Genomic DNA, 57,671 nt, shown 5'->3' on the forward strand with positions numbered 1-57,671 from the left:
CCGCCGCCGTGCTGCCCGCAGCCTGGCAGGCGGAGCGGCCCTCCCTGGAGGAGCTGGTCCTCGCCCACCTCGGCACGCCGACCGCCCCCGCGCTCGCCCTTCCCGCAGATCCCCGACACCAGGACACCGCCGCATGAGCACCATCGCCCTCGACACCCCCGAAGCCCGGACCACCGGCGAGCACTGGCCCCTCGCGCGCACCGTCGCGCGGATCTACCGGCGGCCCGCCCTGGTGCTGCTGCTGGCGATCACGGGCATATCCGCCCTGCTGGTCTACCGCTACCACGGCTGGGCCGGTGACGTCGCGCTGCGCGAACGCGTCGGCGCCTACTCCTTCGGCTTCCTCAGGATCAACTCCTTCTCCACGTACGGCGGACGCATCGCCTTCCTGCCGGCCCTGTTCGCCGCCCTCCTCGCCGGCCGGGCGACCGGAGAGGAATGGCAGGCCCGGCTGACGGTACTGACGCTCGGCCAGTCGATCTCCCCGCGACGCTGGTTCGGCGTCCGCTGGTCGATGCTGGCGGCGCTCCTCACCGTCCTGGTGCTGCCCCTGGTGGTGCTGTACCGACTCAATGTCGCCCGCGCCGACCACCTGGGCCTGCTCAGTCCCGGCGACCAGGCCCAGACGATCATCCTCACCGTCGGCCCGGTCACCCTCGCCTACGTGGTCCTGGGCGTCGCCGCCGGCGCGCTGGCCGGAACCGTCCTGCGCAACACCTGGTCCGGCGCCCTCGCCGGGGCCGCACTGACGTGGGTGCTGACGGCTCTGCTGGTGCGCTCCCGGGCGGCACTGCTGCTGGACTTCCCGGCCCTCTCCAAGGTGCACGGCACGGCCCCCGGCGGCTTTCTGGGCATGCAGTTCTACGGACTGCTGCCGTGCGACAGCCTGCTGCAGAACTCGCTCTCACGGGCGGACTACTGGCCCTACCAGTTGGCGCAGTCCGCAGTCACCCTCGCGGTCGCCGCCCTGCTCGCCCTGCTCGCGTTCCGGGTGCTGCGCCGCCACACCGGCAACCTCTGATCCCGGCGATCCCTGTTCGGCCGCCGTCCCTGGTCCGATCCTCATGCGATCAGGTTCCCATGGTCGACAGCCCTGGGAGTGGGAGCGTTCACGGATCGGGTCGGGTGGTGGCCCGGGTCGGGGCGGTACCGGCTGTAGCTGATTTTTTGGCGCTGACCGACGGCCACCGGCGAGGCCTCCGACCGCAGCGGCCCGCGCCGCTGCGGCCGGGCGGGCGCCGGCGGATTTCACAGTCTGGTCCAGACCAGTAACCGCCGGCCCGGCGTGGGAGATTGAGCCGACTCGGACAACTGGGAATCATGGCCGCCATGACGGAGACGGCACCGGCGGAGCGCGGGTCCAGCAGGCGATCGGGCGGGAGGACGGCGGCCGCGGTGCTGCTGGCGGTCGCGCTGGCGCTGGCGGCGGCGGGGTGCTCGTCAGCGCGGCACCCCTCCGGATCGGCGGACTCGGCGGTGTCCCGCGCTGCCGTGCCGTCCCGCGCGGTCGTGCCGGCCGCGGCGCTGCCGGTCTCGCTGGTGCCGCTGCCCTCGCAGCTCGCCGTGACCGGCGGGCCCGGCTATCCGATCACCTCGGCGACGGCGCTGGAGGCCACCGGCGGGGCGGCGGCGGTGCAGGTCGCGGGGCAGTTGGCGACCCTGCTGCGGGGGACGACCGGGCTCGTCCTGCCCGTACGGAACGACGCCACCGCCGCCGACGGGATCGTGCTGCGGCTGGTCCCGGGCGGGCCCGGCGGCGGTTACGGGGCCGAGGGCTACGACCTGGTCTCCGGGCCTGCCGGGGTGACCGTCACGGCCTCGGCCGGCGCCGGGCTCTTCCACGGGGTGCAGACGCTGCGCCAGCTGCTGCCCGCCCGGGGCGACGGGACGGTGCCGGCGGTACGGATCGCCGACCGTCCGCGCTACCCGGTGCGCAGCGCCCAGTTGGACGTGGCCCGGCACTTCTTCCCGGTGCCGGTGGTCGAGAAGTTCGTCGACCTGCTGGCGGAGTACAAGTTCGACTACCTGCACCTGCACCTGACGGACGACCAGGGCTGGCGGATCGCCGTCCCCGGACTGCCCGGACTGACCGGGATCGGGGCGTCCACCGAGGCCGGCGGCGGCCCCGGCGGCCACTACACCGACGCCGACTACCGGGCGATCGTGGCCTACGCGGCGGCCCGCTACATCACCGTCGTCCCCGAGGTGGACCTGCCGGCGCACATCAACGCGGCGCTGACCGCCTATCCCGGGCTGGCCTGCGCCGGGAGGTCGGCGCCGACTCCGTACAGCGGGATCGGCGGCGGATTCGACAACGTCTGCGCGGCGAAGCAGCAGACCTACACCTTCATCGACCGGGTGGTGGGCGCGCTCGCGGCGATGACCCCGGGGCCCTGGATCGGGATCGGCGGGGACGAGGCGACCACGCTCGACGCCGCCGACTACGCCGAGGTCATGACCAGGGCGTCGGCGATCGTCCGCGCCCATGGGAAGCAGCCGCTGGCCTGGGAGGACGCGGCGGCGGCCGGCCCCGGCGGGCCCGCGGTGCTGGCGGTGTGGCACCCGGCCGCCCAGGAGGCGGCACGGCTGCGCGGCCAGGTCGTGGCGGCGGCGCGGCGCGGCGTCCCGCTGGTGATGGAGCCCGCCGACCACGCCTACCTGGACCAGAAGTACAACCCGGCGACCGCGCTCGGCCTCCGGTGGGCCGGCTACGTCGACACCGAGCGCTCCTACGACTGGAATCCGGACACCGGGTTGCCGGGCCTGCCCTCCGGCTCGGTCACCGGGGTCGAGGCGGCCCTGTGGACCGAGACCCTGCCCACCCCGCAGGACCTGTGGACGATGCTGCTGCCCCGGCTCCCGGCGCTGGCGGAGGTCGGCTGGAGCCCGCAGGCGGTGCGGAGTTGGCCGTCCTTCGCCCGGCGGCTGGCGTCCCAGGCGCCGCGCTGGGACGCCCAGGGCTACTCCGGCTGGACCCACGACGCCGGGGTGCCCTGGCCGGCCGGCGCCTGAGGCCGGCCGCCGGGGCGGTCAGCTGCGCCGGAGCGAGCGCAGCGCGCGGTGGACCAGGTCGACCGAGCCCAGCGTGGTGGAGCCGTGGGCGCAGAGCCGGATCTGGTCGGCCCGGACGGTGGCGGTGACGCCGTGCGCCTCCAGCGCCTTGCCCACCAGCGCCGGGTCGGTGGCCGGCATGGCGAAGGCGACGATCCCGGCGCGTTCGGCCTCCGAGGTCGGCGACAGCACCAGGCCGCCGACGCTGCGGACGGTGTCGATCAGCTGGTCGGTGCGGACGGAGATGTGGGCGGCGATCCGGCGGATCCCGGCCCGTTCGACCAGTTCCAGGGCGCGGGCCAGGCCGCCGGCCGCGATCGGGCTGAGGTTGGTGATCGAGAACCGCTGGGCGCCGTCGGCGGCCCGGTGCCCGGCGCCGTCGAAGAGCCCCGCGTCCTCCACCCCGGTCCACCCGGTGAGCACCGGCTCCAGCCGCTCCAGGGCCAGGTCGGAGGCGTAGAGGAAGCCGGTGGACCAGCCCGCGCGGAGCCATTTCTGGCCCCCGGTGACCAGCAGGTCGGCGGCGGTCCAGGGCAGCACCGTCGCGCCCAGGCCCTGGATGGCGTCCACGATCAGCAGCCGGTCCGGGCCGATGACCTGCTTGATGCCGGCCAGGTCGGCGCGGAAGCCGGTGCGGAAGTCCACCGCCGAGAGTGAGACCGCGACGGTGTGCGGGGTGAGCGCCGCGCGGACCAGGTCCGGGGTGATCCGGCCGAGCCGGTCGGGGGAGAGCGGTACCGGCCGCACCCGGTCGAGGGCGGCGGCGCGCTGCCAGGGGTACAGGTTGGCGGGGAACTCGTGCGCGGGGACCAGCACGGTGCCGCGCGGCAGGCCGAGCGCCGCGTGGAAGAGGCCGGTGCTGGCGTTGGGCAGCAGTGCCACCCGGTCCAGGTCGGGGCCCTCGCCGGGCAGTCCCAGCAGCCGCGCCGCCGCCTGACGGGCACGAACTTCCTGTCCCATCAGTTCGTCCACCGTATGGGAGGTGCAGTGGGCCGCCTGGGTGGTCAGGGCCGCCGTGGCCTCGGCGACGTCCGCCGAGGGCGGTCCGAAGCGCCCGAAGTCGAGGTAGCCGTCCGGCTCGATGAAGTGTTCGGCGTAACCGGACAGGCCACCGGGGCCCGGGAGGGGAGACATCGGGGCGGGGACTCCCGTTCTGCGATCTCGAAAGGGTATGACTGGGGACGTGGATACGCTCGAAGACAGTAAAGCCGACGCGCCGGTGGGCGTGCGCTACACCGCGTCGGACGAGGTGAAGCGGCGTGGCGTCCGCCGGATGAAGGCCATCGCCACCGGTTTCCTGGCGGTGGCGACGGTGGTCTACGCCCTGGCGAGCTGGGGCGTGCACGCCCACGTCGGAGCCTGGGCGGGCTATGTCCAGGCGGCGGCCGAGGCCGGGATGGTCGGCGCGCTGGCCGACTGGTTCGCGGTCACCGCGCTGTTCCGGCGTCCGCTGGGGCTGCCGATCCCGCACACCGCGATCATCCCGACCAAGAAGGACGTGTTCGGCCGCAGCCTCGGCCAGTTCGTCGGCGAGAACTTCCTCTCGGTCGAGGTGGTCCGGGGCCGGCTCGAGGCACTCGGGGTGGGGCGGCGGCTGGGGGAGTGGCTGGCCGCACCCGGCAGCGCGGAGAAGGTCACCAGGGAGGCCTCGGCGGCGCTGCGCGGCGCGCTGGCGGTGCTCAGGGACGAGGACGTACAGGCGGTCGTCGGCGAGGCGGTGACCCGGCGGGCGGCGGCGCAGCCGGTGGCCCAGCCGATAGGGGCGATGCTGGCCCGGATCGTCGCCGACGGCGGCCACCGGGGCGTGGTGGACCTGTGCGTGCTCCGGCTGAACAGCTGGATGGTCGAGCACCGGGACGCGGTCGTCCAGACGATCTCCGAGGGCACGCCGGGTTGGACCCCGAAGTTCATCGACCGTCAGGTCGGCGTCCGGGTCTACCGCGAGCTGCTGCGCTTCGCGGAGGAGGTCAGGGACGACCCGCAGCACGCGGCCCGGGGTGCGGTCGACAGCTTCCTGGAGGACTTCGCCAAGGAGCTGCAGACCGATCCGGAGACCATTGCCAAGATCGAGCGGGCCAAGGTGGAGCTGCTCGGCCGCAGCGAGGTGCAGGACCTGATCGCCTCGGCCTGGAGCGCGATCCGGTCGATGGTGCTCCAGGCCGCCGAGGACGAGGACAGCCAGCTGCGGGTGCGGCTGCGGGACGGCATCCGCTCCTTCGGCGCCCGGCTGGCGACGGACGAGCGGCTCCAGGCGAAGCTCGACGGCTGGCTGGAGGACGCCGCCGAGTACCTGGTCGACACCTACCGGTCCGAGATCACCTCGCTGATCTCGGAGACGGTGGCGAGCTGGGACGCGAACGAGGCCTCCCGCAAGATCGAGGCCAATGTCGGCCGCGACCTCCAGTTCATCCGGATCAACGGGACGGTGGTGGGCGCGCTGGCCGGGCTGCTGATCCACACCGTCTCGACGCTGGTCTGAACGACCGCCGTCTGAACGACCGCCGTCGGAACGACCGCGGCGGCAACGGCTGTGAGACGCTGAGGTCTTTGGCCGGACGGGGACGAGAGGGGCAGCGGGATGGCAGCGGCAGTGGCGGGGACGGGTCCGGGGACCGGCCTGGAGGAGTTCGTGGCCGGGCTCCCCAAGGCGGAGCTGCACGTCCACCATGTCGGCTCGGCCTCGCCGGCCGTGGTCGCCGGGCTGGCCGCCCGCTACCAGGGGCTGACCTCGGTCCCGGCCGACCCGGCGGAGCTGGCGGCGTACTTCGAGTTCACCGACTTCGCGCACTTCATCAAGGTCTACCTGTCCGTGGTCGACCTGGTCCGCGACGCGGCCGACGTCCGGGCGCTGACCTACGGCATCGCGGTGGACATGGCCCGGCAGAACATCCGCTACGCCGAGCTCACGGTCACCCCCTACAGCTCGGTCCGGCGCGGGATCCCCGGCGAGGCGTTCATGGAGGCGATCGAGGACGCCCGGAAGGCCGCCGAGGCCGAGCTCGGCGTGGTGCTGCGCTGGTGCTTCGACATTCCCGGCGAGGCCGGCCTGGAGTCCGCCGAGATCACCGAGCGGCTGGCACTGGACCTGCGGCCGGAGGGACTGGTCAGCTTCGGCCTGGGCGGCCCCGAGGTGGGCGTCCCGCGTCGGCAGTTCCAGCCCTACTTCGACCGGGCCCGCGCCGCCGGGCTGCACAGCGTCCCGCACGCGGGTGAGGCGACCGGCCCGGAGACGGTCTGGGACGCGCTGCGCTTCCTCGGCGCGGAGCGGATCGGCCACGGCACCACCTCGGTCCAGGACCCCCGGCTGGTCGACCACCTGGGCGAGCACCTGATCCCGCTGGAGGTCTGCCCGACCTCCAACATCGCGACCCGGGTGGTCGAGCGGATCGAGGACCACCCGCTGCGGCGGATGGTCGACGCCGGGCTGTTCGTCACCATCAACAGCGACGACCCGCCGATGTTCGGCACCGACCTGAACCACGAGTACACGGTCGCGGCCGAACTGCTGGGCCTGGACGAGGCGGGGATCGCCGAGCTCGCCCGGCAGGGTGTGCGCGCATCCTTCCTGGACCAGGGCGGCCAGGCCCGGATCATCGCCGAGATCGACGCCCATCTCGCCGGTTGGCAGCGCCCGGCCTGACCCGGGATTCCTCCGCCCCGCGGGGAGCCGAGTGCTCCCCGCGGGGTTTCCGTGCGTCCGGGCGTCGGCTAACTTGTATGAACAAGTTCCTGAATCTGTTCATGTCTGATTCATCGAACAGCGGCCGGTATGTCATTCGGAGGCTTCATGGTCGATTCCGTGAGAGTCATCGTCGTAGGAGCAGGCGCGCTCGGGACCATGCATGCATGGCATCTGGTCGAGCGCGGACATGAGGTAGTCCATCTGGAGCGCGAGGCACAGGCGCGGGGCGCGTCTGTGCGCAACTTCGGCCTGGTGTGGGTCGGCGGCCGGTCCAACGGGGCCGAGCTGGAGACCGCGCTGAGAGCCCGTCGGCTGTGGGAGGAGATCGCCGAGCAGGTGCCCGGCGTCGGCTTCCGCGCCAGCGGTTCGCTCACGGTGCTGCGCACCGAGGCCGAGCACGCGGTCGCCGCCGAGGTCGTCGCCCGGCCGGACGCCGCGGTGCGCGGCTGGGAACTACTGGACGAGGAGGCCGTGCGCAAGGCCAACCCGGCGCTGCGCGGCGAGCAGTTGGGCGCGCTGTGGAGCCCGCTCGACGCCCAGGTCGAGCCGCGGGTGACCCAGCGGGCGCTGCAGGCGCACCTGGCCGCCTCCGGCCGCTACACCTTCCTCGGCGGGCGCGAGGTCCGCGAGGTGCTGGACGCCGGCGGGCAGCGCGCGGTGCGGGACGACCGGGGCGAGGTCCACGGCGGCGACGCGGTGGTGCTGTGCACCGGCGCCTGGCTCGGCGGCCTGGTCCGCGAGCTGGCACCGGAACTGCCGGTGCGTCGGGTCCGGCTGCAGATGATGCAGACCGAGCCGCTCGGCGAGCAGCTGACCACCTCGGTCGCCGACGGCGACAGCTTCCGCTACTACCCGGCCTACGCCGGTCCGGCGCTGGAGGCGCTCAACGCCGGCCAGCCGCAGCACCCGACCGCCGCCGGCCACCGGATGCAGCTGCTGATGGTGCAGCGCGCCGACGGCTCGCTGACCATCGGCGACACCCACGAGTACGACCAGCCCTTCGGCTTCGACGTGGTCGAGGACCCGTACGCCTACCTGACCGGTGTCGCGGAGGGCCTCCTCGGCCGTCCGCTGCCGGCGGTCCGCCGCCGTTGGGCCGGGGTGTACGCGCAGTGCCTGGACACCACCGAGGTGGTGCACCGCGAGCAGGTGCGCGAGGGCGTGTGGCTGGTGACCGGCCCCGGCGGCCGGGGGATGACCTGTTCGCCCGCGATCGGCGAGGCGACCGTTGCGGAGATGGGACTCTGATGACTGATCCGACGAACGGCAGCACGCCGGCCCCGCTGCGCACCCGGCTGGTGGTGCTGGACATGGCCGGCACCACCGTCGCCGACGACGGCCTGGTGGAGCAGGCCTTCGACGCCGCCGCGTCCGCGCTGGGCGTGGTCCGGGGCACCGAGCAGCACGAGCGGATGGTGCAGTACGTCCGCGACACCATGGGCGAGAGCAAGATCAGCGTCTTCCGTGAGCTGTTCGGCGAGGAGGACGCCGCCCAGCGCGCCAACGTCGCCTTCGAGGCCGCCTACCACGACCTGGTCGACCAGGGTCACTGCGCGGCGCTGCCCGGCGCCGAGGACACCATTCGCGAGCTGCGGAAGTCCGGCCTGACGGTGGTGCTGACCACCGGCTTCTCCGGTCCGACCCAGCAGCGGATCCTGGACGCGCTGGGCTGGCAGGGCCTGGCCGACCTGGTGCTCTGCCCGGCCGACGCGGGCGGCCGCGGCCGTCCGTACCCGGACCTGGCGCTGGCCGCGCTGCTGCGCACCCGCGCGGCGGACGACGTCCGCGAGCTGGCCGTGGTCGGCGACACCGCGTACGACATGCGCTGCGGCGCGAGCGCCGGGGCGGGCGTGGTCGCGGGCGTGCTCACCGGCGCGCACGACGCCGAGCGGCTGCGCGGCGGCGGGGCCACCCACGTCCTGGGCTCGGTGGCGGAGCTCCCGGCGCTGCTGAACGGCTGACGCGAAACGGAAGGCCCCTCCCGCTCGCGGGAGGGGCCTTCGGCGTCGGCTCAGATCAGGTCGACCAGGTCGGCGATCGAGTCCGCCACATTGGTCGGCCGGTAGGGGAAGCGCTCGACGTCGGCGGCCTGGGTCAGACCGGTGAGGACGAGGAAGGTCGTCATGCCGGCCTCCATGCCCGAGACGATGTCGGTGTCCATCCGGTCGCCGATCATGGCGCTGGTCTCGGAGTGGGCGCCGATGGCGTTGAGTCCGGCGCGCATCATCAGCGGGTTGGGCTTTCCGACGAAGTAGGGCTCCACACCGGTGGCCTTGGTGATGAGCGCCGCGACCGCCCCGGTGGCCGGCAGTGCGCCCTCGGCGGAGGGTCCGGTCTCGTCCGGGTTGGTGGCGATGAAGCGGGCCCCGGCGTTGATCAGCCGGACGGCCTTGGTCATGGCCTCGAAGGAGTAGGTCCGGGTCTCCCCGAGGATGACGAAGTCGGGGTCGGTGTCGGTGAGGATGTAGCCGACGTCGTGCAGGGCCGTGGTCAGGCCCGCCTCGCCGATGACATAGGCGGTGCCGCCGGGCCGCTGGTCGTCGAGGAACTTGGCGGTGGCCAGCGCGGAGGTCCAGATGTGCTCGACCGGGACGTCGAGTCCCATCCTGGCCAGCCGGGCGTGGAGGTCGCGCTGGGTGTACATCGAATTGTTGGTGAGCACCAGGAAGGGCTTCCCGGAGTCACGGAGTCGCTTCAGGAAGGCGTCGGCCCCGGGGATCGGCACGCCCTCGTGGATGAGGACTCCGTCCATGTCGGTGAGCCAGGACTCGATCGCCTTGCGCTCTGCCACGTTGGTGTCTCCTAGGTCTTGCGATGGTTCTGAACGATTTCCCTGCATCGCTCCGGACCGGACACCGGCGGCCGGCCGGGCACCACTGTCTGCCCCAGCACCGTCAGCCTAGTCGTCCGTGGCCACAAGCAGCAGTGTGCTGCTCCGGGCGCGGCGCCGCCCCGCCCCTCTGTTCGAGGGCGGGGCCGTTCGCATGAGCGGTTCACCCGGTTGGCCACGGCGGATTGCCGACTGGCGGATGTCGCGCCATCAAAAAGTGGCATCTCGTCATATTTTGGGCTGGTAAGGGTGAATGGCCGAGACCCACCTCGGCGGCCCCGGACCGAGAGGAGCCCTGCGTGTTCGGCAGGACTGACGGGCAGTTGTTTCCACCGATGGTTCCTCCGGAGCCGGGCCCCGGCGGCCCGGCCGCCGACCGCGTCGCCGACCGCGCTGTCGCCGGCCGCCGCGTCGCCGACCGCGCTGTCCGGCGCGGGACCGCCGTCCGGCTGGTCTGCGCCACGGCGGCCCTCTCCGCGCTGGCCCTCGGCTGCGGCGGCCAGGCCGCGGCGGCGGTCCCCGGCGCCGCGCTCTCCTCGGCGCGGGCCCCGCTCGCGGACGTCCGCCCGCAGACCGACGGCCCGCCGGACGTTCCGCCGCCGGTCGCACGGCACCGCCGGCACCTCCCGCGCCCCGCGGTCCGGCCGCAGACGGTCCCGCCGCAGGCCGCCCGCCAGCAGGCAGTCCGTCAGCAGGCCGTCCAGCAGCAGGCGGAGACCACCACCCTGGTCACCGCCGGTGTCAGCAACGGCCCGGAGCAGCCGACCGCCGTCCCCGTGGTCGACGTCATCACCGCCGCCCCCGGCGTCACCCACCCCGGCGGCAGCGTCGACCTGCGGACCTTCGCCGACTGCGTGACCGGCAGCATCGTCACCTCGCCCGCCTTCGGCAAGGGCGCGGTGCTCGGCCCGGCGGCGGACGGCGGACTGTTCGCCCAGGCCACCGTCGCCCAGGGGACGGCGCCCGGCACGTACACCCTCACCGAGAGCTGCCGGGGGCGGACCGTCGCCAGCGGCAGCCTCACCGTGGTCCGGCGCGGACCGCTGGCCGCCGGCGGCGGTTGGGGGGCGACCCGCGACGTCGTCGCCGACCTGGGCGGGGTCCGGACGCTGGTGCCGGCCCGCTCCGCGGCGGCCGAGTACGCCTCGCTGGCGCTCACCGGCGCGGCGGCCCTCGCCGGACTCGTCCTCACGGTCCGCCGGCGGCGTCCGGCGCGTCGTGGCTGAGCAGGCCGGGCAGGCGCTGCGCGGGCTGCTCCACCGGCTGCCCCGGCAGCTGCGCCGACGGCTCCGCGCCCGACTGCGCGGTCCGCTGCGGGGCCGGCTGCGCGGTCGGCCGCGCGGGCGGGCCCGGCCGCGCTCGCTGCGGCGGACCCTGGGGACCGCCTCCGGCACGCTGTCCGCGCTGCTGTGCGCGGTGGCCCTCGGCGGCGCGGCCCTGGGGGTGGCGCCCGCCCAGCGCCCCGGGGTGCAGTTCGGCGTCCTGGCCGGGACCAGCCTCGGCAGCGGCTCCGGCAGCGCCCCAGGGGCCCGGTCGGCGGCCGACGGCGCCCCGGTCTCCTCGGACTCGCTCGGCCGGGGCGCGGACCCGGCCGTCCCGGCGACCCGGGCGCCGCTGCCGCGCTCCACGCCGCTGCAGCTGATGATCCCGTCGATCGGCCTGTCCGCGCCGCTGCTCGGCCTCGGCACCGACAGCCGGGGCAACCCCGAGGTGCCGCCGTTCTCGCAGCCGAGGACGGCCGGCTGGATCCGCGACTCGGTCACCCCCGGCGAGGCCGGCACCGCCCTCCTGGTCGGGCACGTGGACACCCGCACCGGGCCCGCGGTGCTGTGGAACCTCTCGGCGGTGAAGCCCGGGGCGCTGGTCGAGGTCGCCCGGCTGGACGGCTCGACCGCCCGGTTCACGGTGGACCGGCTGCGGACCTATCCCAAGGACGGCTTCCCCGACGCCCTGGTCTACGGCGCCTCGGCCGACGCCCAGCTGCGGATCATCACCTGCGGCGGCGGCTACGACCGGGCGCGGCAGGAGTACAGCGGCAATGTGGTGCTGTTCGCGCATCTCACCGGCGCGGGTTGAGTGCGTCTGCGCGGGAGAGCTGCGTACCATGTACGCAGCTCTCCCGCGGGGAGCGCGGGAAGCGTACTGGGCAGCAGCGCGGTGGGCGCGGGCCGAGCAAAGGGGCAGTGGTGGCGGCAGAGCAGTCCACGGGGCGGTCGTCGACACGGCTCCCGGTGTGGGCCAGGCCCCGGGTGGCCGGGCGGGGGCCGCAGCCCTCGCTCAGCGTCGGCGCGATCGTCGCGGCGGCCGTCGTCGTCGCCGACGCGGAGGGCGTGGAGGCGGTCTCCATGCGCCGGGTGGCCGGGGAGCTGGGCGTCGGCACCATGTCGCTCTACCGCTACGTCGAGACCAAGGACGACCTGCTCGACCTGATGACCGACGAGGTCTACGGCGAGGAGTCGCCGCTGCCCGAGGACGCCGGGGACACCGTCGGCCGGGGCGGCTGGCGGGCGGAGCTGTTCGGCTTCGCGGTCCGGTACCGGGCGCTGATGCTCCGCCACCCCTGGGTGCTGTCGGTGGGCGTGAGCCGGCCGCCGCTCGGTCCGCAGGTGCTGCGCCGCACCGAGCGGATGCTCGGCATCATGGGCGGCCTGGGCCTCCCCGTCCAGGCGGTCTCGGAGCTGACCGGGACGGTCGTGGCCTATGTCCGCGGCGTGGTGCTGGTCGAGATCGGCGAGGCGGAGCTGGTCCGCCGCACCGGGCAGACCGAGGACGACTACCGGGGCCTGGTCGGCCCCTACTTCGAGCAGGTGCTGGCCTCCGGCGAGTTCCCGCTGCTGGCCCGCTTCGTGGTGGAGGCCGACGAGCACCCCGACCCGGACCGGGTGTTCCGCGACGGGCTCGAACGGGTGCTGGACGGCGTCGCGGCGGGGGTGGCCCGGGAGCTCCGGCGCGACTGAGGGCGGAGACCGGGAGCGGGGAGCGGGGCGGCGGACTGTCGGTGGCACCGGATACCGTGCTGTGCAGTTCGGTCCGGTCCCTGCTGGAGGTCGCTCGCATGTCTACCACCCCCTCTTCGCTCGACGAGTTCGTCCTGCCCGAGTCCTGGCGCGAGGTGCTCGCGGGGGAGACGGCCAAGCCGTACTTCGCGGAGCTGGCCGGGTTCGTCGCCGCCGAGCGTGCCGAGGGTCAGGTCTTCCCGCCGAGCGGCGAGGTCTTCTCCGCCCTCAGCTCCACCCCCTACGGCCAGGTCAAGGTGCTGCTGCTGGGCCAGGACCCGTACCACGGCGAGGGCCAGGCCCACGGGATGTGCTTCTCGGTGAAGCGCGGCGTGAAGGTCCCGCCCTCGCTCCGGAACATCTACAAGGAGCTCGGCACCGACGTCGGCGTCACCGCGCCCGACCACGGCAACCTCCAGGCCTGGGCCGACCAGGGCGTGCTGCTGCTCAACGCGGTGCTGACGGTCCGGGCGCACGAGGCCAACTCCCACAAGGACAAGGGCTGGGAGACCTTCACCGACGCGGTGATCCGGGCGGTCGGCGAGCAGCCCGACCCGGTGGTGTTCGTGCTGTGGGGCGCCTACGCCAAGAAGAAGCTGCGGCTGATCGACACCTCGCGGCACATCGTGGTCCAGGGCGGGCACCCCTCGCCGCTCTCGGTCAAGCACTTCATCGGCACCCGCCCGTTCTCGCAGATCGACAAGGCCCTCGCCGACCTCGGCCGCACCCCGATCGACTGGAGCCTCCCGGAGTAGCCGCCCCGCCGGGCGGCCCGCCGGGGCGCCCGGCCTCAGCCGGCGAGCGTGGCGCCTTCCAGGTCGGAGCCGGCGTCCGGGCCGGTGACGGCCTCCAGGGCCGGTGCGCCGGCCGGGGACGGGACCGAGGCGGTCACCACCACGCTCGCCCCGTGCTCCAGCGAGGCGACCACCACGCCGTTCGGGCCCGAGGCCTCGGTGGCCTCCGCCACCGCCGCCGCCTCCCGGGCCAGCTGCGCCTCACGGGTGGCCCGGCGCTGCCGCTGCACCATCCGCGCGATCACCACGCTGACGACCGTGGCCGCCAGGCAGGACACCCCGAAGCTCAGCAGCCCGGTCTTGAAGGTGTGGGCGTTCAGGTAGCCGAGGCCGACGATGTAGGTCGCCCACACCGTCGAGGACACCGCCGACCAGCGCAGGTAGTGGCGCGGCGGCCGGGTGCTGGTGCCCACCGTCAGGTCCAGCAGCGAACGGCCGCCGGAGACGAAGCGGAACAGCAGTATCGTCCGCACCCGCTTGCTCTCCAGCGCCTCCAGCACATGCGCTGCGGCGGTGGCCGCGGTGGGGCTCCTGCGGAGTCGGCGCTGGGCCCAGCCGGCCGCGCGCCGGGAGACCTTGAGCAGCGCCACGTCCGCGCTGAAGGAGGCCAGGGCCACGCACAGGCCGAGGATCAGCGGCGAGGTGTGGGTGCCCATGGTGGCGGCGATCACAGCCGTGCCGTCCGGGATCAGCGGCATGAAGGCGTCCCCGAACACGGAGAGGACGGCGACTATGGAGAGCCATGAGGAGCCGAACAGGGACGCAGCCGCGCTCATGGGGCTCCTTGCATGGTGTTGTCTCAACAGGTCAGGGTGTTCGTCGAGAAACAACGTGAACCCGAGCCATGGTCACACCCGCGCCCACTCTACCGGCAGTGGGGGCGGGGGGTTCTTACCGTGGCCATGAGCGGTGGCGCGGCAATCGTGCGACGGTCGAGCGGGCGGTCGGCGGAAGCGCCGGAACCGTTCGTTCCGTTGCTTTCTGTGACGTACTGTTCGCATTCCGTATGCCGAGGGGACGGGGGAATGCCCTAAGGAGTTTCTAGCGTCCTTCATGTGACTGCGACGACTGCACCTACGGCATCGACCCCACCGCAGCTTCCTCCACCCGGGCCGGCGCGGCGCCGGCGGCGTGCCCGGGCCACGCCGGTGCTGCGGCTCCGGATCCAGGCCGCCGCCGCGCTGGTCCTGGTGGCCGCGCTGCTGGTGGGCGCGCTCACCGCGTTCTCCCTCGCCCGCTCGGACCTGGACCGGCTGGCCTCGGTCTCCGAGCCCCGCGCCGTCGCCGCCGCCGACCTCTCCCAGGCGCTGGCGGACCAGGACGCCCAGCACGCCGACACCCTGGTCGTCGGTTACGCCTCGACGCCGCCGGCTCCGGGGCAGCAGCCGACGCTGGTGGCCGACGGCGTGCTCGCGGAGCTGACGGCCCAGGCCGACCGGCGCCGGATCAGCGCCGACCTCGCGGTCCTGGCCGCCTCCTACCCGGCCGGTTCGGCCGGCGACCGGACCGTGCAGGGGCTGCTGAACAGCCTCTCGCTCTACGACACCCTGAGCGGCACCTCGGAGTTCTCGGCCACCAGCCAGCAGGACCCGGTCGTCGGCCGCCCGCCGGAACTCGCGCTGGACTACTACGACCTGGCCGAGGGGCAGCTCCAGCAGACCACCCTGCCGCAGGCGGCGCAGCTGCTCGCGCAGGCGCAGCAGCAGGTCGCCGCCGACGGCGGCACCGCCCGGCGGGACGACCGGCTGGGGGCGCTGCTGCTGGGTCTGCTCGGGCTGGCGACGCTGGCCCTGCTGCTCCGCTGGCAGCGGGACCTGGCCCGACGGCACCGCCGGGTGCTCAACCCGGCCCTGCTGCTGGCGACCGCCTGCGTGCTGGCGGTGCTGCTGTCCGCCACGACGTCGCTGCTGGGCGCGGCCGACCAGGTCGCCACGGCGGTGGACCGGGGGTACGCGCCCTACACGGTCGCCGCCCTGGGCCAGGTCGAGGCGGCGAACGCGGAGGCCTCGGAGAGCCGCTGGCTGGTGGACGACGCCTACCGGGTGCCGCTGCAGCAGACCTACACCGGGCTGATGGACGACCTGGAGCGGCAGCTGGCGGGCCAGACCGGCGACCCGGCGGTGGCGCGGACCAGGACGGCCTATCTGGCGGCCGACGCCCGGCTGCGCCAGTACGCCGACGCCGGGCAGCTGGACCAGGCGTCCGTGCAGCTCACCGGGGTGACCCGGGGTGAGGTCGCGTTCGCCTCCTACGACTTCAGCACCCAGCTCGGCCGGCTGGCGCAGCAGGGGCTGCAGGTGGTGGACGTCCATCTGGCAGCCGCGGGCGGGGATCTCTCCGGCTGGGTGGTGCTGCCCTCGGCGCTGCTGGGGGCGGCACTGGTGCTGGTGCTGGTGGGGGTGAGGCCGCGACTGGCGGAGTTCGCCTGAGGCCGGGGCCGGACGGACCGCCCGCCGCTGCGGGGGGGGTTGCCCCCTCCGCCCTTATGCGTATAGCTTACGCAGTAGTGCGTAAGGCATACGCAGAAGCTTGCCGCGCGTCGGCAGACGAAGGGGGCACCGCCATGGACCAGGTCACCACCGGCAACCGCGCCGGACGGAGGGAGTGGCTCGGGCTCGCCGTGCTCGCCCTGCCGCTGCTGCTCGTCTCGATGGATGTGTCGGTGCTCTACTTCGCCGTCCCCTTCATCGGCCGGGCGCTCCACCCCAGCAGCACCCAGCAGCTGTGGATCCTCGACATGTACGGCTTCGTCCTGGCCGGACTGCTGATCACCATGGGGGCGCTCGGCGACCGGATCGGCCGCCGCCGGCTGCTGCTCATCGGCGCGGTCGCCTTCGGCGGGGCCTCGGTGCTCGCCGCCTACGCCACCGGCGCGGCGATGCTGATCGGCGCCCGCGCCCTGCTCGGACTGGGCGGGGCGACCCTGATGCCGAGCACCCTCGGCCTGCTCCGCGCCATGTTCCGGGACGACCGGCAGCGGGCCAGGGTGCTCACCGCCTGGACCGGCGCGATGACGGCCGGCATCGGCCTCGGACCGGTCGTCAGCGGCATCCTGCTGGAGCACTTCTGGTGGGGCTCGATCTTCCTGGTCAACCTTCCGGCGATGGCGCTGCTGCTGGTGCTCGGCCCGGTGCTGCTGCCCGAGTCGCGCACCCCGGCCGAGCGGCGCACCCACGGCTTCGACCTGCTCGGCTCGCTGCTCTCGCTCGGGGCCGTGCTGCCGGTGGTCTACGGCGTCAAGGAACTCGCCGGCAACGGCTTCGAGCCGCTGCCCGCCGTCGGCATTGTGCTGGGCCTGGCCGTCGGCGCGGTCTTCGTCCGCCGTCAGCTCGTCCACCCGGGCGCGCTGCTGGACATGTCGCTCTTCCGCCGCCGCGCCTTCAGTGCGCCGCTGATGGTCAACCTGCTGGCGATGGTGGCCATGGTCGGCATCTCGGTGTTCACCACCCAGTACCTGGAGTCCGTGCTCGGGCTGAGCCCGCTGGCCGGCGCGCTCTGGAGCCTGGCGCCGACCGTCGTCGTCGGCGGCTGCGCGCCGCTGGCGGCCGTGCTGGCCGCGCGGTTCCACGCCGCCTCGGTGATCGCCCTCGGCTTCCTGGTCGCCGCCGCCGGCTTCGCCGCGATGACCCTGGCCCAGGTGCACTCCGGGGTCTGGGTGATCCTGATCGGCGCCGGCCTGGAGGCCGGTGGGCTGGTGATGGTGATGTCGCTGATCACCGGCATGGTGCTGGGTGCGGCCCCGGAGGAGCGGGCCGGATCGGCGGCGGCCGTGCTGGAGTCGGCCACCGAGTTCGGCGGCGCGCTCGGCATGGCCCTCCTCGGCGCCCTCGGCACCGCGGTCTACCGGAGCGGGGTGCTCGGGGCGCTGCCGGCCGGACTGGCCCCGGCCGCCCGCACGGCGGCGGAGCAGACCATGGGCGGCGCCCAGGCGGTGGCCGCCGCCCTGCCGGGAGGGGTCGGGGACGAGGTGCTGGCCGCCGCCCGGCAGGCGTTCGTCCAGGGGCTGCACGCGGCGGCGATCGGCGGCGCGGTGCTGATGGTGGCCGCGGCGGCGCTGGCCGTGCTGCTGCTGCGCCGGGGCGCCGCGCCGACCCGCCTGTCCGTCCCGGCCGCCGCGCCGCGGGCCCCGGAGAGCGCTCACCGGGCGACGGTCGGCGGCTGATCCGGGCGGGGCGGACAACGCCCGGACCGCAGAAGGAACTTCGGACCGCCCGGGCACCCGCCCGGGCGGTCCGAGCACGTTCGCGGGACGTCATCGAATGTTCGCTCCGTAGTCACGGTGCAGCTGTCTGTGCGCGTTTCACTCTCAGGCGACAGGGTCGGGCCGTGACGCGCCGCCGAGGCCCGACCGCACCGCCGCAGGAACGCCCCGGCACCAACCTCCGTCCGTGCAGCACTCCCCTCCACGCAAGGGATGACCCCCCGCCATGGCCCGCATGCGCAGAAGCACCGCCCTGCTCGCCGCCGCGGTCGCACTCGCTGCCGTGGCCGGCTGTTCCACGTCGGCCGACCAGGCGAGCAGTGAGGCGCAGGCGCAGGCGGCGGCGGAGGCGGCCAGCGCCAACGGCAGCGTCAAGGCCACCATCAGCTTCATGGAGGACATGGCCGCTGGCGCCGGGAAGAGCACCCTCGCCAGGCTGACGGTCGAGTTCGAGCAGCAGAACCCCGGCATCACCGTCGACCTGGTGGAGGAGCCGGACGCGGCCTCCCTCCTCGCCAAGGAGACCGCCGCCGTCCGGGCCGGTCACGCTCCCACCCTGGGGCAGGTCACCGAGGGCTCGGCGGCCGGCTTCGCCGACCGGCAGCAGATCCTGCCGGTCAGTCAGTACGCGGACAGTGACCTCCCGTTGGGGCTCTCCAGCTTCTACATCGGAGTGCAGCAGGACCTGCGGCTGGCCGACGGGCAGCTCTGGATGTGGCCGCTGGGCGAGAGCGTCCAGCTGCTCTACTACAACCAGGCCCTGCTGTCGGCCAAGGGGCTGAACCCGCCGGTCTCCTGGGCCGAGTTCGCCGCCGAGGCCAAGACCCTGTCCGGCGGCGGCACCACCGCTATCAGCGTCGACCCGGGCAGCAGCGCCTCGCCGCAGGGGGGACAGGTCCTGTTCGCGCTGCTCGCCGCGGCCTTCGGCAAGCCCGACTTCGCGGCCAACGGCAGTCCGCAGCTGAACAGCCCGGCCGCGGTCGAGGCGCTGACCTACCTGTCCGACCTGAAGCGGGACGGCACGCTCGCGGTCGGTTCCGACGATCCGGGCGAGCGGGCGCTCGGGTCCCGGAAGGGCGTGTTCGATCTGGGCCCGGCCACCGGGTACGCGGGCGAGGCGCGGGCGGCGGGCGGGGCCGCCGCCCTGGGCACGGAGCTGCTGCCGACCGGTCCGGACAACGAGCCGGGCAATGTCGTCTCCGGCACCAATCTGGCGATGTTCGCCGGGTCCTCCGCCGTGCAGCAGGCGGCCGGCTGGAAGTACATGCAGTTCCTCGCCTCCACCCCGGTCCAGGCGGAGTGGTCCGAGGCCACCGGCTTCCTCCCGGCGTCGCCCGGAGCGCTGCTGCAGATGGGCGGCTACACGGCGAAGAACCCCTGGCTGACCACCGCCGTCGCCGCCCTCCAGTACGCCTCGGCGGCGCCCGCCTTCCCCTGGGTGGCGAAGGCACAGGGGGCGGAGGCCGTCGCCGTCGCGGCCGTGCTGGAGCAGGGCGCGGACCCGACCGTCGCGCTGGACGCCGCCCAGGCCGCCGCCCTGGCCGACCAGCAGGCCGGGCAGTGACCCGCCGGTTACCGGCCGGTGACCGCCGAGGGCGGGCCGGGACGGGCATCGAAAAGCGAACAACAGTACGGCAGGCTGTAAAGATCGCGTCATAATCGCGTCCGGCTATCAGGCCGGGGTCCATGCCGAGTCGAACATGGGCCCATTCCGATGTGGAGGGACGCGGTTCCATGGCAAGGCAGACGGGGACGCAGGAGGGGACACCCGAAGGGGTGCCCCTGGAGCCCGCAGCAGGAGTGCCGACCACCGCGACCACCGTGGCGCCGACCGGGTTGGAGCCCGCGCCGATCTCCCGCGCCGAGGGCCGCGACAAGCTGACCGCCCTCGGCGGCCTGGCCGCCCTGTCGCTCGACGCCATGGCCTCGGTCGCGTACGGCCCCGAGGCGATCGTCGTGGTGCTCGCCGCCGCCGGGTCCCACGGCCTCGGCTTCACGCTCCCGGTGACCATCGCCATCGCGGTCCTGCTCGGGGTGCTCACCCTGTCCTACCGCCAGGTCATCGCCGCCTTCCCGGACGGCGGCGGCTCCTACGCCGTCGCCAAGACCCACCTGGGCCGCCGCACCGCGCTGGTCGCCGCCGCCTCCCTGGTCATCGACTACGTGCTGAACGTCGCGGTCTCGGTCACGGCCGGCGTCGCCGCGCTCACCTCGGCCTTCCCCGGCCTCTACGGCGACCGGGTGTGGATCTGCCTGGCCGTGCTGGCCCTGGTCACCGCGATCAACCTGCGCGGGATCGCCGAATCGGCCCGCGCCTTCATGGTGCCGACGGCGGTCTTCGTCCTCTCCATCCTCGCCGTGGTCGTGGTCGGCCTGTTCCGGCACGCCCCGGTGGCCCTGCTGGCGACCGGACACACCTCCGAACTCGCCACCAACGCCCAGTCGGTGGGCCTGCTCCTGCTGCTCCGCGCGTTCGCCTCCGGCTGCTCCGCGCTGACCGGCGTCGAGGCCATCGCCAATGCCGTCCCCTCCTTCCGCGAGCCCCGGGTCAAGCGGGCCCAGCACACCGAGATGGCCCTCGGCGGGCTGCTCGGCCTGATGCTCATCGGCCTGGCCGTCCTCATCGGCCGCTTCCACCTCCAGCCCGTCGACGGCGTGACCGTGCTGGCGCAGCTCACCGACGCCTCGCTCGGCCACGGCATCGGCTTCTACGTCGTCCAGTTCGCCACCATGGTGCTGCTGGCCCTGGCCGCGAACACCTCCTTCGGCGGGCTGCCGGTGCTGCTGCGGCTGCTGGCCCGGGACAACCACCTGCCGCACGTCTTCGCGCTCCGTGCGGACCACCAGGTCTACCGGCACGGCGTGCTGGCCCTGGCGCTGGCCTCGGCCGTGCTGCTGGTCGGCTCCGGCGGGAACGTGAACAGCCTGGTCCCGCTGTTCGCCATCGGCGTCTTCGTCGGCTTCACCATCTGCCAGGTCGGCATGGTCCGGCACTGGTCCCTCAGCCGCTGCCCCGGCTGGCAGCGGAAGGCGGCCCTGAACGGGTTCGGCGCGCTGCTGACCGCGGCGGCCACGGTGGTCGAGACCCTCACCAAGTTCACCGAGGGCGCCTGGATCATCTGCATCACGCTGCCGCTGCTGGTCCTGCTGTTCGCGCAGATCCACCGCTCGTACGAGCGGATCGGGAAGCAGCTCGAACTCGGCTGCGTGCCCCAGGCCCCGGTCCGCACCCACTCCCTGGTCGTGGTCCCGGTCGGCGGCCTCTCCCGGCTCACCTACGAGGCCGTCTCCACCGCGGTCTCGCTCGGCGACGAGGTGGTCGCGGTCACCGTCGTCCACGCCGAGGGCGACGACGAGGACCGGGCCGCCGCCGAGGGCCTGCGCGCCAGCTGGGAGAGCTGGGACCCCGGCGTCCCGCTGGTCGGACTGCCCTCGGTGCACCGGGAGTTGGGCCGCCCGCTGGTGGTCTACCTGCGCGGGCTGAGCGAGGCCCACGCCTACGACCGGATCACCGTGCTGATCCCCGAGGTCGAACCGGCCCACTGGTGGACCTGGCCGCTGCACAACCAGCGCGGCGCGCTGATCGCCCGGGCCGTCCGGCGCGGCAGCGACGCCACCGTCTGCCGGCTCCGGATGCGCCTCTGACCCCGCGCCGCACCACCCGCCGACCGACCCGCTGACCGACCTGCTGACCGACCCGGTGGCCGGTGCGGTGACCCGTCCCGGTCACCGCACCGGCCACCGTCGTGCCGCCCTCCTGGCACTGCTCGGTCAAGATTGCGTCAGCACCACCCCTGTGCGTGTCAGGAAAGCGTTAACGCCGCTGCTCATCGCCCGCTCCATGAGGTTGCCTGCAGGAGAGTCCCTCACGGGGGCAGGGAAGCAGCGGGAAGGAAGCGCCGCAGGTGTCGCACCAGTACGAGAGCCCCGCGTACTACGCGCGCGCCGGATCGGGCCGGGGCCGGCTCAAGGTCCTGCTCGGCGCGGCGCCGGGGGTCGGCAAGACCTACCGGATGCTCGACGAGGCCCGTCGGCGCCACGAGCGCGGCAGCGACGTGGTCGTCGCCTATGTCGAGTGCCACTCCCGCCGGCACACCGAGGAACTGCTGAGCGGTCTGGAGGTGGTGCCCCGGCTGGAGCGCAGCTACCGGGGCGCCCGGTTCACCGAGATGGACGTCGACGCCGTCATCGCCCGCCGCCCCGAGGTCGCCCTGGTCGACGAGCTCGCGCACAGCAACATTCCCGGCGGGCTGCACGCCAAACGCTGGCAGGACGTCCAGGCCCTGCTCGAAGCCGGCATCGACGTGCTCACCACCGTCAACATCCAGCACCTGGAATCGCTCAACGACGTCGTCCTCGCCATCACCGGGATCCCGCAGCAGGAGACCGTCCCGGACGAGTTCGTCCGCCGCGCCGACCAGATCGAACTGGTCGACATGGCCCCGGACGGGCTGCGCCGGCGGATGGCCCACGGCAACGTCTACGCGGCCGAGAAGGTCGACGCCGCGCTCTCCAACTACTTCCGCGTCGGCAACCTCACCGCGCTGCGCGAACTCGCGCTGCTCTGGCTGGCCGGGCGCGTGGACGAGGGGCTCCAGGACTACCGGGCCGCCCACGGGATAGACCGGGTCTGGGAGGCCCGGGAACGCGTGGTGGTCGCGCTCACCGGCGGGCCCGAGGGCGAGACGCTGATCCGCCGCGCCGCCCGGATCGCCCACCTCTCGCCCCCGGCCCTGGAGGGCGAGGCCGCCGCGCACACCCCGGGACGCCCGGTCGGCGGCGCGCTGCTCGCCGTCCACGTGGCCCGCAGCGACGGCCTGGCCGACGCCAACCCGGCGGCCCTGCTGGCGCAGCGGCGCCTGGTCGAGAGCCTCGGCGGCACCGCGCACTCGGTCGTCGGCGACGACATCCCGCGGGCGCTGCTGGACTTCGCCCGCGCCGAGAACGCCACCCAGCTGGTCCTCGGCACCAGTCGGCGCGGACGGCTGCTCCGCTTCGTCACCGGGCGCGGCATCGGCGAGACCACGATCGAGCTCTCCGGCGACATCGACGTCCACATGGTCACCCACGAGAAGTCCGGGCAGGGACGCCGGCTGCCGGTCCCCGGGCGGCTGCACAGCCCGCAGCGGCGGATCGCCGGACCGGTGGTCGGCCTGATCGCGCCGATACTGCTGACCCTGCTCTGCACCCAGCTGCGCTCGTCGGTCAACACCACCAGCGACATCCTGCTGTTCCTGCTGGCCGTCGTCGGCACCGCCTGCCTGGGCGGGGCGGTCTCCGCGCTGGTGGCCTCGTTCGTGGCCTCGCTGCTGCTCAACTACTACTTCATCCCGCCGATCCACCGGTTCACCATCTCCGATCCCAACAACGTGCTGGCCCTGGTGGTCTTCGCGGTGGTGGCGATCATCGTCGCCAATATCGTCGACCGGGCCACCCGGCTGGCCCGCCGGGCCGCCCGCGCCACCGCCGAGGCGGAGACCCTGTCCGCGGTCGCCGGCAGCGTGCTGCGCGGCGACCGCGCCGTGCCGGCGCTGCTCGCCCGGCTGCGGGAGACCTTCGGCATGGACAGCGTGCTGCTGCGCCGCAACGGCCAGGAGATCGGCAGCGCGCACAGCCCGGTCACCGGCCCGGACGCGGCCGCGGCGGCCGACAGCGGCCCCCGGGGGACGGCGCGGCCGCCGCCGGGCCGACCGGCGCGGACGAGGACGGCGGCGCCGTCGAGGAGATCCCGGTCGGCGCCGACTCCGTGCTGGTGCTGCGCGGGCGCAGCCTGCCCGCCGCCGACCGGCGGGTGCTCTCCGCCTTCGCCGCCCACGTCGCCGTGGCCCTGGAGCGGGCCCGGCTCGCCGAGGCCGCCGCCGAGATAGAACCGGTCAAGGCCGCCGACCGGCTGCGGACCGCGCTGCTCGCCGCCGTCAGCCACGACCTGCGCACCCCGCTGGCCGTCGCCCTCGCCTCGGTCTCCTCGCTGCGCAGCGAGGACGTCCAGTTCAGCCCCGAGGACCAGAGCGAACTGCTGGCCACCGCAGAGGAGTCGCTGGCCAAGCTGACCCGGCTGGTGGAGAACCTGCTGGACATGAGCCGGCTCCAGGCCGGGGCGCTCACCCTGGACCTCCAGCCGACCGCGCTGGACGAGGTCTACTCCACCGCGCTGGACTCGCTCTCCGGCCTCGACTCCGCCCCCGTCTCGGCCCGGGGCCTCGACGCCGCGCCGCCGGTCCTGGCCGACCCGCCGCTGCTGGAGCGGGTCTTCGCCAACCTCATCGCCAACGCCGTCCGGCACACCCCGGCGGGCACCCCGGTGCTGCTCACGGCGAGCACCCACGGGGCCCGGGTGGAGCTGCGGGTGATCGACCGGGGTCACGGGCTCCCGGAGGCGGACCGGGACCGGATCTTCCAGCCGTTCCAGCGGCTCGGCGACACCGACAACGACACCGGCGTCGGACTGGGCCTGGCGCTCTCGCGCGGCCTGGCCGAGGCCATGGGCGGCACGCTCGAACCCGAGGACACCCCGGGCGGGGGCCTGACCATGGTCCTCTCCCTCCCGGCCGCCCCGCAGGAGCAGCTGCCGCACCAGACCGCAGCAGACGAGTACGACCGCGTCACCGCATCGGAAGGAACAGCCAGTTGACCCGAGTCCTGGTCGTGGACGACGAACCGCAGATGCTCCGGGCCCTGCGCATCAACCTGAAGGCCCGCAGCTACCTCGTCGCCACCGCCGCCGACGGAGCCAGCGCTCTGCGCCAGGCCGTCCGTACCCCGCCCGAGGCGGTGATCCTCGATCTCGGGCTGCCCGACCTCGACGGCGTCGACGTCATCCACGCCCTCCGGATCTGGAGCAAGGTGCCGATCATCGTGCTCTCCGGACGCTCCGGCGCGGCCACCATGGTCGCCGCGCTCGACGCCGGGGCCGACGACTACGTCACCAAGCCCTTCTCGATGAACGAGCTGCTGGCCCGGCTGCGGGCGGTGCTGCGCCGCCCCTCCCCGGAGGAGGCCCCGCTGGTGGCCGAGGTCGGCGCCTACACCGTCGACCTCTCGCGCTGCACCGTCCGGCTGCGGAGCGCGGAACAGCAGGACCCGGCCCCCGAGCTTCCGGAGGCGGTCCGGCTCACCCCCACCGAGTGGCGGGTACTGGCGCTGCTGATCGGCCACCCGGGACGGCTGGTGACCGGCCGGCAGATCCTGGACGAGGTCTGGGGACCCGGGCACGAGTCCAAGACCAACTACCTCCGCGTCTACCTGGCCGGACTCCGCCGCAAGCTGGAGCCCGACCCGGCCCACCCCCGACACCTGCTGACCGAGCCCGGCATGGGCTACCGCTTCCAGCCCTGAGCCCTGAGCCCTGAGCCCCGGCCCGGCCCCGCCCCGCCCCCGCTACCGGCGGTACTCGGCGAGGCGGGGGCGGACGCCGAGGAGGCAGAGCAGGACCACGGCCAGGCTGCCGCCGGCCATCAGCGGCACCCGGTCGGACAGTTCGCCCGCACCGCTGTGGGCGGCGGTGACGTAGGCGGCGTCGTTGATGCCGATCAGCTTGGTCAGCGCCTGGTCGTAGACGCCGAAGTCGGCGTTGGAGCCGCCGGCCGCGAGGCTGGTGTTGTAGGCGATGGCCTGGTCCAGCTGGCCGTCGGTCATCAGCGAGCGCAGGTGCCGGTCGTCCAGCTGGTACTTCTGGTAGGCGTCGAGGGTGGCCTCGGCCCCCGCCCGCTCGCCGGGGAAGGTGATGTTGCGGAACTCGGTGCCGAAGAAGCCGCCGAACTCCACGTCCTGGTGGTTGCGGTGGTAGTCGTCGATGGCGACCTGCAGCGGGGTGTCGTAGCTGGAGACCGAGGTGGCCAGGGGCAGGTCGGCCAGCTGCTGCGAGTCGGCGAAGAAGGACTGCTGGTACTGCGCCCGGCGGCCCTGGTCGAGCATGTAGCGGCTCTCGTCGGCGTTGGCGTCGTAGGAGATGGCGCGGGCGCGGTCCAGCGCCACGACCGAGTCGAAGGCGTCCCGGCGGGCGGTGTGCAGCTGGGTCCGTTCGGCCGGGAAGAGGGTGAGCGCGGTGCCGACCACCAGCAGCGCCAGCAGCGTCGCGGCGGCCAGCGGCGGGTTGACGATCCGTCGGTAGCGGCGCAGCAGCCAGCCCTGGAGGCCGAGCAGCGAGAGCAGCAGCAGCGTCCCCAGCACGGCGGTCCAGACCTCGGCCGCGGTCAGGTCGGAGCGCTGGGCGTCGTAGGAGTCGTTGTAGGCGGTGTTGTCGGCCTGCAGCAGCCGGTTGGCGGCCGGCAGCAGGGTGTTCTGCATCAGGTCGGTGGCCTGCCGGTACTCGGCCAGGGCGGTCGGGTCCGGGTGTCCGGCGGCGGCGCGCGCCTGGTCGTTCAGGGCCAGGGCGCGGGCGGCGAGGCCGTCGTAGTCGCCCATGCCGTCGAGGACGGCCGCCAGCGCCGACTGGACCGCGCCGTTCCCGGCCGCGCTCAGGGTGGCCTGCTGGAGGGCGCGGTCGGCGGCGGTGCGGTCCGCGGTGTACTGGCCGAGCGCGGTGGCCCGGTTGGCGGCGAGGGCCGGGTCGGCGCCGTCGACCAGGACGTTGGCGGTCTGCGCGTCCTGGTCGGTGAGCGACTGGTAGAGCGCGCTGGCGTCGACGACCTGGGGCGCCTGGGAACCGGTGATGGTGCTCCAGGTGGACTGGGCCTGGGTGCCGGCCTGCCAGCACAGCAGCCCGGTGGCGGCGGTGAGCACCAGCACGCCGCCCACCAGCGCCCGCAGCCGGGCGGGCGTGCTCTGCAGCCGGCCCCGCAGCGGCAGCCGTCGGGGGGTGCGGCGCCGGGCCGAGGCCCCCGCGCCGCCGCCGTCCGCGCCGCGGGCCGCGCCGCGGGCCGGTCCGTCCGGGGCGGAGCGCCCGTCCCCGTCCCCGGCACCGCCCCGCGCAGCGACCTCGGCCGCTCCCGCTGTGACCTCGCCGACCGTTGCCATCGTCCCCGTACCACCCTCCCGGCGACCCTTTCCTAGGTGGAACCGGGTCGCGCACGCGCGGGCAGGCCTTCCGTGCCCCCCGGCGGGACACTCTGCGCCGTCGGTGGTCGGAATCGGATGGTCTTGACGCTCTCCTGACGCCGCGAGGAGTGATCCTGACGGACCGTTGACGCCCCCGGACGGCCGCCCGGCGAGGGGCGCCCCGCAGGTCGGGGCGGGTCCGTGGGCCGTGGTGTCAGGAAGGCGTCAGCGCTTCGCCAAAGCCGCGTACGGTTCGGCCGCCCGCACTGGAAGCGCTCGTAGATTGGCCCGTGGAGATCGACCAGCAGTCGGGCCGGCTCGAAGAGCGACCGCAGGCGGGACAGGGAAGGGAAGTGGCGACGATGGCCGAGAAACAGGGCCGGGTCGTGGTGGGAGTGGGGGGTTCGGACGGCAGTCTCGCGGCACTGCGCCGGGCCGCGTTCGAGGCACGGCGCTCGAACCGACTGCTGGTGGCCGTGCTGGCCTGGTCGCCGCCGGGCGGGGAGGCCGGTTACCGCCGGGCCCCGTGCCCGCAGCTGGCGAAGGTCTGGGAGGAGAACGCGGTCGAGCGTCTCCGCACCGCCTTCGACGAGGGACTCGGCGGGCGTCCGGGCGACCTCCGGCTGCAGCCGATGGTGATCAGGGCCGAGGCCGGGTACGCGCTCTGCTCGACCGCCGACGACCCGGGCGACCTGCTGGTCGTCGGGGCCGGCCGACGGGGCGCGCTGGCCCGGCTGACCAGGGCGGGGGTGAGCCGCTTCGTGCTGGCGCACGCGGTCTGCCCGGTGCTGGCGGTGCCGCCGGTGGTCGCGCCGCGCGGCGCGGAGCGGGCGCTGCGCCGGCTGGAGCCGGAGGACTTCCTGTCCATGGAGTGCCGACTGGCGACCGCGTCCGGTTCGGACGCGGCGTAGCGGCGGTCGCGGCAGCCGCCGCGGGGGAGGGGCCGGTACGTTGCTCGGCCCGGCCGCGGGCGCCGTCGTGGGGGACGGCGCCCGCGACCGGGAGCAGCGTCGAGCGCCGCGTCAGCGCAGGTAGCCGCCCTCGGGCCGGTCCTCGGGACCGTTCGGACGGAACCCGTCGGGACCGTCGGCGCCGCCGTCGGGACCGGTCGCGGCTCCGCCCGCCGGGAAGCCCGCCGAGCTGTTCTGCACCGGGTCCGGCGCCACCGCGGTGTGCCCCGAGGAGCGCTGGTAGAGGTAGCTGACCACCGGCAGCGTGCCCGCGACCCCGCCGGAGGCGAGGAAGGGCGAGGTGCGGTACTGCCCGCCGACGACGAAGCTCGGCATCTCGTGGACCTCGTAGCGCTCGCGCAGCGCGGGGGCGTCCTGGGTCTGCTGCTGCACCTCGGGCGACTCGTAGGCGGCCCGGAACGCCTGCTGGTCGAGCCCGGCCGAGCCGGCCCACTCGGCCGCGGCGTCCTCCGTGGTCAGCGGCTGGTGCTCGTCGCGGACGGTGTGGAAGACCTGCAGCGCCATCCGCTGCGCGACGCCCATCCGGTCGAGGGTGTAGTAGAGCCTGGCGTAGGCCAGCAGCGAGGGGGTGTCGGGCCAGGCGGCGGGGATCCGCTCCACGGTGAGCGCCGGTCGCTGCCGGGCCGCCCAGGCGTCCAGCGCCGCCTCCAGCAGGTAGGAGTGCGCGCAGTCGTAGGAGAAGACCTCGACCACCTGCTGGGGGTGGCCGGTGAGCGGGTGCTGCAGCAGGACGTAGTCGTGGCCCTCGGCCGGGGCGGCGGCGGCCTCCGCCGCCGGGGCGGACAGGCCGGTGAGGGCCGGGGCGCCGATGAGGGCGGTCGCCACGGCCAGCGCCGCGCAGCTGCGGCGGGCGGCCCTGAGCGTCGCCTGAGTGATCGTTGCGTGCTTGGTCGTTGCGTGCTTGATCGGTGTCCAGCTCATGGGGGCACCCTTCCAACATCGGTGGAAGGGTGCCCCGGTGACACGGCGGCGGGCCCGCGCATTCGCCCACCTGGAGTACCGGACCCGGTCACGCGTTCGGGCGCGGGTGCGCCCGTCCGGCGTCAGCTGCCGGTGCTGCTGCTCGCGGAGGCCGGCGGCAGGTGGATCGCGTTGGTCAGCCAGTCGAAGTACATGGCCCCGGAGACCACCAGGCTGATGACGCCGACGGCGAGCGCGCCCCAGGCCACGGCGCGGACCCAGGCCGGCAGCTCCTTGGCGGCCAGGAACCGGCCGGTGAACAGGACCACGACGGCGACCACCAGGGCCACCGCGGCGAAGGCGCCGTTGGTCAGCGCGACCTTGTGCCACGGGTCGGTGTACTCGGCGGCGAGCTGGACCGAGCTCGCCTTGCCGGACGAGTTGATGCCGCCGATGAGGTTCTCGCGCTGGTAGATCATGCTGCTCAGCCAGGTGCCGGTCAGCGAGGCCAGGCCGAGGACGGCGGCGGCCACGGCGAAGGCGCCGCCGACGACGCCCTTGGAGACCTCGCCCTGGGTGAGCGCCTCCAGCTCCTCGTCGGTCAGGTCCTCGACGGGCTTGTCCTCGGGGCTGAGCTGGCTGTGCGGGCGCGGGGCCCAGACCTGGCCGACCGGGGCGGCGGGCTTGAAGCCCTCGTCGGTCTTGGTCAGAGCCTGGGTGGCGGGGCCGGTCACCGCGGTGGCGGCGGCGAGGGCGAGTGTCGGGTCGGCGACGACGGCGGGCTCGACCGGGGCGGGGGGCTCGACAAGGGCCTCACGGGGATCCGTGGGCTTCGAGGCGTCATTGGGGTTAGTGGTGGGCATGTGCGGCACCATAGTGGCGCTCCATGAAAAGCGGATGAACCTTTCAAAGATCCCGTTTGAGCGGTCCCCACAAAACCGGCCCGGTCTGCGGGCCCCACCGGCCCGGTGCGGGGTGGTACCGGGCGTGCTCCTGTTCAGCTTCGCCATGGAATCGCGTCAGGTGTTGTACGGAACCGACTGCCTGTTTGAGGGGGTCCTCCTCGTAGTGTCGTAAGGGTGAGCTGGACCGCTCTTCCTGCAGCGGCCCGGTTGCGAGCCTGACCTGGACAGACATGGAGTGCTGAAGAAGATGACCGTTCTGCGTGAGGCAACGGCGGCGCCGGTGGCGGCCGAGGCAGCTCAGACATCTGTCGCACCTGCTCAGGTCCGCTTGTCGGGAGGCGACAGTCGCGGGCGCGTCGCGGAGCTGCGTGCGATCCAGGAGCAGGTCCTGGCGGGCCCCAGCGAGCGGGCGACCGAGGCGCAGCACGCCAAGGGCAAGCTGACCGCACGCGAGCGGATCGCGCTGCTGCTGGACGAGGGCACCTTCAACGAGGTCGAGCCGCTGCGCCGGCACCGGGCGACCGGCTTCGGCCTGGAGGCCAAGAGGCCCTACAGCGACGGTGTGATCACCGGCTGGGGCTCGGTCCACGGCCGTCCGGTCTTCGTCTACGCCCATGACTTCCGGATCTTCGGCGGCGCGCTCGGCGAGGCCCATGCCCAGAAGATCCACAAGATCATGGACATGGCCATCTCCGCCGGTGCGCCCCTGATCTCGCTGAACGACGGCGCCGGCGCCCGGATCCAGGAGGGCGTCACCGCCCTGGCCGGCTACGGCGGCATCTTCCAGCGCAACACCCGCGCCTCGGGCGTGATCCCGCAGATCAGCGTGATGCTCGGCCCCTGCGCCGGCGGCGCGGCCTACTCGCCGGCGCTGACCGACTTCGTCTTCATGGTCCGCGAGACCTCGCAGATGTTCATCACCGGCCCGGACGTGGTCCAGGCCGTCACCGGCGAGAAGATCTCCCAGAACGGCCTCGGCGGCGCCGACGTCCACTCCGAGGTCTCCGGCGTCTCCCACTTCGCCTACGACGACGAGCGGACCTGCCTGGAGGAGGTCCGGTTCCTGCTGTCGATGCTGCCGCAGAACAACCGCGAGACCCCGCCGAACGAGCCCACCGAGGACCCGGCCGACCGCCGCTGCGAGGCGCTGCTGGACCTGGTCCCGGCCGACGGCAACCGGCCCTACGACATGCGGAAGGTGATCGAGGAGATCGCCGACGACGGCCAGTACATGGAGGTCCACGAGCGCTGGGCCACCAATGTGATCGTCGCGCTGACCCGGCTCGACGGCCAGGTCGTGGGCATCGTCGCCAACCAGCCGCAGTCCCTGGCCGGCGTCCTGGACATCCACGCCTCCGAGAAGGCCGCGCGCTTCGTCCAGATGTGCGACGCCTTCAACATCCCGCTGGTCACCCTGCTCGACGTCCCCGGCTTCCTGCCCGGCGTCGACCAGGAGCACGGCGGCATCATCCGCCACGGCGCCAAGCTGCTGTACGCGTACTGCAACGCCACCGTGCCGCGCATCCAGCTGATCCTGCGCAAGGCCTACGGCGGCGCCTACATCGTCATGGACTCGCGCTCCGTCGGCGCCGACCTCTCCTACGCCTGGCCCACCAACGAGATCGCGGTGATGGGCGCCGAGGGCGCGGCCAACGTGATCTTCCGCCGGGAGATCGCCGCCGCCGACGACCCCGAGGCCAAGCGGGCGCAGATGGTCAAGCAGTACAAGGACGAGCTGATGCACCCCTACTACGCCGCCGAGCGCGGCCTGGTGGACGACGTCATCGACCCGGCCGCCACCCGCACCGTCCTGATCCGCTCGCTGCAGATGCTCCGCAGCAAGCACGCCGACCTGCCGCAGCGCAAGCACGGCAACCCGCCGCAGTAGCGGCTCCCAGTTCCAGCAGTCCTTCGGACCGAACAGCAGTGACAAGGAGAACGACGTGACCACCGCCATCGCACCGTCCGCGGATCCTCTGGTCCGCGTGGTCAAGGGAGAGCTCGCCGACGAGGAGCTGGCGGCGCTCACCGCCGTCCTGCTCGCCCGTGCGGCCTCGGGCCCGGGCAGTCCCAAGGGTCAGGCCGGCAAGGCCCAGGCCCGCTGGCAGCGCCCCGAGCGGCGCCCCGACTACCGCTCGCCGGTCAGCTGGCACAGCTGAGCAGCGCGTCGACCTGACTGTGCGGCGGCACCCGTCCGGGTGCCGCCGCACAGTCGTGCCGAGGGTTCCTGCTCAGCAGGGGCCGTCCTTGGTCCAGACGCCGGCCTGGCCGCCGGGGAGGTCGTTCTGGGTCCACCACTTGGCGGTCCAGTCACTGCCGTTGTAGCTGACGACGCTGCCGCCGGTGTAGGCGGTGGTGGAGCTCCAGGCCGCCGCCGTGCAGCCGCCGCCGGCCGGGGCGGAGGCGGAGGCGGACGGGGACGGGGACGCCGAGGCCGACGAACTGGGCGAAGAACTGGGCGACGAGCTCGGGCCGGTCGAGGGGCCGGTCGACGGGCTGGACGACGGTGCCGCGCTGGCGCTGGCGCTGGCGGTCGGGCCGGTGACCGGCGGGGTGGCGCCGGCGAACAGCACGCTGTACTTGGTGAAGTCCCACGGCTGCTGCGGAACGCTGCTGCAGGTGCCGGAGGTCTGCCCGTTGTCGTCGGCCGGGGTGCACTGCTGGTCGCGGTTGACCGACCAGTTGGTGTAGCGGGCGAGGCCGACCGACTCGGCGAAGTTGAGCACGGTCTGGAAGTCCGACTGGTAGAAGTACTCGCCGGTGTCGGAGCGGCCGTTCATCATCGAGACGCCCTCGTGGGCGTAGGCCTGGGCCGAGGTCCAACCGAAGGTGTTCATCAGGATGGTGTTGAAGGCCTGGAGCGCGGAGATCTCCGAGGCCGCGCCGTTGAAGCCGCCGTCGAAGGGCATGATCGAGAAGTTGTTCGGGGTGAAGCCGTCGGCCTTGGCCTGGAGCAGCATCTGGGTGCCGAACCAGCCGGTGCCGGCCGCGGTGCCGGGGGTGGTCACCGAGACGTAGAGGCCCGGGTCCTCCTGCTGGAGGATCTGCGCGGCGCCGATCTCGTTGGCGACGGCGGTGGCGTTCTCGTACTCCGGCTCCTCCAGGTCGAAGTCGATGGCGTGCAGCCCGTAGGTGGTGATCACCTGCTGGTAGGCGGCGGCGGTCGCCTGCGGGGTACCGCAGACCTGGCCGAGCTTGGTGCCGCCGTAGCCGCCGATGGAGACCGAGACGTCGCCGCCGGCCGCGCGGATCGAGGAGATCATCGCCGCGACGGTGGTGTCGCTGGACACCGGGTTGGTACCGCCCCAGGTCGGGGTGCAGCCACCGCTGTCGGGGGCGAGGACGAACGCGAGCTGGAACGCCTTGATGCCGGTCGCGGCCATGACCGCGGTGGGGTTCGGCGGGTTGTTGTCGAGCGGCATCAGGTAGGGCGCGGCGGCGTACCAGTTGCTGCTGAGCGCGGTGGTGGTGGCGGTCGTGTCGGCCTGGGCGCTGCCGCCGGCCAGGGCGGTGAGGCCGGTGGCCACGAGACCGGCCGCGGCGATCGCGGCCAGCGCGCGTGACGGGGTGAAGCGGAACACAGCTGCTCCTCGTGGGGGAGAGGAAGGGAGGTCTGTACCGAGCGCGGCCCACGATGCTGGAGGTTACCTGGGTGCGTCAATAGAGTGGACTAGACCTAGGACTAGACCAAATTCGAGTTGATGATCTCTTAAGGCGCAGCTCAACCGGCAATCAGGAATGCCGCGGTGCCGTTCGCGCCGAATGCTCCGGCGTCCGCCGGCAGCGCGGCGAAGACCGCGAACAGCGCCTTGGCCTCGTAGCCGAGGTCCAGTGGGATCCCGTGCCTGGCCCGGAAATCAGCGGCGAACGCCAGCAGTTCGGGTGTGGTGCGGCCGTAGCCGCCGAAGCAGTGGCCGTCGTCGATCCGCCAGTTGGGCGTGCGCCGGCCGAAGGCCGCCCGCTGCAGCGCGGCCGTCTCGGCCTCCAGCGGGGCGTGCTTCAGCGCCGCGTGCCCGACCGCGCGCTGGCCCGGGGCGAGTCCGGCCGCCAGCCCGGCGAGCGTTCCCCCGGTGCCCACCGAGCAGTGCACCACCGAGGCGCCGCAGTCGGCCAGCTCCCGCCCCAGCGCCAGACAGCCGCGCACCCCGGCGGCGTTGCTCCCGCCCTCGGGGACGACCAGGGCCGGACCGTGGCGCTGCCGCAGCGCGTCCAGCACTTCGGCCGACTCGCGCCGCCGCCAGCTCGCCCGGTCCAGGAAGTCCAACTCCATGCCCCAGGCGGCGGCCTGGGTCAGCGAGGGGTTCAGCGGCCGGTCCCGCAGCTCGTCACCGCGCACCACGCCGACCGTCCGCAGCCCCGCCGCCCGGCCGGCCGCCGCCGTCGCCCGCAGATGGTTGGAGTAGGCGCCGCCGAAGGTCAGCACGGTGGAGTGCCCGGCCGCCCGCGCCTCGGCCAGATTGGGCAGCAGCTTGCGCCACTTGTTGCCGGGCACGGTCGGGTGCACCAGGTCGTCCCGCTTCAACAGCAGCCGCACCCCGGCCCGTTCCAGCCGCTCGTCGGCCAGCTCCTGCAGGGGGGACGGGAGACCGGTGCCGTGCCCGTCCGTCCCCCGGCTCACCCGATCAGCCCGTACGCCCGCGCCACCAGCTCGTAGGAGTGGAGCCGCGCCTCGTGCCCGTGGATATTGCTGGTGATCATCAATTCGTCCGCGCCGGTCCGCTTGCGCAGTTCCTCCAGCCCGTCCCGGACCTCGGGCACATCCCCGATCACCACGTTCGCCAGCCAGCTGTCGACGAACTCGCGCTCGTGCGGGGAGTACGGGTACGCCTCGGCCTCCTCCGGCGTCGGCACCCGGCCCGGACGCCCGGTCCGCAGCCGCAGCATCGCCAGCGCGCCGGAACCGGCCAGCCGACGGGCCTCCGCCGGGGTGTCCGCGGCCACCGCGCCCACCCCGATCAGCGCGTAGGGCTCGGCCAGCACCTCCGAGGGACGGAAGGTCTCCCGGTACAGGTCCAGTGCCGGCACCGTGTTCCCGGCGCTGAAGTGGTGCGCGAAGGCGAACGGCAGCCCCAGCCGCCCGGCCAGCTGCGCACTGAAGCCGGAGGACCCCAGCAGCCAGATCGGCGGCCGCCCGCCCTCGGGCGCGCTCGCCAGCCCCGGCACCGCGCGCAGCCGCTCGTACGGGTGGCCGGCCGGGAAGTCCGCGTCCAGGAAGTGGATCAGCTCGGAGAGCTGGCGCGGGAACTCCTCCGCCGTCTCGTCCAGCAGCCCGCGCCGCAGCGCCCGTGCCGTCGCCTGGTCCGACCCGGGGGCCCGGCCGAGTCCGAGGTCGATCCGTCCGGGATGCAGCGCGTGCAGGGTGCCGAACTGCTCGGCGATCACCAGCGGCGCGTGGTTCGGCAGCATGACCCCGCCCGATCCCAGCCGGATCGTCCGCGTCGCCGCACCCAGATGGGCCAGCAGCACCGCCGGGGCGGAGCTGGCGACCCCCGGCATGCCGTGGTGCTCGGCCACCCAGAAGCGGTGGAAGCCCCACTCCTCCGCCCGCTGCGCCAGCTTGGTGGTCGCGGCGAGCGCCTGGGTCGGGGTGTAACCGTCGCCCACGGTGGCCAGGTCGAGTATCGACAGGGGGGTCGCGGAGGTGGGGACGTCGGCGCTGCTCACGGTGGACTGCTCCCTGTTCTGGCCGGGGGTTCTGGCTCGGGGTTCTGACTCGGGGTTCTGACTCGGAGGTTCTGACTCGGAGGTTCTGACTCGGAGGTTCTGGCTGGAGGACGGACACAGGTGGCAACCGGCCGGCCCCGGGGTCTGTTCCCCGAACCGGAAACCGATCGCCGCCCGGCGACGTTCTCAGTGGTCAGGGGGCGGGCAGCGGAGTCGGCGCCCGATCATGGGAGGCAGCCGTGCCCGGACCGCTCACCACTCTCCCCGAGGACCTGCTGCTGCTCTGCGCCGACCCGGCCGACGGGCGGCTGACCTGGCCGTCCGGCCTGCCCTACGCCCTGGCCGGCGCCGTTCTGGCCGAGCTGCTGGACGCCGGCGGGTTCGCCCTCGACGGCCGCCGGCTGATCGCGCTGCCGGGCGTCCCGACCGCGCCGCTGCCGAACCCCGCGCTGGAGCAGGCCCGGCGCGAGGTCGATACCCTGCTGGGGCGGAACGGACGGACCGGCGTCCCCCGGGTGCTGCGCCGGCTGCACGCGGTCGGCGGTCGCCGGTTGCACCTGGACTCGCTGGTGGCGCACGGACTGGTGCGGACCGACGCGCGGCGCGTCCTGGGATTCATCCCGGTGAAGCGCTACCACGCGGTCGACCCCGGCCTCCGCAACGACCGGCTCGCGCTGCTGGACGCGATCCTCCGCACCGACGGCCCGCGGCTGACCGTCCAGGACGGCCGCCCCGACCTCGACCCCCACACCCGCGCCTGCCAACTCACCGCCCTGGCCGGCAGCTGCGCCCTGGGCCGCAGCCTCTACCCGGGCGTCGGCAACCCGATCCGCCGCCGCCTCGACGAGATCGTCCGCGCCGACCCCCTCGCCCACGCCGTCCGCGAGGCGATCCGCGAAGCCCACGACACGGCCGCAGCCGCGGCCTCCGGCTGAGCGGGCCGCGAGCGCGGGGCTGGTCATCAGCACCCGCGCAGGTCAGGTAGTATTTCTGTCGTGCCCAGGGAAAGCGCAAGCTTCCACCGGGCACTAAGCGCCGCTAGCTCAGTTGGTTAGAGCAGCTGACTCTTAATCAGCGGGTCCGGGGTTCGAGTCCCTGGCGGCGCACCCTGAAGAAGTACCCAGACCTGGGCCTTCTCGCTTCGGCGAGAGGGCCCAGGTCTTTTTGGTCCCGTGGTGGGAGGCCGGCGTACGGCCGGCGCCAGGACCCTCGAACGGCCCCGTCCGGACCGCGCGGCAGCGGACGGCTCCGCTCCGGCAGCGGTCACCGCTCCCCCGTCGTTGCGCGAGGGCTCGACCAGGTGTCAAGCCCCTGGTTACAGACTGAGACGGAGCCAGGGAGAAGCCATGTCTTGGACAGGAACGCCGACAGGGGAGTTGAGCGATGCCGGTACCCGCGAACTTTACCGAGGATCTCGTGTCGCGGTTCGCGGCGGGCGCTGCCGGGATCGCACTGATTGAACCAGCCAGGAGCAACGGTTCGGAAGAGCAGCGCCTCAGCTACCGGGAACTCGATCGACGGGCCCGGTCCCTGGCGGTCTGGCTGCGGGAGCGCGGGGCCGCCGGGCGGCAGGTGCTGCTCGCCCTGGACGGCGGCATCTCCTTCGCGGAGGCCGTGTTGGCCTGCCTGTACTCCGGTGCGGTGGCGGTGCCGGTGCCGCCGCCCGGGCAGTCGCGAGCGGCGGTGGAGCGCACCGCGGCGATCGTCGCGGAGTCGGCGGTCCACCTGGTCCTGACCGAGTCCGCCCACGCGCCGGCCGTCTCCAGACAGCTGGCCGACACCGGTCGCGGTGATCTGATCTGCCTCGCGGTCGACAACGCGGTGCCGGACAGAGCCGCGGAATGGCGGCTGCCGGAGCTCTCCGGCGCCAGTCTGGCCCTGATCCAGTACACCTCCGGCACGACGGCCGCACCGCGCGGAGCGATGATCACCCAGGGAAACCTGCAGTCCGCCATGGAGGCCATGCGCAGCGCCCTGGGCATCCACCCGGGATCGCGGATCGGTGGCTGGCTGCCGCTCCACCACGACCTCGGCCTGATCGGCCAGCTGCTGCACCCGCTCTGGTCGGGGGCGACCGTGGTGCTCACACCCGCGCCGGTCAGGTCGGTGGCCTGGCTCCAGGCGGTCGACCGGCACGACCTCACCGTCATCGCCGCACCGGACTCGGTCTACGCCCGCTGTGCGGCGGAGGTGACCGACGAGGAACTGGGCCGGATCGACCTCTCCCGGCTGGAGTTGGCGGTGAACGCCTCGGAGCCGGTGCTGGCCGGCACCGTCAACGCCTTCGCCGAGCGCTTCCGGTCGGCCGGGCTGCGGCCCGGAACGCTGGTCACCGGCTACGGGCTGGCCGAGGCCACGCTGCTGGTGAGCGTGGGGCGCGGCGATGAGCCCGGCGTCCGCGGGCTGGACGCGGAGGGGGCCCTGTGCGTGGCGCCGGACCACACGGCCGGCACCGTCGTCGGCTGCGGCCACCCGGCCGACGGGGTCGAGGTCCGGATCGTCGACGCCGCGAGCGGGGCGGAGCAGCCGGACGGACGGGTCGGGGAGATCTGGGTGCGCGGCGGAGCCGTGGCGGCGGGCTACTGGGCCCGCCCGCTGGAGGCCCGGCAGGTCTTCGACCGGAGCACGGCGGAGGGCAGGACCGGCTTCCTCCGCACCGGCGACCTGGGCGCGCTGCAGGACGGCGAGCTGTACGTCACCGGACGGATCAAGGACGTCATCCACGTCGACGGCCGGTCGCTGCACCCGCAGGAGGTGGAGCGCAGCCTGCGCGGCAGCGGCGCTCCGTTCGCCTCGGCGGCGGTCTTCGGCGTGGGCGGCGGGCTGGGCGGCGGTCCCGGCGGCGGCGTCGGCGGCAGGCCGGAGAAGTTGATAGCGGTCCAGGAGATCAGGGCGCTGGGGCGCAGCCGGGCCGACCTGGCCGGCTTCGTCGCCAGGGTCCGCCGGGTCGTGGACGAGGAGTTCGGACTCCCGGTCGACGGCGTCGTCCTGGTCCGCCCGGGCACCGTCCGGCGGACCACCAGCGGCAAGGTGCGTCGAGCGGTGACCAAGGAGCTGTTCCTGCAGGGCGAGTTGCATCCGCTGTATGCCGAACTGACGCCGCTGGTGAAGGAGTCGGTCTCCGGGTGGACGGGACGCGGCGCCGGGGCGGACGGGAAGGGGAGGACCGCATGAGCACCATGGCAGCCGTCGAGCCGGCGACGGCCGGATCGGACAGAGCAGGATCGGGCCCAGCCGGATCGGGCCCAGCCGGCCCTGGCACGGCCGGACGTGACGCGCAGGAGCGCGGGGCCTCGGAACGGGGGCCGGCCGGGGCGGAGTCGGCCGCCCAGGGGATGACCGAGCAGGAGATCCGCCGCCGGGCCGCCCGGCTGGAGGAGCGCTTCGGCGACCCAGGGGATCCGGCGAACCCGCTCGGCTTCCGCGCCCTGCTCGCCGCCGAGGAGCGCGGCGAGCTGCTCCCCGAGGCCGAGCAGGTGCTGGACGACGAGGGATTCGGCGCGGAGCTGGTCCCCGCGGCGCTCGGCGGTCGACTGGAGCGCGCCGACGGCCTGGCCCGGATCCTGCGGCCGATCTTCCGCCGGGATCTCGCGCTGGGCTTCGGCCACGGGATCACCTCGCTGTTCGCGGCCTCCGCCGTCTGGGTGGCCGGAACCGACCAGCAGCGTCAGGAAATGGCGCTGCTGCTGCGCGCCGGCGGTCGCGCGGCCATCGTCCACCACTCGATGGCGCACGGGGTCGCCCTGCTCAGCGGGGAGGCGACGATCAGCTCCCGGGGCGGCGGGATCGGACTCAGCGGGCGCAAGGACATGGTGATCAACGCCGAGCGGGCCGGCGCGCTGGTGGTCTACGCCAGGAACGACCCGGACAGCCCCCGGCTCAACGGCGGCGGCAGCCACTCGGTGCTGCTGATGGGCGCCGACGAGCACATCGACCGGGGACTCCGGGTGCTGCCGCGCCGGCCCACCACGGGAATGCAGGGCTGCCGGTTCGCGGGCTACGAGTTCGACGACTGCCGGCTGGCCGAGGACGCGATCGTCGGTGCGCCCGGGGACGGGGTGCGGCTGGCCCTGCGGACCTTCCAGCTGAACCGTTCGCTGATCCCGGCGGCCCTGGTGGGCTCGGTCGACCCGGTGCTGCGGGCCGCTGTGCGAACCGCCGTCGCCGGTGCCAACGACATCCGGGCCGGACGCCAACGAGCGCTGCTGGCAGGGGTGTTCGCGGACCTGCTGGCCTGCGACAGCATGGCCACGGTGGCCCTGCGGGCGCTCCATCTGGTACCCGACAGTGCGCACCTGGCGGCGGCCGAGGTGAAGTACCTCGTGCCCGACCTGCTGCGGGACGACCTGGAGGAACTGGGAACCGTACTGGGGATGTCGGCCGGTTGCCGTGACGGCGAGCAGGGCGCGCTGGCGAAGCTGATGCGGGACCTGCCCGCAGCCGGGCTGGGGCACGCCGGCACCGCCGCCTGCCAGGCGGTGGTGATCCCGCAACTGCCGCTGCTGGCCCGTAAGTCGTGGTTCCGCGCGGCCGAGCCGCCGGCCGGGCTGTTCGGACTGGACGGGATGCTGCCCAGGCTCGACCTGTCGGCGCTGGCGCTGGCCGGCGGGGAGGACGTGCTGGCCGCGGGGCTGGTGGCCACGGCGTCCAGGGTGCGGGACCGCCGCATCCCGGGGGAGTACGGGCGCGCCCTGCGCACCCTCGCCGACGGCTTCGTCACCGAACTGTGGGCGCTGCACGACCGTTGCCTGGCGATCGAACCGGGCGACCGGGCCGCGCTGTCCCGACCGGAGATGTGCGCGGTGGCGGACAGGCACGCGCTGCTGCTCGCCGCCGCCGCGGTGCTCGGGGTCTGGGAGCGGCAGCAGTCGGTCGGCGGCTTCCTGGCCGATCCGGCCTGGGCGGTGCTCGCCCTGACCCGACTGGGCCTGCGCCTGAACATGAACCCCCCGGAACTCCCGGAGGACTGTGTCGACCGGGTGCTGGTCGAGGTTGTGGACCGCTTGCGGACCGGGCGCAGCTACGACCTCCACGACGCACCCATGGAAGGAGGAGGGACATGGTGAGGGACGGCACGATGCGCCCGACCGTTGCGGAGCCGATCGCGATGCCGGGCATCGACGGCCCCTGGGGTCGGGTGCGCCAGTCAGTCAATTGGCATGGCCATGCGGTGATTCACGCATGCTGGCAGCAGTGGTTGCCGGCGGCGCTGGCTGACCCGGAACTGCGCAACCTGTTGGGCGGGAGGGACTGGCAGCGCCTGCGCGGGCTGGCTGACCCGGACGCGCGCTCACGCTTCGCGGCCTCCCGGCTGCTGTTGCGGTACTCGGCCGGGGCGGCGCTCCATGTCCCGGCGGAGCAGGTCGAATTGGCCTACAAGCCGGGCGGCCGGCCCTATCTGCGCGGGTGCGACCAGCTCGATCTGAGCCTCAGTCACACCAAGGACCTGGTCGTGGTCGGGCTCAACCGGCGCGGGCGGATCGGGGTGGACACCGAACTCTCGGGCCGACGGATCCAGTTCGACGCGGTCTCGCGGCAACTGTGCACACCGGCCGAGCGGCGGAGGCTGCGGGTGCTTCCGGTGCCGGAGCAGGAGCGGGAGCTGCTGCGGATCTGGACCCTGAAGGAGGCCTACACCAAGGCGTTGGGACAGGGGATGCGGATGGGCTTCAACCAGTTCGGCTTCGGGCCCGATGGCGGCGGCTCGCTCCAGGCACCGGACGGCAGTCCGGCGGCGGAGGGCGAGTGGTCGTTCGACACCTTCGAACTGCTCGACCGCTACCTGGTGAGCATCGCCTGCCAGGACTCCGGCCTGAGCGGCAGCGGGGACACGTCGGTGAACACCATGCTGGACGAGGGCTTCATGGGCGAGGTCGTCGACCTCCTCAGTCGCTCGGAGCGGGAGGAATCGCCCTCGTCCCTGTGAATCTGGAGCGGAGGACGGCGTCTCCCGTGTGACCCAAGTGACAATATGAGACGTTGCACATCAGTTGGCGAACCGGGGGATTCATGATCCGAATACTAATTGCAGAGGACATGCATCTGTTGCGCAGAGCGTTGGTCTCCCTGCTGGAGTTGGAGGACGACATGGAGGTGGTCGCCGAGCTGTCCTCGGGCGACGAGATCGTGCCGGCGGCGCAGACAGTTCGGCCGGACATCGCGGTACTCGACGTCGACCTGCCCGGCACGGACGGCATCAGTGCCGCCCAGGCCCTGCATGTCGCGGTGCCGGAGTGTCGCACCCTGATCCTCACCAGCCTGGGGAGACCGGGGAACCTGCGGCGCGCCCTGGCGGCACACGCTTCGGGATTCCTGCTCAAGGACTCCGAGCCCGACCAGCTCACCGCCGCCATCCGGGACATCGTTGCCGGGAAGCGGGTCATCGACCCGCAGTTGGCCCTGGCCGCGCTGGACACCGGCTCCTCCCCGCTCACGGAGCGGGAGGTGGAGGTGTTGCGGATGGCCGGGGACGGGGCCGAGCCCGCAGAGATCGCGGAGCGACTGTTCCTGTCGGCGGGCACGGTCCGTAACTACCTGACGACGGTGGTGTCGAAGCTGAACGCGCGGAACCGGGTGGATGCGATCCGGATCGCCCGGGAAGCCGGCTGGCTGTAGCCACCTGGTTGCACCCATCGATCGTTCCGCTCCTGCTTCATGACACGGCGTCGGTGTACTCCGACGCGGGTCGGTAGGTGCGGGCGACGGTGCGGACGTCGGCGAGGGCCCGGCGGGCGGTTCCGAGTACTTCGGCGACCTCCTGTTGGGCCCTTGTGGTGTCGCGGGTGATCAGGTGGTTGGCGAGTTCGCATTTGAGGGAGATGCTGCTGAGGTTGTCGCCGAGCAGGTTGTGCAGGTCGCGGCTGAAGCGGAGGCGTTCGGCGGTGACGGCGAGTTCGGACAGTTCGGCGCGGGACCGGTGGACCTCGGCGATGACGTCCTTGAGCTGGGACAGCCCGAAGAGGACCAGCCCGGTCATGGGAGCGAGCAGGAGCAGGTAGACGATCTGGGTGGGGCTGTTCTCACCGAGGCGGATGCGAATGAACTCGCTGGCGACGCTCAGCACGGCGAACGTGGTCCAGGCGGCGGTGCGCGGGAGGACCATCAGAGCGGCGCCCGCTGCCAGGCCTGCTTCGCCCATCCAGGGGAGGCCGAGGAAGGAGAAGGGGGCGAGGGCGACGGTGATCTGCAGGGCGAGGACCGTGTAGGGGTGGCGCAGCGGGAACCGTCGGCTCGCGTTGGGGAAGGTCTGCCACAGCTGCAGGCCCACCGACAGCGCCACCAGCAGGGAGCCGAGTGCGAGCTGATCCAGCGCCAGTCCCTCGGAGTACATGTAGCTGACGCCCTGGATCAGGTAGCCGGCCAGGATCCCGAGCACCAGCAGGGTCGCGGTGCGCGGGGCGAGGGTGGGGGTGGACCGGGGCGCGGGCGTCGGAGCCGTGGTGGTGACCGGGCTGCGGGTGAGCGGGATTCGGGCGAGGAGTTCGAAGTGGTTGTCGTGGCGGTCGGTGGTGAGGCTGCCGTTGAGTCGGTGGAGTCGGGTGGTGAGGCTGTCGAGTCCGGTTCCGGTGCGGTCGGTGCTGGGGCGTTCGGGGGTTCCGTCGTTGGTGATGCGGAGTTCGATGTGCTCGGTGGTTCGGGTGGTGGTGATGGTGCAGTGTTCGGCCTTGCTGTGGCGGAGCATGTTGGTGAGGGCTTCGCGCAGCACTGTGGCCAGGACGGTGTCGGTGTCGGCGGGCAGCGGGGTGGGGTCGACCTGGATGGTGGCCTCGATGCCGGCGGCTATGAGCATGGTTCGGGCGCTGTGGGCCTCGTCGGCGAGGGAGAGGTCCCGGTAGCCGCGGGCGACGGTGCGGACGTCGGCGAGGGCCTGTCGGGCGGTGCCGAGGATCTCGGTGAGTTCGCCCCGGGCGCGCTCGGTGTTGCGCGGGATGAGCCGGGTGGTCAGCTCGCACTTCACAGCGATGGTGGAGAGGCTGTAGCCGAGGAGGTCGTGCAGGTCGCTGGAGAAGCGCAGGCGCTCGGTGCTGACGGCCAGTCGGGTCAGCTCCGAGCGCGAGTGGTGCACCTCGGCGACCAATGCCACGAACCGGGACAGGACGAAGATCACCAGGGTGTCCAGCAGGAACTCGACGGTTGCGAAGACGATGTCCCAGCGCAGGCCGATCAGCAGGAAGGAGACCTCCTCCGCAGCGAGAACGACGGCGAACACGGGCCAGGCGAGCCTGCGGGGCAGCAGGATGAGGACCGAACCTGCGGCAAGGGGGGTCATGCCCAACATGGCCTCGCCGAAGAGCGGGATGACGGCGAAGGCGAGCACGGCGTGGATCCCGAGGAGCCAGTAGCGGGTACGCGCGGAGAGCTGGACCAGGCTGGGGAACGTGCAGGTGAGCTGGGCCCAGAGCATCGCGGCGAAGCAGAGGCAGGCGATGGCGATGCGCCCGGCGGAGATGTGCTCTGCGAGGACGTAGCCGGCGTCGATGACACAGAAACCGATGACCCAGGTGGCGGCCACCGCGATGGCCATACCGGGCGGGAGATTCTCCCGCATGGAGCGAAATGACTCCGACGCCCCCCGGCCGAAGCTCAGCATTCTCAGCGCTCCCCCAGTTGCAGAATGTCCAGCAATGGGCTCAGTCGTCATGTCGTCGAAGCTGAACGTGCGGAACCGGGTGGATGCGATCCGGATCGCCCGGGAAGCCGGCTGGCTGTAGCCACCTGGTTGCACCCATCGATCGTTCCTCTCCTGCTTCATGACATGGCGTCGGTGTATTCCGACGCGGGTCGGTAGGTGCGGGCGACGGTGCGGACGTCGGCGAGGGCCCGGCGGGCGGTTCCGAGTACTTCGGCGACCTCCTGTTGGGCCCTTGTGGTGTCGCGGGTGATCAGGTGGTTGGCGAGTTCGCATTTGAGGGAGATGCTGCTGAGGTTGTCGCCGAGCAGGTTGTGCAGGTCGCGGCTGAAGCGGAGGCGTTCGGCGGTGACGGCGAGTTCGGACAGTTCGGCGCGGGACCGGTGGACCTCGGCGATGACGTCCTTGAGCTGGGACAGCCCGAAGACGACCAGCCCGGTCATGGGCGGGAGCAGCATCATGTAGACGATCTCGGTGAAGCCGGAGTCTCCCAGACGGATCCGGATGAGTTCGTCGGCGACGCTCAGCACGGCGAAGGCGGCCCAGGCGGCGGCGCGCGGGAGGACCAGGAGCGCGGCGCCTGCCGCCAGGCCCGCTTCGCCCATCCAGTGCAGGCCGAAGAAGGAGAAGGGGACGAGGGCGACGGCGATCTGCAGGGCGAGGACCGCGTAGGGGTGGCGCAGCGGGAACCGTCGGCTCGCGTTGGGGAAGGTCTGCCACAGCTGCAGCCCCACGGCCAGTGCCACCAGCAGGGAGCCGAGCGCGACCCGATCCAGTGTCAGGCCCTCGGTGTACATGTAGCTGACGCCCTGGATCAGGTAGCCGGCCAGGATCCCGAGCACCAGCAGGGTCGCGGTCCGCGGGGCGAGGGTGGGAGCGGCCTGTGGCGCGGGGGCCGGGGCGGTGGAGACGGCCGGAACAGCATTGAGCGGGATTCGGGCGAGGAGTTCGAAGTGGTTGTCGTGGCGGTCGGTGGTGAGGCTGCCGTTGAGTCGGTGGAGTCGGGTGGTGAGGCTGTCGAGTCCGGTTCCGGTGCGGTCGGTGCTGGGGCGTTCGGGGGTTCCGTCGTTGGTGATGCGGAGTTCGATGTGCTCGGTGGTGCGGGTGGTGGTGATGGTGCAGTGTTCGGCCTTGCTGTGGCGGAGCATGTTGGTGAGGGCTTCGCGCAGCACTGTGGCCAGGACGGTGTCGGTGTCGGCGGGCAGCGGGGTGGGGTCGACCTGGATGGTGGCCTCGATGCCGGCGGCTATGAGCATGGTTCGGGCGCTGTGGGCCTCGTCGGCGAGGGAGAGGTCCCGGTAGCCGCGGGCGACGGTGCGGACGTCGGCGAGGGCCTGTCGGGCGGTGCCGAGGATCTCGGTGAGTTCGCCCCGGGCGCGCTCGGTGTTGCGCGGGATGAGCCGGGTGGTCAGCTCGCACTTCACAGCGATGGTGGAGAGGCTGTAGCCGAGGAGGTCGTGCAGGTCGCTGGAGAAGCGCAGGCGCTCGGTGCTGACGGCCAGTCGGGTCAGCTCGGAGCGCGAGTGGTGCACCTCGGCGACCAGCTCCACCAGCCGGGACACAGTGAAGATCACCAACGCGTCCAGCAGGAACTCGACGGAACCGAAGGCGATGTCCCAACGAAGGCCCACCAGGATGATGGCCGTCTCCTCGGCGGCGAAGACGAGGGCGAAGGCGGGCCAGGCGAACCTACGGGGCAGGACGAGGAGGGCGGACCCGGCGACGAAGGGAGTCATCCCCATCATGGCCTCGCCGAAGAGCGGGATGACGGCGAAGGCGAGCACGGCGTGGACCCCGAGCATCCAGTAGCGGGTGCGCTCCGAGAGCGGGATCAGACGGGGGAAGGAGTAGCAGAGTTGGGCCGAGAGCATCGCGGCGAAGCAGAGACAGGCGACGGCGATCCGCCAGGCGGAGACGGGCTCCTCGATGACGTAGCCCGCGTCGATGAGACAGAACCCGACGACCCATCCGGCTGCCATGGCGATGGCCAGACGCGGCGGGAGATTCTCCCTCGCGGAGCGAAGCGACTCCGACGCCCCCCGGCCGAAGTTCGACATTCTCAACGTTCCCCCATTGTTGAATGTTCAGCAATTGGCTACTGACTTGCCTGATTGCAATGTAGCCGAGAGCTTCGGCGTGCCAAGAGGTTATTCGGCGAGCAAGACGAGGTCTGCTGCGACCAGATAGGCGATTGAGGCGTCGAGGGCCGACGCGGGCAGTGGCGCTGCCGGCTCCGCAGGCAGGGCCTCGGGGTGGGGCCGCTGGGTCAGACCGAGTCGGTCCAGGGTCTCCACCTGCTCGATCTCGGCCCGGTGGCAGGACGAAGAGGACTCGATCAGGGCGCGGTGCTTCAGTAGCCGGATGCGCACGGAGGGAGCCAGGTGGGCGCTCCAGGTGGCCGGGAGCGCCTCGGGGGTCAGTGAATTCCCAGATTCCAAGGTGATCACGGAGAGCAGGGTTTCGCTTCCGACCGCGATGGTGCGGATGATGAGGTGCCCCAATTCAGCCAATTCGACCAATAGTTCCTTGGTGCCTACATCCAGGGAGTCGTGCGGGGTGTTGTAGTCGGGGAAGTCGGGCACGATGTTCCGCAACGAGACGCTGCCGAGCAGCATCCGTCGCACCGCCTCCCGCAGCAGAGCGCTGGGGTGTGCGATGCGCAGCTCGGTACCGCTCGCATGCAGCACCAGGGTTTCCACCGGATCGGACTCGCAGGACACACGGACGTCTTCGCGCAAGGACCAGAACTCGGTGAGTTGGGGAGTGGCCAGGTCGCTGATGCGCATGGGAACCGTCCAGGAATGGGCTTCAGAGGAAGAGGGAGATGGGGTTCAGGTCCTGATAGCGCCTCGGTTCGGGTAGCAGGCCGAGTTGTACGGGCACATCGAACAGGCGCCCGGGGGCGAACCTCGGCCAGTGCGGGCGCAGACCGGGGACGATGACCTTGAACACGGGCATCCCCACATCGGGCCGGGTCTGGTCGAGGACCAGCAGTTCCATCCCGCGCTCCCGGACGAGGATCTCCGCTGCGGCGATGTCGGCGCGGAGATCCCCCCGGGGGACGTAGGGGTGGGTCTGCGGAGTGGTGGCAGGTCGGGCCGGATCCGGCTGAAGGTGGATCTGCTCGGCCAGGGTGGCGCTGCGCATCCAGTCGAGTGCGTCGGGGTCGGTGATGCCGTAGCCGGTTCCGTCGACCCGGGCTTCGACCACATTGGGGAGTAGCTGGTTGAGCTCGGTGAGGGCCCGCCGCAGGGCGATCCGGGGATCGAAGTGCGCCCCGAAGCCGAGCATGATGTCCTCGGCCGACTTGTCGGTCCGCCGGGACAGGGCCGCGAACACCGGTATGCCGAAGTCCGAGGTGAGGTCGAGTGCCCACACCTCCCGGTTCAACGAGCGGTGGACGCGCCGCATTTCCGAGTTCCAGTCGTCACCGAAGGCGACCAGGTCGACGGCCGCCGCGCGGGTGCGGTTGTACCACCACAGGGCTGTCGCGTCGCGTTCGACCAGTTCCAGGAAGCCCTGCAGCACGGCGTCCTCGGGGCTGCCGCCGGCCGCGCTGCCGTTGGAGCTGGCGACGCAGAAGACCTCTCCCCTGGTCTGCGGCGCGTTGTAGTAGAGCAGTGCTGTCGGCAGGAGCTTCTGCTGTCCCTCGGTGAGGGACCACACCGGCGTCCAGTCGATCCGGGCCTCCTCGTCGAAGGCGTCGCACGGCGGTTGGACCGAAGTGAGCTGCCGGGGGTCGTGGAGCTGAACGGTGTCCGGGTGGACAGCTCGCTCCGCCAGTTCGCGGTAGCTCCCCCGGATCACTGGTTCGTCGCCCTGGAGGTAGCCGGAGTGGCGCTCCAGCGCCTCGGCCAGAGCCCCGGCCCTGGCCTGCAGAGCCGTTGTGCCCTTGCCGCCGCTGGAGGTTCGCAGGCAGGCGCGCACCGCGTTGAGGCCACCCGGTGCGGCCGCCGGATTGAGCCCGGCGTGGAAGGAGTTGAGGAACTCGGGTCCGCGGGGATCCTGTTGGATCTCCTTCACCAGCCCCGTCACCGGATCGAGCAGGTGCCCGTACCGTGCCAGAAGCTGAGTCGGGGTGAGCACCCGATGGCCGCCACCGGAGGTGTCCTGCTTGATTCGGGAGGAGAGCACCACCGGAGCACCGACCCTGGCGGCGACCAGGGTCCGGTCGCCGCAGTCCGGGCACTGGGGGCGACGCGGCACTGGATGGCTGCCGCTCGCCAGGGTCAGGCTGTCGAAGGTCCAGAGCGACCGCTGGGTCGAACTACGGTAACCAGCGAGCCACTTGGCTGCCTCCAGGGCAGCCAGGTGCAGGCCGGTCTGCAGGGTTGAGGAGGTCGAGCAGGCGGGGCGCGAGGCCGGGCCGGTCCGGGCCAGCGACTGCTGGATGTGCGCCTCGACCTGGCGTCCGCGCCAGAGCCGGTCGGCGAGGCAGGACCAGCACGCCTGCCCCGGGAGGCCGAAGAACGGACCGATCCACTGCTGGGTGCCGGCGCAGCTGACGGGCAGCCAGGGGCGGCCGATGCGCCGGTGCTCGGCGTCGATCTCCCTCAGCGCAGGGTCGAGGTAGTCGTCGCACAGCACCACCGTCAGGTCGGCCGCGTCCGACGGGTGCGCCGGGGGAACGTGCAGACCGGCTCCCATGAGCGCGGTGCGGAGGAAGGCAGGCTCGGTGCGACCCAGGGTCAAGGCGCGCACGGCTGCCTGGGCCCGGGCGGCGACCGCCTCCGAACCGTTGAGCCCGGCGGCCTCCCAGTAGGAGTGCTCGGCTCCCGTCCGGTGGTCCGGTGCCGAGCTCGATCGGGCCGACAGCAGGCCGGCGGCCGAGAGCCGCTCGACGAGGTGCGAAGTCTGCTCGGGGGTGAGCACGTCGGCGGCGGCCCGGCTGAGCCGGTCGATGTTCCTGGTTCCGTCGAGGAGAGGGGCCAACAGGGCTATGTGGTTGCCGTGGAGAGCAGTCACTTGCCGACCGGCCAGCAGGTACACGGCCTCGCCGGGCACCTGCTCGACCTGAAAGTGCGACTTGAATCCCAACAGCGCCATGCTGCTGCGACTATCCGCGAGCAGGTCCGTCATGCGTTCACCGCAACCGGGTTCTGTGTTTCGACGGTGAATTGGCTCCTCCAGCAGGTGCTGGAGGAGATGGACCCGCCACACTCCAGACCATGGTTCAACTCCTCGATTATCAGGTCGTCGAGGGTTCCGGTTGCGGTGATCGTGGCCATGATGGGAATCCATTCGGAATAGGAGTGTGCGGTTCCTGTCATTGCGCCGCGATCATTGCTCCGCTGCGGCACGAGATGAATTCTGCTGTGGCCCCACTGCCCCCACCAGTGGCCCGCTCACCGGTCCCGTGTGAAAATTTCATGCCGCTGACCTGTATGAACACATCCCCTAGTCAGGAGCCCGGCACTGGTTCCCGGGACCCTCGGAATGGGACCTTCGAAAGGCTTTGGAGCCCGGACCGATCCGATCGGAGCATCCGGCAGTCCTGCCACGGAGGAACCTATGGAGATCAAGGTCTTGGGGCCGCTCAGCGCGGAAGCACGTGGAGTGTCCATCGTCCCGTCCGCGGGGAAGCCCCGGCAGATCCTCGCGCTGCTGGCCGTCTATGCCAACCAGGTCATTCCCGTCCCCACCCTGATGGAGGAGATCTGGGGAACCGAGATGCCGCGCAGCGCGGCGACCACCCTGCAGACGTACATCCTGCAGCTGCGCCGCAAGCTGGCGTCGGCGCTCGGCCCCGACTCGCTCCACGGGTCGAAGGACGTGCTGGTGACCCGGCACAGCGGGTACCTGCTGGAGGTGCAGCCGGGCGCGGTGGACGTGCACGAGTACGACCGGATCGTTGCCGACGGCCGTACCGCCGCTGATCGGGGCGACGCGGAGTCGGCCGCCGCCCGCTACCGGGAGGCCCTCGCCCTGTGGCGCGGTCCGGCGCTGGTGGATGTGCGGGTAGGTCCGATGCTGGAGATCGAGCTGGTGCGGTTGGAGGAGAGCCGGCTCGGGGTGCTGGAGCGGCGGATCGAGGCCGATCTCGCTCTCGGTCGGCATGACGAACTCCTCTCCGAGCTCACTTCCCTGGTGGTCCGTCATCCGCTGCACGAAGGGTTGCACGCCCAGTGCATGGTCGCGCTGTACCGGTCGGGGCGGCAGTGGCGGGCGCTGGAGGTCTACCAGGCGCTGCGCGGTCACCTGGTGGAGGAGCTGGGACTGGAGCCGTCCGCCCGGCTGCAGCGGATGCACCAGGCGGTGCTGGCCGGCGACCCGGTGCTGGAGTACAGCGGGTCCCGGCGTCGGCTGTCGCTGCTGGACAGCTTCGCCGCCTGACTCCGTCGACCGTCGGTCCCTCCGTTGCCGAAGCCCCGTTCGCTCGTCGAGCGGGGCTTCGGTCTGTCTCGATCGGGGATCAAGGGCTCGCTCGCACAGTGTGCGTCGAGAACGCGTTCGGCCGGCGGAGCCATCCGCCCCGCGGTCGAACTCCACCTTCATCCCAGGGGGCTCCCTTGCCTGTCATCGACCTCTCCTCACCCGTGGACGCCTCCGGCTGGGAGCCGGATCCCATCGTCCACGAGATCATGACGCCCGCCGAGGGCGCCCGACACATGGCCGACGAGATGCGCACGCACTTCGGTCTGGAGTTCGACCCGGCGGACCTGCCCGGCGGGGAGCTGCTCTCACTGGACACCATCACCCTGACCAGCCACACCGGCACTCATGTCGACGCGCCCTCGCACTACGGCTCGGTCGGCGACTACGGGGTTCCGCGCAACATCGACCAGATGCCGCTGGACTGGTTCCTGCGCCCGGCCGTGGTGCTGGACGTGCGGGACGTCGGGGTCGGCGTCATCGGGCGGGAGCGGATCGAGAAGGAACTCGCCCGGATCGGCTACCAGCCGCAGCCGCTGGACATCGTGATCCTGCACACCGGGGCGTCCCGCTTCGTCGGCACCCCGGACTACTTCACCCAGTTCGCCGGCCTGGACGGCCCCGCCACCGAGTTCCTGCTGGACCTCGGCGTGCGGGTGATCGGCACCGACGCCTGGAGCCTGGACGCGCCCTTCGGCGACATGATCCGCCGCTTCCAGGAGACCGGTGACCGCTCGGTGCTGTGGCCCGCGCACTTCGCCGGGCGCCGTACCGAGTACTGCCAGATCGAACGGCTGGCCAACCTCGACGCGCTGCCGGCTCCGTTCGGCTTCCGGGTGTCCTGCTTCCCGGTGAAGATCGTCGGCGCCGGGGCCGGCTGGACCCGGGCGGTCGCCCTGGTGGACGAGTGAGTACCGCGCGCCCGCCCTTCCTGTTCTGCTTCCACCACGCCGGCGCCGGGGTCTCCTGCTTCGCTCCCTGGCAGGACGTCGTCGGTGACGCCGCCGAGGTCGTCCCGGTGCTGCTGCCGGGCCGTGACATCCGGGTCCGCGAGGCCCGGATCACCGACCCCGAGGAACTCCTGGTCGAACTGGACGCGTTGATAGGCCCGCTGCTGGACCGTCCCTACCTGCTGTACGGGCACAGCCTCGGCGGCCTGGTCGCGTACACCTTCGCCCGGCACCGCGAGCGGATGGGGGACGGCCCGGCACTGCTGGCGGTGGGGGCAGTGCAGCCGCCCCACCGGCGGTCACCGGTTCTGGCCGGGGCCGACCTGCCGGACCTGGAGCTGCTGCGCCTGCTGGTCGAGTTCGAGACGCTGCCGCCGGAGGCGGCGGACGGCGGACGGCTGTGGGAGCAGCGGGTGCTGCCCGCGCTCCGCGACGACCTCCGCCTCGCCGAGGCCCTCTGCCGGACCGAGCGCACCCGGCTCGACGCCCCGCTGCTGGCGCTCGCCGCCAGGGAGGACCCCATCTCGCCGCTGGTCGGCATGGCCGAGTGGGCCGACTACGCGCCGGCCGGATTCGATCTGCGCACCGTCCCCGGCACCCACTTCTTCGTCCGGGGGCAGGCCGCGCCGAAGCTGCTGCGGGAGGCGGCACTGTCGCTGCTCAGCCCCGAGTTGAGCACGCGTTGAGGGGCGGGAGCGAGAGTCGTGACAACAGCCGAGCGAACAGAACTTCTGGATTCGGACAGAGAGGTGATGCGGTCGTGAAGACGAAGCGCACCCGGGCCATGGGGAGCCGACGATGAGCCGGCGCGTGGTCATCACCGGGATCGGCGTGGTGGCCCCCGGTGGAATTGGCACCAAGGACTTCTGGTCACTGCTGACCGACGGGCGCACCGCGACCAGGGCGATCTCCCTGTTCGACGCCTCGACGTTCCGCTCCCGGATCGCGGCCGAGGCGGACTTCGACCCGGTCAGGGAGGGCCTGGAGCCCCAGGAGATCCGGCGGATGGACCGCGCCGCGCAGTTCGCGGTGGTCAGCGCCAGGGAGGCGATGGCCGACAGCGGCCTGGTCGTCGACGAGCTCGACCCGTTCCGGGTCGGGGTCACCATCGGCAGCGCCGTCGGCGCGACGATGAGTCTGGACCGCGAGTACGCCGTCGTCAGCAACGGCGGCGCGGACTGGGAGGTGGACCACCACTACGCGGTGCCGCAGCTGTTCGACTACTTCGTGCCCAGCTCCTTCGCCCGTGAGGTCGCCTGGAAGGTCGGTGCCCAGGGACCGACGGCGGTGGTCTCCACCGGCTGCACCTCCGGTCTGGACTCCATCGGCCACGCGGTGGAGCTGATCCGCGAGGGCAGCGCCGACGTCATGGTCGCCGGGGCCACCGAGGCCCCGATCTCACCGGTGTCCGTCGGCTGCTTCGACGCGATCAAGGCGACGTCTCCGCGCAACGACGACCCCGCCCACGCCTCGCGGCCGTTCGACCGCACCCGCAACGGCTTCGTGCTGGGCGAGGGCTCGGCGGTGTTCGTGCTGGAGGAGCTGGGCCGGGCCCGGGCGCGCGGCGCGTACATCTACGCCGAGATCGCCGGCTTCGCCTCCCGCAGCAACGCCTACAACATGACCGGACTGCGGGCCGACGGCCTGGAGATGGCGGAGGCCATCCGGGTCTCCCTGGACCAGGCCGGGCTGCCCGCCACCGCCGTGGACTACATCAACGCCCACGGATCGGGCACCAAGCAGAACGACCGGCACGAGACCGCCGCGTTCAAGCGCAGCCTCGGCGACCACGCCTACGCCACGCCGGTCAGCTCCATCAAGTCCATGATCGGGCACTCCCTCGGGGCCATCGGCTCCCTGGAGATCGCCGCCTGCGCGCTCGCCATCAAGCACAACGTGGTGCCCCCGACGGCGAACCTGCACGAGCCCGACCCGGAGTGCGACCTGGACTACACCCCGCTGGTCGCGCGTGAGGTGCGGGTCGACACCGCGCTCAGCGTCGGCAGCGGCTTCGGCGGATTCCAGAGTGCCATGGTGCTCACCACACCCGAGCGGAGGTCGGCATGACCAGCGAACTGCTGGAGCGAGAGGCCGTCGAACCGGCGGCCGAGCGGGCGACCGCGGTCTTCACCGGCATCGGCGTCACCGCCCCCAACGGCCTGGGCACGGAGGCCTGGTGGCGGGCCACCCTGGCCGGCGAGAACGGCATCGCGACGATCACCCGCTTCGACCCGGCGAGCTACCCGTCCAGGCTGGCGGGGGAGGTGCCCGGGTTCGTCGCCAGCGAGCACATTCCCAGCCGGCTGCTGCCGCAGACCGACCCGATGACCCGGCTCGCGCTGACCGCGGCCAAGGAGGCGGTCACCGACGCCGGGGTGGACCCGGCCGAGATGCCGGACTTCTCGGCCGGCACCGTGACCGCGGCCTCGGCCGGCGGCTTCGAGTTCGGCCAGCGCGAGCTGGAGGCCCTGTGGAGCAAGGGCGGACAGTACGTCAGCGCCTACCAGTCCTTCGCCTGGTTCTACGCGGTGAACACCGGTCAGATCTCCATCCGGCACGGGCTGCGCGGACCCAGCGGTGTCCTGGTCACCGAGCAGGCCGGCGGCCTGGACGCGGTCGGCCAGGCCCGTCGGCAGATCCGCCGGGGCAGCCGGCTCATCGTCAGCGGCGGGGTGGACGGGGCGATCTGCCCCTGGGGGTGGACCGCGTTGCTGGCCGGCGGCCGGCTCAGCCCGGTCAACGACCCGGCCCGGGCCTACCTGCCCTTCGACACCGCCGCCTCCGGCTACGTGCCCGGCGAGGGCGGCGCGATCCTGGTCCTGGAGGACGAGCAGGCGGCCCGGGAGCGGGGGGCCCGGATCTACGGGGCCCTGTCCGGCTACGCGGCCACCTTCGACCCCGCCCCCGGCGTCGCCGGCCTCCCCGGCCTGCAGCGGGCCGCCGAGCTCGCGCTGGCCGATGCCGGGGTGACCGCCGAGCAGGTCGACGTGGTCTTCGCCGACGCCTCCGGCGTGCCCGGTCTCGACCGGGAGGAGGCCGACGCGATCACCCGGCTCTTCGGCGCCCGCGGGGTTCCGGTGACCGCTCCGAAGACCATGACCGGACGGCTCTCCGCCGGGGGCGCGGCCCTCGACCTGGCGGCGGCCCTGCTGTCGCTCCGCGACGGCGTCATCCCGCCGACCACCAACGTCGGCGACCCCGCCGAGGGAATCGACCTCGACCTGGTCACCGAGGCGCGCAGGCAGCCGGTCCGGACCGCCCTGGTGCTGGCCCGGGGCTACGGGGGCTTCAACGCCGCCGCCGTGGTCACCGCCGGCCACTGAACCACCGATGGAACACCCGCCGGAATTTCTGATCAACACTCAAGAGAGGTACGAATCATGACACTTGCCGAACTCACTGCCCTGCTCCGGGAATGCGCCGGAGAGGCCGAAGGGGTCGACCTCGACGGGGACGTCCTGGACACGCCGCTGGCGGACCTGGAGTACGACTCGCTCGCCGTCCTCCAGACGACGGGCCGCATCGAGCGGGACTACGGGATCCAGCTCTCCGACGACACCGTCGCCGAGGCCCACACCCCGCGGCTGCTGCTGGAGTACATCAACGAGAGTCTCGCGGCGCAGCGCGTCGCCGCCTGATCCAGGGGCACTGTCCCGAGCAACGCTGCTCGAACCCATCGCTGCCGGGGCCCGTCGCGGGCCCCGGCAGCCTGCTCTGCACCCACCGAAAGGAGCCGTTCCGTGCGTGTCCTGCTCGTGGTGACCCCGGTCAACAGCCATCTGCTCCCCATCGTCCCGCTCGCCCGGGCCCTGTCCGCCGCGGGGCACGACGTGGTCCTGTGCGGCGAACCCGTCGCCGTGGCCACCGCGGGTGCGGCCGGCCTGTACACCGTCCCGGTGACGGCCCGACCGGCCGCGCCCGCGCCCGCCGCGCCCAAGCCCACTGCGCCGAAGCCCGCAGCCCCGTCGCCGGAGCCGGCCGCCGCGCCCGGAGCCCCCGGCTGGCAGCCGGACTGGGACCTGCTCGCCGGTCGCTGGCGGACCCGGATCGGCCGGGTGATCGACGGCTACCTGGACTTCGCCCGGGACTGGCGTCCCGACCTGGTGATCTCCGACCCGCTGGAGTTCTGCGGTCTGCTCGTCGGCGGCGCCCTCGGGGTGCCGACCGTGGTCCACCGCTGGGGCCCGGACGTCCTCACCACCCTGGCCCGCGAACCGGCGGAACGCGCGCTCAAGGCCGTGGCCGAGGGCATCGGCCTGCTCGGCGGCCTGCCCGCACCGGCCCTGGTGCTCGACCCCACCCCGCCCCGGCTGCTCCACCCGGACACCGACCCGGGCCGCCCCATCCGCTTCGTCCCCTACAACGGTCAGGGGGACGTCCCGAGCCGGCGGCCCGCTCCGGACCGGCGGACCGTCTGCGTCTCCTACAGCGCCCGCACCGTCGACGAGTGCGGGGTCGGCGGACTGTCCGCGCTGGCCGCCGCGTTCGACGGACTGGACGGGGTGGACGCGGTGCTGACCCTCGGCGACGAGCACGCCGCCGGGCTCGGACGCCTGCCCGACAACGTCCGGGTGGTCCGGCCCGCGCCGCTGTCGCTGCTGCTGGACGGCTGCGCGGCGCTGGTCCACCACGGCGGTGCGGGCACCGGGCTGACCGCCCTGGTCCGCGGGCTGCCGCAACTGGTCCTGCCGCAGGCGCTGCCCGCCCTGGAGGTCTACGCGGAGCGGATCGCCGCCGCCGGCGCGGGAGTGTCCGTGGCCGCCGAGGAGCAGCACGACCCCGAGCGGTTGCGGGCGCACCTGGTGGCCCTGCTGGAGGAGCCCGGCTACCGGGACCGTGCGGGGGAGATCGCGGACGAGGTCGGGGCCATGCCGCTGCCGGCCGAACTGGTGCCGGAGCTGGAGGCGTTGGCCGCCGGTTGAGCGGTCCCGACAGCCGGAGGCGCCGCCGTCCCGACCGGGGCGGCGGCGCCTTCTCGTCGTCTGCTACCGGTCGGCGAGCACCGCGCTCGCCTCCCGCTCCAGCAGCGGAACCAGGGTGGACGGGGCCGGCTCGCGGCCGATCTCCTCGGCCAGCGCGGTTGCGGCCCGCCGGTGGCGCCCGTCGTTGACCAGGACCTCCACGGCGTCGCCGATGGCGGCCGGATCGTCCTGCAGCCGAGGGTCGAGGATCAGCCCGGCCCCGGCGTCCGCCAGCCGCTCGCCGATCTCGGCGGTCACCGGGATCTGCGGCAGCACCAGTTGCGGGACGCCCAGCGCGGCGGCGGTCAGCCCGGTGCCCGAACCGCCGTGGTGCACCACGGCCGAGCAGCTGGGCAGCAGCGCGTTCATCGGCACCGACTCGGCGACCCGGACGCCCTTCGGGACCCCGCCCAACCCGGCCGCCTGGCCGGGCCCGACCGCGAGGACGACCTCGACGTCGTGCGCGACCAGGGCCCGGAGGGTGCGGCCGACCATCTCGGGCAACTCGCCGGGGCGCAGTTTGGTGCTGGAGATCCCTGCGGTCACGCAGACCCGGGGGCGCGCGGCGGCTCCGGACCCGCTCCCGTCACCGGGACGGTGCACCCAGGTCGGCACCGTGCCGGGGCCGTTGTAGGGGGTGTACCGGACCGGGATCCGGTTCCGGGTCGCCGGGTCGGGCAGCCGGAGCGAGGGCGGGCACGGGTCCAGCCAGCCGGCCGGGCCGCGGTCCGGGTCCGCGCCGAACCGGGCGAACAGTTCCTGGTACGCCCGCAGCGGCGGCCCGGTCAGGTCGGTCAGCTCCACCCGCATCACGGTGGCGCTGCCCCAGGTGTGGCCGAAGGCGGGCACCCCGATCACGGCGGCGGCCAGCGGACCGGCGAAGGTCAGCGAGTCGTGGACGATCACGTCAGGACGCCAGGACCGGGCGAAGTCGACCAGGTCGTCGGCCATCGCCTCGGCGACGGTGACCTGCTTGTCGCCGAGGGCGGCGAGGACCGGGCGCAGGTCCGCGTCCAGCAGGTCGGGACGGGCGGCCCAGTGCCGGGGCCAGCGGCCCCGGCTGCGCCAGGGCGCCAGGTCGGCGCGGTTCCTGATCTGCTCGACGGCCACGTCCCGGCCGACGGGAACGCCGATCATCCCGGTCCGGGTGACGGCGGGCACGATCGACGGCGGCGTGGCCACCCGTACTTCGTGCCCGGCCGCCCGGGCGGCCCAGGCGAGGGGGATCAGGCTGTACAGGTGGGCGGGTTCGGCCCAGGTCGTGAACAACACGCGCATGGCGCCTCCTCGGGCGGCCGGTGCGGCCGGCCGGAGCGGTCGCGGCAACAGTGGCGGGGACGGTGGTGCTGGGACGGGTGGTGCTGGGACGGGTGGTGCGGGGACGGATGGTGCGGGGACTGCTGGTGCGGGGACTGCTGGGGGAGCGGCGTGCGGGAATGGCACGGCAGTGCCCGCCGGGCGGGGGAGACCGGGGACACTGCCGTGGACTGTGGGCGGCGCGGGCCCGGCCCGGCGCTGGGACGCGCACGGGGTGGGGGTGGGCCCGCGGCCGGTGGGGGTGGTCAGACCAGGTCGTCGCGGGTGACCAGGCGGTGCTCGACCAGCCAGCCGTCCGCACCGCGGACGAGCCGGTCCTCGCAGAGGGTGCTGGCCTTGATGCCGGCCGGGCCGCCCCGAGGGGTCTCCAGCACCACCGCGTAGCAGCGCGCGGTGAGCGCGTCCGGGCCGCTGGTCTCGATGGAGACCATGCCGAGCCAGTGCCGGCGCTGGATGCCCCGGGCCGCGTAGT

Annotated in this window: 47 protein-coding genes, 1 tRNA gene and 1 pseudogene (2 of these 49 running past the window's edge); 33 read left to right on the forward strand and 16 right to left on the reverse strand. The window is 72.9% G+C overall.

Going from position 1 to position 57,671, the window contains the following annotated elements; all coding sequences use genetic code 11:
• The 3 genes from BS75_RS25790 to BS75_RS25800 form a co-directional block, all read left to right on the forward strand.
• A protein-coding gene (locus BS75_RS25790; protein WP_034089949.1) for an ABC transporter ATP-binding protein crosses the window boundary here: on the forward strand, positions 1–137 show its 3' end. The gene continues 781 nt to the left of window position 1, outside the view; the window shows 137 of its 918 coding nt (coding positions 782–918); the start codon falls outside the window, past its left edge; its stop codon occupies positions 135–137.
• Positions 134–1,021 carry a hypothetical protein gene (locus tag BS75_RS25795; RefSeq protein WP_034089950.1) on the forward strand — a complete coding sequence of 296 codons (888 nt, stop codon included), beginning with the start codon at positions 134–136 and terminating at the stop codon, positions 1,019–1,021. The genes BS75_RS25790 and BS75_RS25795 overlap by 4 nt, the downstream gene beginning before the upstream one ends.
• Before the next feature lie 308 nt (positions 1,022–1,329).
• Positions 1,330–3,012, forward strand: a complete 1,683-nt coding sequence (locus BS75_RS25800) for a beta-N-acetylhexosaminidase (protein WP_152646181.1) — start codon at positions 1,330–1,332, stop codon at positions 3,010–3,012.
• An 18-nt stretch (positions 3,013–3,030) separates the two neighbouring features.
• Here the strand turns inward: BS75_RS25800 and BS75_RS25805 are convergent, their stop codons facing one another.
• Positions 3,031–4,185 carry an aminotransferase class V-fold PLP-dependent enzyme gene (locus BS75_RS25805; RefSeq protein WP_042440008.1) on the reverse strand — a complete coding sequence of 385 codons (1,155 nt, stop codon included), beginning with the start codon at positions 4,183–4,185 and terminating at the stop codon, positions 3,031–3,033.
• Between the two features lie 37 nt (positions 4,186–4,222).
• On the opposite strand from BS75_RS25805, the gene BS75_RS25810 reads away from it, so the two are divergent.
• The 4 genes from BS75_RS25810 (at position 4,223) to BS75_RS25825 (ending at position 8,694) form a co-directional block, all read left to right on the forward strand.
• Entirely contained in the window at positions 4,223–5,530 is a 1,308-nt protein-coding gene (locus tag BS75_RS25810) for a DUF445 domain-containing protein (protein WP_042440006.1), read from the forward strand.
• 99 nt (positions 5,531–5,629) lie between these two features.
• On the forward strand, positions 5,630–6,691 hold the full coding sequence (locus BS75_RS25815) for an adenosine deaminase (protein WP_034089952.1): 1,062 nt from the start codon (positions 5,630–5,632) through the stop codon (positions 6,689–6,691).
• A 159-nt stretch (positions 6,692–6,850) separates the two neighbouring features.
• The gene (locus tag BS75_RS25820; protein WP_408022554.1) at positions 6,851–7,981 is read left to right on the forward strand and encodes a TIGR03364 family FAD-dependent oxidoreductase; all 1,131 of its coding nucleotides are present in this window, start codon (positions 6,851–6,853) and stop codon (positions 7,979–7,981) included.
• A complete protein-coding gene (locus BS75_RS25825; protein ID WP_034089954.1) occupies positions 7,981–8,694 on the forward strand; it encodes a phosphonatase-like hydrolase in 714 nt (237 codons plus the stop codon). The genes BS75_RS25820 and BS75_RS25825 overlap by 1 nt, the downstream gene beginning before the upstream one ends.
• A gap of 50 nt (positions 8,695–8,744) precedes the next feature.
• Here the strand turns inward: BS75_RS25825 and BS75_RS25830 are convergent, their stop codons facing one another.
• The gene (locus BS75_RS25830) at positions 8,745–9,524 is read right to left on the reverse strand and encodes an HAD-IIA family hydrolase (protein ID WP_034089955.1); all 780 of its coding nucleotides are present in this window, start codon (positions 9,522–9,524) and stop codon (positions 8,745–8,747) included.
• A gap of 338 nt (positions 9,525–9,862) precedes the next feature.
• Between BS75_RS25830 and BS75_RS44780 the strand changes: the two genes are divergently transcribed.
• The 4 genes from BS75_RS44780 to ung all read left to right on the forward strand — a co-directional run bounded on the left by BS75_RS44780 (position 9,863) and on the right by ung (position 13,314).
• Positions 9,863–10,789 carry a hypothetical protein gene (locus tag BS75_RS44780; RefSeq protein WP_152646180.1) on the forward strand — a complete coding sequence of 309 codons (927 nt, stop codon included), beginning with the start codon at positions 9,863–9,865 and terminating at the stop codon, positions 10,787–10,789.
• Positions 10,782–11,639 carry a class F sortase gene (locus BS75_RS25840; protein WP_052069697.1) on the forward strand — a complete coding sequence of 286 codons (858 nt, stop codon included), beginning with the start codon at positions 10,782–10,784 and terminating at the stop codon, positions 11,637–11,639. The genes BS75_RS44780 and BS75_RS25840 overlap by 8 nt, the downstream gene beginning before the upstream one ends.
• Positions 11,640–11,749: 110 nt before the next feature.
• Positions 11,750–12,520, forward strand: coding sequence for a TetR/AcrR family transcriptional regulator (locus BS75_RS48520; RefSeq protein WP_160312303.1), 771 nt, complete (start codon positions 11,750–11,752; stop codon positions 12,518–12,520).
• A gap of 98 nt (positions 12,521–12,618) precedes the next feature.
• Positions 12,619–13,314 (forward strand): uracil-DNA glycosylase, encoded by a 696-nt coding sequence (gene ung, locus BS75_RS25850; RefSeq protein WP_034089957.1) that lies wholly within the window; start codon positions 12,619–12,621, stop codon positions 13,312–13,314.
• A 35-nt stretch (positions 13,315–13,349) separates the two neighbouring features.
• Here the strand turns inward: ung and BS75_RS25855 are convergent, their stop codons facing one another.
• Positions 13,350–14,129: a DedA family protein gene (locus BS75_RS25855; RefSeq protein ID WP_034089958.1), complete on the reverse strand. Its 780-nt coding sequence runs from the start codon at positions 14,127–14,129 to the stop codon at positions 13,350–13,352.
• A gap of 279 nt (positions 14,130–14,408) precedes the next feature.
• On the opposite strand from BS75_RS25855, the gene BS75_RS25860 reads away from it, so the two are divergent.
• The 6 genes and pseudogenes from BS75_RS25860 to BS75_RS25890 all read left to right on the forward strand — a co-directional run bounded on the left by BS75_RS25860 (position 14,409) and on the right by BS75_RS25890 (position 24,889).
• Positions 14,409–15,782 carry a hypothetical protein gene (locus BS75_RS25860; RefSeq protein ID WP_156164290.1) on the forward strand — a complete coding sequence of 458 codons (1,374 nt, stop codon included), beginning with the start codon at positions 14,409–14,411 and terminating at the stop codon, positions 15,780–15,782.
• A 134-nt stretch (positions 15,783–15,916) separates the two neighbouring features.
• Positions 15,917–17,515, forward strand: a complete 1,599-nt coding sequence (locus BS75_RS25865; protein ID WP_034089960.1) for an MFS transporter — start codon at positions 15,917–15,919, stop codon at positions 17,513–17,515.
• Between the two features lie 274 nt (positions 17,516–17,789).
• The gene (locus tag BS75_RS25870; protein WP_160312302.1) at positions 17,790–19,118 is read left to right on the forward strand and encodes an extracellular solute-binding protein; all 1,329 of its coding nucleotides are present in this window, start codon (positions 17,790–17,792) and stop codon (positions 19,116–19,118) included.
• A 170-nt stretch (positions 19,119–19,288) separates the two neighbouring features.
• Positions 19,289–21,199 (forward strand): APC family permease, encoded by a 1,911-nt coding sequence (locus tag BS75_RS25875; protein WP_081982580.1) that lies wholly within the window; start codon positions 19,289–19,291, stop codon positions 21,197–21,199.
• A gap of 260 nt (positions 21,200–21,459) precedes the next feature.
• A pseudogene (locus BS75_RS45640) lies at positions 21,460–24,185 on the forward strand (DUF4118 domain-containing protein).
• The gene (locus BS75_RS25890) at positions 24,182–24,889 is read left to right on the forward strand and encodes a response regulator (protein WP_034089964.1); all 708 of its coding nucleotides are present in this window, start codon (positions 24,182–24,184) and stop codon (positions 24,887–24,889) included. The pseudogene BS75_RS45640 and the gene BS75_RS25890 overlap by 4 nt, the downstream one beginning before the upstream one ends.
• Positions 24,890–24,931: 42 nt before the next feature.
• Here BS75_RS25890 and BS75_RS25895 read toward each other — a convergent pair whose 3' ends face one another.
• Positions 24,932–26,509: a hypothetical protein gene (locus BS75_RS25895; protein ID WP_034089965.1), complete on the reverse strand. Its 1,578-nt coding sequence runs from the start codon at positions 26,507–26,509 to the stop codon at positions 24,932–24,934.
• 383 nt (positions 26,510–26,892) lie between these two features.
• Between BS75_RS25895 and BS75_RS25900 the strand changes: the two genes are divergently transcribed.
• Positions 26,893–27,441, forward strand: coding sequence for a universal stress protein (locus BS75_RS25900; protein WP_063771572.1), 549 nt, complete (start codon positions 26,893–26,895; stop codon positions 27,439–27,441).
• A gap of 111 nt (positions 27,442–27,552) precedes the next feature.
• On the opposite strand, the gene BS75_RS25905 is transcribed toward BS75_RS25900, so the two are convergent.
• A complete protein-coding gene (locus BS75_RS25905) occupies positions 27,553–28,422 on the reverse strand; it encodes a thiol:disulfide interchange protein DsbA/DsbL (protein ID WP_034089966.1) in 870 nt (289 codons plus the stop codon).
• Between the two features lie 122 nt (positions 28,423–28,544).
• The gene (locus tag BS75_RS25910) at positions 28,545–29,264 is read right to left on the reverse strand and encodes a hypothetical protein (protein ID WP_152646178.1); all 720 of its coding nucleotides are present in this window, start codon (positions 29,262–29,264) and stop codon (positions 28,545–28,547) included.
• Between the two features lie 289 nt (positions 29,265–29,553).
• Between BS75_RS25910 and BS75_RS25915 the strand changes: the two genes are divergently transcribed.
• Together BS75_RS25915 and BS75_RS25920 are read left to right on the forward strand one after the other, a co-directional pair.
• Complete coding sequence (locus BS75_RS25915; protein WP_081983374.1) at positions 29,554–31,194, forward strand: acyl-CoA carboxylase subunit beta; 1,641 nt, start codon at positions 29,554–29,556, stop codon at positions 31,192–31,194.
• Between the two features lie 55 nt (positions 31,195–31,249).
• On the forward strand, positions 31,250–31,465 hold the full coding sequence (locus tag BS75_RS25920) for an acyl-CoA carboxylase epsilon subunit (protein ID WP_042439999.1): 216 nt from the start codon (positions 31,250–31,252) through the stop codon (positions 31,463–31,465).
• Between the two features lie 72 nt (positions 31,466–31,537).
• Here the strand turns inward: BS75_RS25920 and BS75_RS25925 are convergent, their stop codons facing one another.
• From BS75_RS25925 to BS75_RS25935, 3 genes are all read right to left on the reverse strand, one after another.
• The gene (locus tag BS75_RS25925) at positions 31,538–32,887 is read right to left on the reverse strand and encodes a chitinase (RefSeq protein WP_034089968.1); all 1,350 of its coding nucleotides are present in this window, start codon (positions 32,885–32,887) and stop codon (positions 31,538–31,540) included.
• 140 nt (positions 32,888–33,027) lie between these two features.
• Positions 33,028–33,924: a 1-aminocyclopropane-1-carboxylate deaminase/D-cysteine desulfhydrase gene (locus tag BS75_RS25930; protein ID WP_034089969.1), complete on the reverse strand. Its 897-nt coding sequence runs from the start codon at positions 33,922–33,924 to the stop codon at positions 33,028–33,030.
• Complete coding sequence (locus BS75_RS25935) at positions 33,921–34,970, reverse strand: LLM class flavin-dependent oxidoreductase (protein ID WP_034089970.1); 1,050 nt, start codon at positions 34,968–34,970, stop codon at positions 33,921–33,923. The genes BS75_RS25930 and BS75_RS25935 overlap by 4 nt, the downstream gene beginning before the upstream one ends.
• 239 nt (positions 34,971–35,209) lie before the next feature.
• Between BS75_RS25935 and BS75_RS25940 the strand changes: the two genes are divergently transcribed.
• The 6 genes from BS75_RS25940 to BS75_RS25965 all read left to right on the forward strand — a co-directional run bounded on the left by BS75_RS25940 (position 35,210) and on the right by BS75_RS25965 (position 41,585).
• Positions 35,210–35,905, forward strand: coding sequence for a GOLPH3/VPS74 family protein (locus tag BS75_RS25940; RefSeq protein ID WP_034089971.1), 696 nt, complete (start codon positions 35,210–35,212; stop codon positions 35,903–35,905).
• Between the two features lie 97 nt (positions 35,906–36,002).
• Positions 36,003–36,076, forward strand: a tRNA-Lys gene (locus BS75_RS25945).
• Between the two features lie 310 nt (positions 36,077–36,386).
• Positions 36,387–38,144 carry a fatty acyl-AMP ligase gene (locus BS75_RS25950; RefSeq protein ID WP_052069699.1) on the forward strand — a complete coding sequence of 586 codons (1,758 nt, stop codon included), beginning with the start codon at positions 36,387–36,389 and terminating at the stop codon, positions 38,142–38,144.
• Positions 38,141–40,036 (forward strand): acyl-CoA dehydrogenase family protein, encoded by a 1,896-nt coding sequence (locus BS75_RS25955; RefSeq protein ID WP_231607896.1) that lies wholly within the window; start codon positions 38,141–38,143, stop codon positions 40,034–40,036. Before BS75_RS25950 ends, BS75_RS25955 begins: the two co-directional genes overlap by 4 nt.
• A 104-nt stretch (positions 40,037–40,140) precedes the next feature.
• On the forward strand, positions 40,141–40,896 hold the full coding sequence (locus BS75_RS25960) for a 4'-phosphopantetheinyl transferase family protein (protein WP_231607897.1): 756 nt from the start codon (positions 40,141–40,143) through the stop codon (positions 40,894–40,896).
• A gap of 83 nt (positions 40,897–40,979) precedes the next feature.
• Positions 40,980–41,585 (forward strand): response regulator transcription factor, encoded by a 606-nt coding sequence (locus tag BS75_RS25965; RefSeq protein WP_034089974.1) that lies wholly within the window; start codon positions 40,980–40,982, stop codon positions 41,583–41,585.
• 37 nt (positions 41,586–41,622) lie between these two features.
• Here BS75_RS25965 and BS75_RS51570 read toward each other — a convergent pair whose 3' ends face one another.
• The 5 genes from BS75_RS51570 to BS75_RS48525 all read right to left on the reverse strand — a co-directional run bounded on the left by BS75_RS51570 (position 41,623) and on the right by BS75_RS48525 (position 48,827).
• Positions 41,623–43,518 (reverse strand): sensor histidine kinase, encoded by a 1,896-nt coding sequence (locus BS75_RS51570; RefSeq protein WP_152646177.1) that lies wholly within the window; start codon positions 43,516–43,518, stop codon positions 41,623–41,625.
• 200 nt (positions 43,519–43,718) lie between these two features.
• Positions 43,719–45,578 (reverse strand): sensor histidine kinase, encoded by a 1,860-nt coding sequence (locus tag BS75_RS51575; RefSeq protein WP_052069701.1) that lies wholly within the window; start codon positions 45,576–45,578, stop codon positions 43,719–43,721.
• A gap of 168 nt (positions 45,579–45,746) precedes the next feature.
• Positions 45,747–46,385 carry a hypothetical protein gene (locus tag BS75_RS25980; RefSeq protein WP_034089975.1) on the reverse strand — a complete coding sequence of 213 codons (639 nt, stop codon included), beginning with the start codon at positions 46,383–46,385 and terminating at the stop codon, positions 45,747–45,749.
• A 22-nt stretch (positions 46,386–46,407) separates the two neighbouring features.
• A complete protein-coding gene (locus BS75_RS25985; protein ID WP_034089976.1) occupies positions 46,408–48,678 on the reverse strand; it encodes a TOMM precursor leader peptide-binding protein in 2,271 nt (756 codons plus the stop codon).
• The gene (locus tag BS75_RS48525) at positions 48,675–48,827 is read right to left on the reverse strand and encodes a hypothetical protein (RefSeq protein ID WP_156164291.1); all 153 of its coding nucleotides are present in this window, start codon (positions 48,825–48,827) and stop codon (positions 48,675–48,677) included. Before BS75_RS48525 ends, BS75_RS25985 begins: the two co-directional genes overlap by 4 nt.
• Positions 48,828–49,110: 283 nt before the next feature.
• Between BS75_RS48525 and BS75_RS25990 the strand changes: the two genes are divergently transcribed.
• The 7 genes from BS75_RS25990 to BS75_RS26020 all read left to right on the forward strand — a co-directional run bounded on the left by BS75_RS25990 (position 49,111) and on the right by BS75_RS26020 (position 55,843).
• The gene (locus BS75_RS25990; RefSeq protein WP_034089977.1) at positions 49,111–49,932 is read left to right on the forward strand and encodes an AfsR/SARP family transcriptional regulator; all 822 of its coding nucleotides are present in this window, start codon (positions 49,111–49,113) and stop codon (positions 49,930–49,932) included.
• Between the two features lie 176 nt (positions 49,933–50,108).
• Positions 50,109–50,882 carry a cyclase family protein gene (locus BS75_RS25995; RefSeq protein ID WP_034089978.1) on the forward strand — a complete coding sequence of 258 codons (774 nt, stop codon included), beginning with the start codon at positions 50,109–50,111 and terminating at the stop codon, positions 50,880–50,882.
• The gene (locus BS75_RS26000; RefSeq protein ID WP_034089979.1) at positions 50,879–51,607 is read left to right on the forward strand and encodes a thioesterase II family protein; all 729 of its coding nucleotides are present in this window, start codon (positions 50,879–50,881) and stop codon (positions 51,605–51,607) included. The genes BS75_RS25995 and BS75_RS26000 overlap by 4 nt, the downstream gene beginning before the upstream one ends.
• A 112-nt stretch (positions 51,608–51,719) precedes the next feature.
• Positions 51,720–52,988, forward strand: coding sequence for a beta-ketoacyl-[acyl-carrier-protein] synthase family protein (locus tag BS75_RS26005; protein ID WP_034089980.1), 1,269 nt, complete (start codon positions 51,720–51,722; stop codon positions 52,986–52,988).
• Entirely contained in the window at positions 52,985–54,244 is a 1,260-nt protein-coding gene (locus BS75_RS26010) for a ketosynthase chain-length factor (protein ID WP_042439897.1), read from the forward strand. The genes BS75_RS26005 and BS75_RS26010 overlap by 4 nt, the downstream gene beginning before the upstream one ends.
• Positions 54,245–54,301: 57 nt before the next feature.
• Positions 54,302–54,559 (forward strand): acyl carrier protein, encoded by a 258-nt coding sequence (locus BS75_RS26015; protein WP_034089981.1) that lies wholly within the window; start codon positions 54,302–54,304, stop codon positions 54,557–54,559.
• Between the two features lie 102 nt (positions 54,560–54,661).
• A complete protein-coding gene (locus tag BS75_RS26020) occupies positions 54,662–55,843 on the forward strand; it encodes a nucleotide disphospho-sugar-binding domain-containing protein (protein WP_042439896.1) in 1,182 nt (393 codons plus the stop codon).
• A 63-nt stretch (positions 55,844–55,906) separates the two neighbouring features.
• Here the strand turns inward: BS75_RS26020 and BS75_RS26025 are convergent, their stop codons facing one another.
• A complete protein-coding gene (locus tag BS75_RS26025) occupies positions 55,907–57,160 on the reverse strand; it encodes a nucleotide disphospho-sugar-binding domain-containing protein (RefSeq protein WP_034089982.1) in 1,254 nt (417 codons plus the stop codon).
• A 284-nt stretch (positions 57,161–57,444) separates the two neighbouring features.
• Positions 57,445–57,671: the 3' portion of a nuclear transport factor 2 family protein gene (locus BS75_RS26030; protein WP_034089983.1), read on the reverse strand. It continues 217 nt past the right edge of the window; the window shows 227 of its 444 coding nt (coding positions 218–444); the start codon falls outside the window, past its right edge; its stop codon occupies positions 57,445–57,447.

The organism is Streptacidiphilus albus JL83, assembly GCF_000744705.1.
In the GTDB taxonomy this organism is placed as follows: Bacteria; Actinomycetota; Actinomycetes; order Streptomycetales; family Streptomycetaceae; genus Streptacidiphilus; species Streptacidiphilus albus.

Coding starts and splice junctions, on each gene's coding strand:
- BS75_RS25795 (WP_034089950.1), top strand. CDS start 134: ATGAGCACCATCGCCCTCGACACCCCCGAAGCCCGGACCACCGGCGAG.
- BS75_RS25800 (WP_152646181.1), top strand. CDS start 1,330: ATGACGGAGACGGCACCGGCGGAGCGCGGGTCCAGCAGGCGATCGGGC.
- BS75_RS25805 (WP_042440008.1), bottom strand. CDS start 4,185: ATGTCTCCCCTCCCGGGCCCCGGTGGCCTGTCCGGTTACGCCGAACAC.
- BS75_RS25810 (WP_042440006.1), top strand. CDS start 4,223: ATGACTGGGGACGTGGATACGCTCGAAGACAGTAAAGCCGACGCGCCG.
- BS75_RS25815 (WP_034089952.1), top strand. CDS start 5,630: ATGGCAGCGGCAGTGGCGGGGACGGGTCCGGGGACCGGCCTGGAGGAG.
- BS75_RS25825 (WP_034089954.1), top strand. CDS start 7,981: ATGACTGATCCGACGAACGGCAGCACGCCGGCCCCGCTGCGCACCCGG.
- ung (WP_034089957.1), top strand. CDS start 12,619: ATGTCTACCACCCCCTCTTCGCTCGACGAGTTCGTCCTGCCCGAGTCC.
- BS75_RS25855 (WP_034089958.1), bottom strand. CDS start 14,129: ATGAGCGCGGCTGCGTCCCTGTTCGGCTCCTCATGGCTCTCCATAGTC.
- BS75_RS25865 (WP_034089960.1), top strand. CDS start 15,917: ATGGACCAGGTCACCACCGGCAACCGCGCCGGACGGAGGGAGTGGCTC.
- BS75_RS25870 (WP_160312302.1), top strand. CDS start 17,790: ATGCGCAGAAGCACCGCCCTGCTCGCCGCCGCGGTCGCACTCGCTGCC.
- BS75_RS25875 (WP_081982580.1), top strand. CDS start 19,289: ATGGCAAGGCAGACGGGGACGCAGGAGGGGACACCCGAAGGGGTGCCC.
- BS75_RS25895 (WP_034089965.1), bottom strand. CDS start 26,509: ATGGCAACGGTCGGCGAGGTCACAGCGGGAGCGGCCGAGGTCGCTGCG.
- BS75_RS25900 (WP_063771572.1), top strand. CDS start 26,893: ATGGCCGAGAAACAGGGCCGGGTCGTGGTGGGAGTGGGGGGTTCGGAC.
- BS75_RS25905 (WP_034089966.1), bottom strand. CDS start 28,422: ATGAGCTGGACACCGATCAAGCACGCAACGACCAAGCACGCAACGATC.
- BS75_RS25910 (WP_152646178.1), bottom strand. CDS start 29,264: ATGCCCACCACTAACCCCAATGACGCCTCGAAGCCCACGGATCCCCGT.
- BS75_RS25915 (WP_081983374.1), top strand. CDS start 29,554: ATGACCGTTCTGCGTGAGGCAACGGCGGCGCCGGTGGCGGCCGAGGCA.
- BS75_RS25955 (WP_231607896.1), top strand. CDS start 38,141: ATGAGCACCATGGCAGCCGTCGAGCCGGCGACGGCCGGATCGGACAGA.
- BS75_RS25965 (WP_034089974.1), top strand. CDS start 40,980: ATGATCCGAATACTAATTGCAGAGGACATGCATCTGTTGCGCAGAGCG.
- BS75_RS51570 (WP_152646177.1), bottom strand. CDS start 43,518: ATGCGGGAGAATCTCCCGCCCGGTATGGCCATCGCGGTGGCCGCCACC.
- BS75_RS51575 (WP_052069701.1), bottom strand. CDS start 45,578: ATGGCAGCCGGATGGGTCGTCGGGTTCTGTCTCATCGACGCGGGCTAC.
- BS75_RS25980 (WP_034089975.1), bottom strand. CDS start 46,385: ATGCGCATCAGCGACCTGGCCACTCCCCAACTCACCGAGTTCTGGTCC.
- BS75_RS25985 (WP_034089976.1), bottom strand. CDS start 48,678: ATGACGGACCTGCTCGCGGATAGTCGCAGCAGCATGGCGCTGTTGGGA.
- BS75_RS48525 (WP_156164291.1), bottom strand. CDS start 48,827: ATGGCCACGATCACCGCAACCGGAACCCTCGACGACCTGATAATCGAG.
- BS75_RS25990 (WP_034089977.1), top strand. CDS start 49,111: ATGGAGATCAAGGTCTTGGGGCCGCTCAGCGCGGAAGCACGTGGAGTG.
- BS75_RS26005 (WP_034089980.1), top strand. CDS start 51,720: ATGAGCCGGCGCGTGGTCATCACCGGGATCGGCGTGGTGGCCCCCGGT.
- BS75_RS26010 (WP_042439897.1), top strand. CDS start 52,985: ATGACCAGCGAACTGCTGGAGCGAGAGGCCGTCGAACCGGCGGCCGAG.
- BS75_RS26015 (WP_034089981.1), top strand. CDS start 54,302: ATGACACTTGCCGAACTCACTGCCCTGCTCCGGGAATGCGCCGGAGAG.
- BS75_RS26025 (WP_034089982.1), bottom strand. CDS start 57,160: ATGCGCGTGTTGTTCACGACCTGGGCCGAACCCGCCCACCTGTACAGC.